A 57,671-nucleotide genomic window follows, 5' to 3' on the forward strand; every position below is an offset into this window, starting at 1 on the left:
TTGGCCGACATGAGACCGGCTGGTGGCTTCGTTTCGGGAGGGGTCAAGAGTTTGGCGAACGGACGGATATCGACCGATTTATCGAGAAACGATCCACATATCACGAAGACGTATACGAAATCCGTGCAGGCGCAACGTTGCCGTCAGTCGAGTGATGGCAGGCGTCATCAAGACCTGCGACAGCCAAGTTACTCTTGGTCATATGTCGAATCGGCCGTGGAGCCGAGGGGCCGTGGGGTCTGAGTAGTAATGGAACTCCGCCCGCTGCACGGTCCGAACAGCCAAGGCGGAACGACCGACCCCTTAGCGGACGTTTTCGTTCCATTACTACTCAGACCCCAAGACTCTTAGCGTGTTATTGCGTTTCGTGAGGTGGCCCCTGGACGCCACCAGAGCTCGCTCAGATCGGACCCGGTCCGACGTTAGCGTGACTTTTCGTACCGATGTTCCTCGTGCCCCGTATCGGGCGTTGAGCGACTCGATCGCTTTGGTGGAGCAGATTACTTGGCGGATCTCGGGGTCGTAGGACCGGAATGGGGTGAACTCTTCCCATGCCGATTCCCGCAACCGGATGATCGCACCATATTTATGACTGGCTGGGTAGTACTAAAGCGCCTGAATGATACCCATCATGCCGGCGTCTTCATGATCAAGGATATGGCAGTGATATACGGTTTTTCCACTGAAATCATTGAACGCGATTCGAACTCGCACGGTGCTGCGCGCCGGTATGTTCACGACATCCTGCCAGATCACAGACTCCGCTGGTTGGCCGCCTAGCTCAACGACCTGCATCGGCCAAACATGCAGATGCAAGGGATGGTCAAGCATGCTGGTATTGGTCAGCATCCACTCTTCAACGCTGTCAAATTGCACCGTCGTATCAACTCGCGCAGCATCAAAGGTGAGGTTGTTTATCGTGGCTGACATCGTGCCGCCACCCATGCCGCCGCCCATGCCCATCGCGAATACCAGCTCACGTTGAGCGGTGACGGTCGCCGACCGCAGGTCACGGGGGAGGGGCTGCACAGGGACGTCGGGCAGGCCCTCGGTGCTAGCGCCTTCGACGACGAGGGTGGCGAGCGAGACATCGGCGGAAGTGGACGAGCCGCCGCCACCCATCATCCCGCCCGAGCTGCCCCGGTCAAAGCGCACAGCGCGCAGGATCGATGTGCCGCTTTGGGCCGTCACGAGAAGGTCGGCGCGATTGCCCGGTGCCAAAACGACCTCGCCTACGTCGCGCGCGGTTTCAAACCGTCCCGAGTCGATTCCGAGGAGGGTGAGTTGCTGTCCGTCAAGTTGCAGCCGAAGGTATCGAGACGTGCAGGCGTTAATGACGCGCCAGCGCTCCCGTTCGCCCGGGCGCGCGGTCAGTTCTGGGGTCAGCTGTCCATTCACGAGAACGAGCTCGCCCTCGCGGCCCGCCATTTTTTCCATCTGAGTAGCCGCAGGTACGGTGCCAGACGCCGTGATGGTGATGTCAGAGATCACGAGCACGCGCTCTCGAGTGGCGGCGATCTCCTCGGGATCCTCCACGATAATGGCGCCATAGAGGCCGCCGAAGACCTGGTCGGCGACGAGTTCATGGTGGTGCGGGTGATACCAGTACACGCCCGGTGGGTGGTCAGCTGGCAGCTCATAGCGGTACTCGAAGGTGTCACCAGCGTCGATCGTGACGAACATGTTGTCGCTATTATTTTGCGGCGAGACATGCAGACCGTGCACGTGCAGGTTGCTGGGGTCGGTCAGAGCATTGTGCAGGCTGACGTTAAGGATGTCGCCTGCTCGAACGCGCAGGGTGGGGCCCGGTAGGCCCCCGTTGTAGCTCAGCGCACGCACTTCCCGGCCAGCAACGGTTATTTTCTGCGCCGACGACTCTAGTGCGACCGTGAGAACGCCTTTGGTGCTGCGCAATTCAGGTGGCAGAGCGAGGGCATTTCCGGTCGTAAACCCTGATGAAGACGTCGAGCCGGTGCTTTGACTGACGATTAAACCCGTTGAGCCGATGGCTACGCCACCCACTCCAACAGCGCCAAGAATCAGAGCGTTCCGACGGCTGATGTCGACCATCATCTTTCGTCGCCGAGTACCCGTATTTGTTCGCGGTATTGCTCTGCTGTGATCTCGCCCCGCGCGAAACGCTCGTCGAGGATTTTGCGCGCAGCATCGGCTTCAGGCCTCACCCCCGACGGTAATGAGGATTCGCCGCCTCCATTTTTAGAAACTAGCCGAACGACAACATAGATGACAATGGCGACGCCGACCAAAGCCAGCAGTCCGAATCCCCACGACCACCCCATAGTTGAATTGCCCCACATCATCAGACGATTCCTTTCGTAGTTCGGTATGTATTCATGATACCGCTAGGGGTATATTTTTGGCTGGGATTTAGGTGCGCAGCGTATGCGCAGAGGATGCAAAACGGAGCATGTGGGTCGGCGCATTACCGCACGTAGGAAAACAGGCCCAGCATGCCTTGTTCGGCGTGGTACGCATTGTGGCAGTGGGCGATCCACTGTCCAGGGTTGTCGGCGTCGAATTGCATCGTGACGGTTTCTTTCGGACGCACGATAACGGTATCTTTGCGTGCTCCGTTGCCGTTCAGTTGAAAGCTGTGTCCGTGCAGGTGCATGGGGTGCCACATGGCGGTGTCATTGACCATCTTGATCTTCACGCGTTCACCGACCTTGATGTCAAAAGCACCTGCAAATGGTTTCTTCATGTCGAAGCGCCGCTCGTTAATGCTCCAGTTGTACTTTCCCATGCTTCCGGTCAAGCGCATGGTGTGGACCCGGTCGGGCGTCTTAGCGGTGAGCAGAACGGATTCGTCGGCTTTGAGACGGCCTCCGTCGCTGACGACGCCATCCAAAGATGTTGGGAGTGCGGCGGCAACGGGGGCGGTGCCACTACCGGTGCTGATGAGGCCGTAGGCACGACCAACCTTTCCTTCGGGAAGGGCAAGGAGCGGTGTGTAGCCATCCGGGACGGTGAGGATCGCATCAATGCGTTCGCCCATGCCGACAACCACTGCGTCGACGTCGATATGCTGCACCGGGAACCCGTCCGTGTGCGTCAGGGTGATCTTTTGTCCAGGTACTCCGACCCGGTAGGCGGTGTCGCCTGCGGCGTTAATGATCCGGAGGCGAATGCGGTTGCCCGCGCTGCTTTGCAGTACCTCGGCATCCTCAGCAGCTTTGCCGTTGAATAGGTGGGCGGGCATGCGTACATCTCCGGCATCGCCGCCGAGATAGGTGCTGCTAGCGCCCATCAGCATGTGTGTCATCGGCATATTCATTCCAGACATGTCCATGCCCATGGATAGTTCGTCGAGTGCCTCGTTGGGTGTGCCGGTGATTCCATCGAGCCAGTCGTCGAGCATGATGACCCATTCTTGGTCATAGAGCAGGGGCTCGCGTGGGTCTTCAATGATCAGAGCGCCGGAGAGGCCGCGTTCGCGCTGCATATCCACGTGTGAGTGATACCAGTAGGTGCCGGGTTGGTTGAGTCGGAACCGGTAGTCGAAATTATCACCAGCGGCGATCGCCGGCTGGGTAATATCAGGTACGCCGTCGGCATCATTGCGCAGAGCCAGACCGTGCCAGTGCACGCTTGTTGGTTCGGCGAGCAAATTGGTGACCGGAATATTTAGTGTATCTCCGGTCCGTGCGCGGATGACGGGGCCGTTGAGTGCTCCGTTATATCCCCACGTGCTGAGGGCGATGCCCGCGACCGCGGTGTCGAATACGCCGGCGGTCAACTGCTGCGTAACCGTGTTTCCGGTTGACGGGCGAGCGCTTTCGTATTGCGAGATCAGTCTGTCTGTGGGCAAGATGCGTTTGAGCGGTGATGTTGAGGGCGCCGTTGACGTGGAACAAGACGCCAGTGCTGCAGTCGCAGCGGTAGCGAAGGACGCGCCGAGGAAGGTGCGACGTGTGACAGATGAATTCATCGAAATTCCCTAGATATGTAGAGCAAAAGTCGGCCGAAAGGCCGGTGAGCGTGGTGGTGCATGGGCGGTTGGGGCTCTGCTCGGCCGGTCAATCGCTCAGAGAAACCAGCGCGGTCCACGTGGCGCCGTTGTCGTCGCTGGCAGTAATACCGGCGGCGTCTGCCACGAGGATCCACGGTGAGGCGCCGTCGACCACAATGAACGCTTCGGGCACGCGACCGGTCGTTCCGGTCTGTGTCCACTTTTCGGCGTCCTGCCGCCAGATCCCGCCAGCGGGATCGATTCCCATCACGTTTCCGTTTGCGGGCGCGCCGCGGACATCCACTAAGAGCAGTGCCGGAGCTCCCACGAGCGGCGCGAACGTTTGGCCGGCATCGTTACTGAGCATGAGACCCGAGGCCGTTGTCGCATAGAGGCGGTCAGCGTTCGAGGGGTCCGCGCTCAGATCGCGAAGCGCGATGACCGCACCTGACGACCAGGTGATGCCGGAGTCATCGCTCACGGAGATGGAGCTGTCTGCCGCGTCGTACCCATAAACCCGCAGGGTGCCGTCGTTGAGGGGGACAGCATCCAAATCGTGAAAATCGGTTTTTCCCGCCAGGGACAGTACCGACCATGTCGACGCGCCGTCCGTGCTGGAAATCAGTCCCAGATTGGGTAGCGCCAGCTCGCTGGGTTCAGTCGGATCCGGGTGCCCTGACGCCAGCAACTGGCCCGGTGCGGCCACAGTGAAGCCCATCGTGTCCTGTGCCCGGCTGGCGATTTGCACGGGCTGGGTCGTGTCGGATCGTGGTGCCCCAGCGAGATAGCTATCTGGCAAAATGCCGGTCGGCAGGAGCCACACCCCCCGGTGAGTGGCGACATAGGTTTCACCAGTGAGGGGATCGGCACCGAGACCATGCACGTGCTGAAACGCGTTCGCCACCGGGGCGGCAGCGGATGACTCAGCGGCCGTGTCCGGGGCGGTGGCTGAGCAACCAGAAAGCGCCATAGCGCCAACGAGCGGAAGAGCCAACGCAAATATGCGGCGTCGCCGGAGGAATTTAGCCAAGAGTGACTCCTCGGTCGTTCATGAAGGGTTGCGGATTGACTGCAGCGGCAGTGGATGCGGCGGCAGCGGAAACGGCCTCATCAGCTTGGGCCTGAAGATTAGTCACCCGCAAGGTCGCACCGTCGAACGCGCTCTCGCAGTCGCAGTCGCAATGCGAGCTTTGCTACTGCTCCTAGTCAAGAGAGACCCCCCGCGCGCTCATGAATTGTTCCGCGTCGATGCGTTCACCGTCGACCCGCGTCTCATAGTGCACGTGGCAGCCGCTCGACGCACCCGTCGAACCCACCACGGCAATAATTTCACCGGCCACGACCAGCTGCCCGGCGTCGACCAGGAGCTCACTGTTGTGGGCGTATCCGGTCTCGACACCGTCTCCGTGGTCGATCAGCACCCAGTTGCCGTAGGAGCCCTGATATCCGGAGTCGACGACTTTTCCGTCGGTCGCGGCAAAGACTGGCCGGCCGCACGGAGCGGCTATGTCAGTGCCGCTGTGGAAGTCACCCACACCGTCGACGGGTTTGTTGGGTCGGGAGCCGAAAGGGCTCGATATTCGGCCGAGCACCGGGAGCGCCCAACCTTGATCGCTGAGCTGGCCCGCGCTCAAGCTGGCCCATTCCCCAGTGCTGGCAATGTCGGTGTACGAGGCAGGAGCCGGTGCGTCCGTTATCGCAAACCCGTCACGTTCGATAGGCAGGGTTGTTGTTCCGGCGGCACTGATGCTTTGGAGGTCGTTCTTTTTCGGGGCGCTCGTCGCCGAGGTTTCCGGCGTTTTTGAGTCGATGGCCAGTGCGGGTAAAGATGTGCTTATTGCAAAGAGAGCGACCAGCGCTATGCCACTGCCGCTCGCAGCTCGCTGCCGTAAAGACGCGGGTCGAGGATTTCTTCGCTTCGACGGTGCGGCAAATTTAGCCGAGCGTTCCTCCCGCAGTCTGGTCTCCAGCGCACGAATGTCCCGACGAGATAGTAGCGTCCGCTCACCGGGGTCGTGTGGTGCGGTGGCGACGTGACCGAGGCTATCCACAGAGCACGACACAAAGAATTGCTCGTGATTTGAGCATTGTTCATCCATTCATTGTTCAGTATTAGAAACCGAGTAGCCGAGGGCGCGGCAAAATTCCGAGGCCACGTACTGGCCACGGAACCGCATCGAGGTCTAAATGCGACTAATGGAGAGAACGGTGAGGCTGGGACGGTGAATTGGGAATGCGCTGGCGCGCACTTTGCCCAGGATGATGCCACCAGCGTCGAGCAACCGCTGATACACAGCGGGCAAGCGTGTCAAAAAAACCATGACCACCAGAGTGAGCAAGAGAACGCAGGTCAAAGCGAGCAGAGCACAGTCGAGCAGCATGCCGCTCATGGTTCCGGAGGAGGTGACCGCGACGACGGGGGCTGTCACCATTGCGGTCGTAACCACGACGGGATCCTGTGCGCCCGCCACCGTCAACGATGAGTGAACGGGGTCATGCATGGCATGTCCGGTGGCTTCTGAATGAATGGCGAAAACTGCAAAAAGTAGTGCGACAAGAGCCAACAGGGAAATCAAAGGGGACACAGAAACGGATGCCGCAGCCCGTCGTGGCTTACGAACCAGTCTCATGTCACCTCCCTCTGCTTCAGCCCAAGAATGGGCCACTAACCGTAGGGTATCGCACGTCCAGCGGACAATTCTGAATGTCTCTTTAGTACTTGGCAGAACTACCGTCCCTCCCGAAATTTTTTCGGGTCGGTTCGGATTGAGTGAAATTCAGAGGAACCTCGACGGCCGACGATGACGGGGGACGGAAAGATTGTCAATCTGGCAGGGAGCGGGCGGCCCGAACGCACATGCGCCGCGGACGAACGCTGATGGAACTACGAGCGAGCGTTCTGGCGTCGAACGATGGTGGACGTTGTCGGTGCACGAGCATCACGACGGTAGCGCCGCGCGTTGATATCAAAACGACCAACAGAAACCGAAACGATCCTTTAGAACGTCGCGTAATCAGCACCATCTGGTCGCAGTCCTGTGCTCATCTCCCCAGCATGTCCCCTCATATCTCAGGGCAATCTAAGAAATCGAGTTGACACGGGGGCGGCGTGACCCCAGGCAGGACTCAGCCTTCTCCTAGGTAACCGCGATTACGTCACACGACGATCCCGAATACGTTCAAGAGTCCATCCAGATTAGAAGGAGAGAACATGCCCATCATCACCGTTTCGAACCAGAATAATCCGAGCGTTGAATTGCACTACGACGACGTCGGAGCCGGTAAGCCCGTCGTGTTGATTCATGGCTGGCCCCTCAGCGGCCGGTCGTGGGAGGGGCAGGTCCCGGCGCTGGTTGACGCTGGCTGCCGGGTGATCACCTATGACCGTCGCGGGTTCGGCCATTCGTCACAGCCCTGGAACGGGTACGACTATGACACGTTCGCCGCCGATCTGAATACCGTACTCGACACCCTCGACCTGAGAGAGGTCACCCTGATCGGATTCTCGATGGGCGGCGGCGAGCTCGCCCGATACGTCGGCACCTACGGCACCGACCGCGTGGCGAAGCTCGTGTTCGCCAGCGCAGTGACGCCGTACCTCTGGAAGTCGGATGACAATCCCGGCGGCGGTGTCGACGAGGGACTGGCCCACTGGTTCCAGGACGGATTGACCGGCGACCGGCCGGCATTCCTGCACGAATTTCTCCAAATGTTCTTCACCGCCGGTCAGCCGTCGCTGATCAACAAGCCCAAGGTCAGCGACGAACAGATTGCCTACAACCTCGATATCGCTCTGCGGGCGTCACCGAAAGGCACGATCGACTGCACGACCGCATTCGCGACGACGGACTTTCGCGACGACCTGACGAAAATTACGGTGCCGACCCTGGTGATTCACGGCGATTCCGACACGATCGTACCGTTTGAGGTCAGCGGCAAGCGCACTCATGAGGCCATCACCGGCAGCGAACTCGTGTTGATTGAGGATGCCCCGCACGGTCTCATCGTTTCGCACAGGGAGGAATGGAACCGGCACGTGCTCGCGTTCCTAGCGAAGTAGGCGGCGCGAAGCGGGCCCGTCACTGGTCGGTGACGGGCCCTCGCCTGCGGGGCGGAACGGGAGCGGCGAGCAGGTTTAGGCCCCTTATCATCGTCATCGAGAATAGGGTCAGTATTACCCTTAAGTCCTGCCGTGGCGCTCAAATTGGTGATCCCCACCTTCACTAATCTTGGGCGCTATCGAGCCCGATATTGACGATGACCCGCACCAGTGAGTGAGAGGGAGAGAGTATGAGTACCACTTTCAGCAAAGAAGAAAAGGCCGCAATGCGGGCCGCAGTGGCCGAAGCCAAAGCCGCACAGCAAGGCGCCGATCTGGAGGCCGCCTGCCTCGCAGCAATATCATCGATGGGCGGCACTGACAAGGAATTGGCCGAGACCCTGCACGACCTGGTGAAGAGCCACACTGATCTCAGTGCGAAGACCTGGTACGGCATGCCGGCTTACGCAAACAGCGACGGCAAAGTCGTGGTGTTTTTTCAGAGCGCAGCCAAATTCAAGGTGAGGTATGCCACCATCGGCTTTCAACCCGATGCGAAGCTCGACGAGGGCAATTTCTGGCCCAGCTCCTTCGCCGTCACCAAACTCACCGCCGCCGACCAGACACATCTGGTGACCCTGCTGAAAAAGGCCGTCGGCGACGTGTAATTTCGCGCAGCGTGGTCAATTTTTACCGTAAAGCCTGATTCTCGGGGTCGTCTTTCACTTCCGCTATGGGTATGTAGCGACGTTCTACGTTGCCACCGGAGAAGTGACCTCTCGCCATTGGCGGAAAATACCTAGACAACTCTCAGCTTCGGGGATAATGTGCCCTCGTCGGCGTCTGTGTGCGCCGACTCCTTCGGGACAGCACGATTTACGTCGCACTGGTGCGCCGCACACATTCAAAATTGGCTGACGCATCTTTTAGCACCACAGATCTGCCCGCGACCCGTCGTGCTTCTTGGAAACCCCCGCTGAAAGCCACATCGAGTCAAGGAGCACGTTGTGAAAAAGTTGGTCTTTACCGCCGTCGCCTGCGTCACCGCCGTTGCTTCGGCGATGGTCGCAGCCCCGGCATCCGCTGTGGAGATTCCCAATCTCGGGGGTCCCACGGTCTTAGCGAGCGGCCTTTTTCTGCCGCTCAGTCTGGGGGTCGGTGCGGGCGGCACAACCTACGTCTCGCAGAACGCACTGGGAGTGTTGACGAAGGTCAGCCCCGGCGGAACGAGCAAGGTTATGGCGAGCGCCAACCCCGGCGATGAACTGGGCGCCGTATCGGTGCGCAGCGGCACGGTCTACTACTCCACCAATACCCAGGATCACACGGCATCGGCGCTGTACGCGATGCCGGTCGGTGGTGTGTCTGCGCCACTCGCTGACCTCTACGCCTACGAGAGCACCGCCAACCCCGATCAGGTGAACACGTACGGATTCGTCGACCTGCCGCAGGCCTGCCTCGACCAGTTCGATCCGGCGGCGCCGACGGGACCCGCCTCCTACGCCGGAATCGTCGATACCCACCCGTATGCCAGCCTCCCATTGGAAGACGCGGTGTACGTGGCGGATGCCGGTGCGAACGCCATCCTGAGAGTCGGCTACGACGGAACGGTCAGCACGGCCGCCGTGCTTCCGGCCGGTGACCCGATCATGGTCACTCCTGAGATCGCCGCCGGTGTCGGGTTCCCGGCCTGCACGGCCGGATTCGGTTATCGGTTCGAACCGGTGCCGACCGACGTGGAACAGGGTGGGGACGGCTGGCTCTATGTGACGAGCCTGCCCGGCGGCCCCGAAGACGCGAGCCTCGGCGCCCGCGGCGCAGTCTACCGGTTCAATCCGGCCGACGGTGAAGTGCAGTTCGTGATGGGCGGGTTCGTTGGCGCGACTGACCTGGCAGTGTCACAACGCACCGGACTGATCGCCGTGACCGAACTGTTCGGTGGCCCCAATGGCACCGGAGCGGTCTCCGTGTTCCACCCGACGCTTACCGAGCGGGTGCTGCAGATCCCTGTCAGCTCACCGTCCGCGATCGAACTGGCCGGCAATAGCGTCTACGTCACGACGAACTCCTTCGTGGCCGACGCAACCGGGGCACCGCAACCGATAGGCAAGGTCGTGAAGATCTCGGTGAGCCTCGGCGGCGACTAGGCCGCGAATCCACCGCCCAGCCGGAGCTAGGGTGACTCGCCAGCCCCGCGCCGGCGAGTCACCCGATCCACTCCTCGCTCACGATGCCGGTTCGGGATCGAATCGGTACCCCATGCCTGCCTCGGTCAAAAGGTAACGCGGAGACGCTGGAACAGCCTCCAGTTTCTTGCGCAGCTGGGCGATGTAGAGCCGCAGATAGCCCGAATCGTTGGCGTGATGTGGTCCCCAGACCTCATTCAGGAGCAGCTCGCGAGTGACGAGCTTGCCCGGGTTTCGCAGCAACACTTCCAGAATGCGCCATTCCGTCGGGGTGAGCCGAACGGTTTCGGGCTGCGCTGCGCTGCGCCGGGTCACACGCTTGGCCGCGAGATCGACGGTAACGGCGCCCAGCTGAACCACCGGTACGTCATCGACAGATGGCACCCTCCGGGTTAGGGCACGGATTCGGGCCAGCAACTCGTCGATCGAGAACGGTTTGGTGACGTAGTCGTCGGCGCCGAGGTCAAGGGCGTCGACCTTGTCGGAGGCACCCGTGCGCCCGGAGACCACGAGAATTGGCACCTGGCTCCACCCCCGCACGGCAGCGATGACGGCCATACCGTCGAGCCGAGGCATGCCTAGATCGAGCATGAGAAGGTCGGGGTGCTGCTCGATCACCGCATTGAGTGCGTCGGCACCGTCGCCAGCGGTAATGATGTCGTAGCCGCGCGCGCCGAGGGTAATGCGGAGTGCCCGCAGAATCTGTGGATCGTCATCGGCGATCAGAATTCTCATTCGGGCTTCTCCTCGGCGGGACCGCCGAACATGGTCGGCAGTGAGATGACCATAGTGACTCCGCCGCCGGGCGTATCATCCGCGTCGAGCGTTCCGCCCATGCCTTCGACGAAACCCTTGGCGATGGCCAAGCCAAGGCCGAGGCCGGTGAGGTTGTCGGTGTCGCCGAGCCTTTGGAACGGCACGAAGACATCCGCTCGTCGGCCGGGCGGAATTCCCGGACCGTGATCGCTGACCCGAATTTCCACCCTTCCAGCAAACTCGCTGGCCGAAATGCGCACTCGCGATCCGGCGGGAGCAAAGCGGACGCCATTGGCCACGACGTTCACAATGGCCCGTTGCAACAGCCCCGCATCGGCCAGAACGATACTGAGATTCGGGCCCAGATCCAGATCGACCAGTTCGGGACCGAGGTCAAGCTCATCGAGGGCCGGCAGCACCACATCCGCCACGTCGACAGGGTCCAGCCGCACGCCGAGCGCGCCGGCCTGCAGCCGGCTCACGTCGAGCAGATTGGTAATGAGCGCCGACAGCGACTCGAGGCTTTCGTCGGCGGTGGCCAGCAGCTCGATACGATCGTTGTCGCTCAAATCCACGTCGGTAGCGCGAAGTCCGCTGACCGCCGCAGTGGCGGCAGCCAGCGGGCGACGCAGGTCATGTCCAACCGCTGCGAGAAGGGCGCTGCGCACCCGGTCCGCCTCGGCCAGAGGCGCGATTTCATTCGCGGTTTGGGCTAGATCCTTGTGCTCGAGAGCTGCATCCATCTGGGTGGCGATCACCTGCAGCAGGCGTCGCTCTGACGCCGCGAGGTCGGAGCCATGCAACTCGAGCACGGCCCGCTCGCCGACGGGCATCAGAGTGACCGCATCATCGCCTACCGGCTCGCCATCGGTATAGAGCACGGTATCCCCGGCCCGCAGACGCACTCCTACCAGTCCGAAGGCCTCCCGGGTGCGCGTCACGAGCGCTTGGAGCGCGTCCTGGCCGCGCAGCACTCCGCCAGCAACGGTGGCTAGGAGTTCGGACTCTGCACGGGCGCGCACGGCGGTACGGGTGCGCCGGGCGGCCTGATCGACCACATAACTCACCAGCACACCGTTCAGAACGTAGAGCACAAGGGCGAGCACGTGCAGCGGCTCCGCCACGGTCACGGTATACAATGGCGCGACGAAAAAGAAGTCCAGGGTCAGGCCAGACAACAGTGCGGCGAAAACCGCCGGCCAGATGCCGCCAACGAGAGCCACCAACACGACGAGCAGCTGATAGCTGAGCACGTCACTCGTGATCGACTCATCCGAGCGAAAAGTAACCAGCAACCACGAAACGAGCGGACCGCCGATCAGCGCTCCGACGAATCCGAGCACCCGGCGCCTGGTTGACAGCGCACCGCCGAGATGCGGCAGCGTCCATTTTTCCGCGGCGGCGGAGTGCGTGACGATATGCACGTCGATATCACCGGATTCACGAATGACCGTAGACCCAATTCCCGGTCCGGTCAGCGCTGCGGCGAATTTGCCACGCCGACTCACACCGATGACGAGTTGTGTGGCGTTGGCGGCCCGCGCGAATTCCACCAGGGCTCGCGGAATGTCGTCGCCGACGACCTGATGAAAGCTGCCGCCAAGCTTGTCTACAAGTGCCCGTTGGGCGACGAGCGCGCCCGGATGCGGGGTTCGCAGACCGTCCTGGCTGGTCACGTGCACGGCCACCAGCTCACCGCCGGCTGACCGTGCCGCGATTCGGGCTCCGCGACGCAAAAGCGTCTCACCCTCCGGTCCGCCGGTCAGCGCCACGACAACGCGTTCCCGCGCCTCCCACTTGTGGCTGATTCCGTGCTCTGCCCGATATTTCTGCAGGGCAGAATCGACCTCGTCGGCTAGCCAGAGCAGCGTCAGCTCGCGCAACGCCGTTAGGTTGCCGAGACGAAAATAGTTGGAGAGGGCTGCATCGATGCGAGAAGACGGATAGACCAGCCCCTCAGCCAGACGGATACGCAGCGACTGGGGTGCGAGGTCAACCACCTCGATCTGGTCGGCGGCCCGGAGCACAGCGTCGGGCACCGTCTCACGTTGGGCCACTCCGGTGATCTGCTCGACCACGTCGCCGAGGGACTCGAGATGCTGAATATTGACCGTTGTAATTACGTCCAGTCCCGCTTCGAGAAGTACCTCAACGTCCTGCCACCGTTTCTGGCGTGCCGAGCCCGGCGCGTTGGTGTGGGCCATCTCATCGACCAGCACGATTTCCGGTGCCAGGGCAAGCACAGCGTCGACATCCATTTCGGTGAGCAGTATGTCCCGGTGGGCCACCTCCATGCGGTCGATCACCTTAAGGCCGGCAAGCATTCGAGCAGTCGCCTCGCGTCCGTGGGTCTCGACGACCGCCACGACAACGGAGTGGCCCGCATCGTGCAGGCGTCGCCCCTCTTCAAGCATCGTGTACGTCTTTCCCACGCCGGGAGCCGCACCGAGCAGAACCCGCAATCGGCCACGCTTCATGCTATCCACCCCGTTTCAGGTCAGCCACCCAAGTGTGTAAGGGCGAGATTGAGTTGTAGAACATTCACCGTCGGTTCCCCAAGGTACCCGAGGTCTCGTGCCGCAAGCTTAGACTCGACCAGCGCGTGCACCTGGCTCTCGGAGAGACCGCGTGCCGCGGCGACCCGCGGTACCTGCAGTCGTGCGTAGGCGGGAGAGATCTGCGGGTCGAGTCCCGAAGCAGATGCCGTCAGCGCGTCCGCGGGAATCGATTCGGCACTCGCCCCCTCGAATGCAGCGATGGAGCTTCGGCGTTCACTGATGGCGCTAATCAGGTCGTGATTTTCCGGCCCCCAGTTGCTGCCACTCGAGGCTGCCGCGTCATAACCGGCACCCGCCGCCGATGGCCGGGATTGAAACCATTCGGGCAGCGGAGCGCCGTCGGAATCGGTAAAAGACTGTCCGATCAACGCGGAACCGATCACGGTGCCGTTCTCGGACACCAGCGAACCGTTCGCCTGTGCCGAAAATCCGACCTGGCCCACAATCGTGATCGCGAACGGATACACGATGCCGAGCACCGCGGTGAGCAGGAGTATGGCGCGCACGGCCACCCAGCAGTGGCGTGCGTTCGATCGGGCACTGGTCATGAGAGCGCTTCTTTCTGGTTGGCAGACACGTTCTAGAAACCGGGAATCAGGGTGATGAGCAGGTCGATGAGCTTGATACCGATGAACGGAACAAGTACTCCTCCGAGCCCATAGATCAGCAGGTTACGGCTCAGGATGCTGGCGGCAGCGGCAGGCCGATACCTCACCCCCCGCAGGGCCAGCGGAATCAAAGCCACGATGATGAGCGCATTGAAAATGATGGCCGAGAGAATGGCGGAGGCCGGCGAGTGCAGTTGCATCACGTTCAACAGGGCGAGCCCCGGAAAAGCCCCGGCGAACATGGCCGGGATGATGGCGAAATACTTTGCGACATCATTTGCAATCGAGAAGGTGGTCAGCGCGCCACGGGTAATGAGCAGTTGTTTTCCGATACGCACTATGTCGATGAGCTTGGTCGGGTCGGAGTCGAGGTCGACCATGTTGCCGGCCTCTTTCGCCGCGCTGGTTCCGGTATTCATCGCCACGCCGACATCCGCCTGGGCCAGGGCCGGGGCGTCGTTGGTGCCATCACCGGTCATGGCCACGAGGTTGCCACCGGCCTGTTCGCGTCGGATGAGGGCAAGCTTCTCTTCGGGAGTGGCCTCGGCCAGAAAGTCGTCAACGCCGGCTTCGGCGGCGATGGTCTTGGCCGTCAGCGGGTTGTCACCGGTGATCATGATGGTGCGGATGCCCATTGCACGGAGTTCTGCGAAGCGTTCAGCGATACCCTCTTTGACTACATCCTTGAGATAAATCACGCCGACTATTTTTCGGACGCCGGTTGCCGAGCCGACGGCGACCACGAGCGGGGTCCCGCCCGCCTGCGAGATGCGATCGACGTGCCCGGCCAGGTCGGCCAGCACGGAGGACTCAGCCGGCGTTGTTTCCGCCGTCCAGGCGATCACTGCCGAACCGGCACCCTTGCGAATCTGCGCACCGTCTTGCAGGTCGATCCCGCTCATGCGGGTTTGCGCGGTGAAGGGCACGACGAGGCCGTTCTGGGCATCGGGCCGGTTTACTCCCCGAAGCACCGCCAGGTCGACGATGGATTTGCCTTCCGGGGTCGGGTCGCTCAGTGATGACAGGGCTGCCGATCGCACAAGATCGACGGGCTCGATGTGGCTCAACGGCACGAATTCGGTCGCCCGCCGGTTGCCGTAGGTGATGGTACCGGTCTTATCGAGTAGCAGGGTCGTGACGTCGCCCGCGGCTTCGACGGCGCGGCCCGACATCGCCAGCACATTGCGCTGTACCAGCCTGTCCATCCCCGCAATGCCGATGGCAGAGAGTAACGCGCCGATCGTCGTGGGAATGAGGCAGACGAGCAGAGCGACGAGCACCGGCAGGCTCACCGCCGCGGACGAATACCCGGCAATGGGGTTGAGAGTGAGCGTCACCACGACAAATACAATCGACAGGGCCGAGAGAAGAATGTTCAAGGCCATTTCGTTGGGCGTTTTCTGCCGCTTGGCACCCTCGACCAACCCGATCATGCGATCGACGAAGGTTTCCCCTGGCTTGCTCGTTATCAAGACAACAATGCGGTCGCTGAGCACCCGGGTACCTCCGGTGACAGCGCTGCGGTCGCCGCCGGATTCGCGCACGACCGGCGCTGACTCACCGGTGATGGCGGATTCGTCAACCGAGGCGATACCCCAAATAATGTCCCCATCGCCGGGAATGAGATCTCCGGCCACCACTACAACGACGTCGCCAAGTTTCAGCTCGGCCGATGACACCTGTTCGCTTGGGGTGTGCCAAGCGGCGGCATCCGTTTCGCTGTTGTAGCCGACCAACCGACTGGTGCGGGTACTGGTACGGGTTTTGCGCAGGCTGTTCGCTTGAGCTTTGCCGCGCCCCTCTGCCACAGACTCAGCGAGGTTGGCGAACACGACGGTAAGCCACAGCCAGAAGGCGATCGCAGCGGTAAAGCTCGGCGGCACCGTGTCGCCACCCGAGGTGGCAGGACCGCCAAGAAACGGTTCGGCGATCGCGAGTGCGGTGGTGAGCAGCGCGCCAACCTCGACGATGAACATGACGGGGTTTCGCCACATCTGCCGTGGGTCAAGTTTGCGAAACGCTCCGGGCAGAGCTGCAAGCAGCTGGGCGACGCTGATCGCTCCCGTGGCGGCTGGCGGTCGGTGGTGACGGGGCTCGGTAATGACGGGAGTGTCATCTGAAAAGTCGGTGAGAGTGGTCATGGCGGTTACTGCAGCCCTTCAGCGAGAGGTCCGAGCGCGAGAACGGGAAAGTAGGTCAAGCCCACGATGATGATCGTCACGCCCACGAGCAGACCGACGAATTGAGGCCGATTGGTTGGCAGGGTGCCCGCCGTCGCTGGCACCCTGTCTTGGGCGGCGAGGGTTCCGGCGAGCGCGAGTACCAGCACGATAGGAATGAACCGGCCGAGCAGCATCGCGGAACCGAGCGCGGCGTTGAACCACGGCGTGTTCGCCGTCAGTCCGGCGAAAGCACTGCCATTGTTGTTGGACGCCGAGGTGAATGCGTAGAGAACTTCTGACAGGCCGTGCAGGCCCGGATTCCAAATAGACGTGCCCTCGACGTCTGCTCGCACGGCCGGAATCGCGAAGGACAACGCCGTACCGGCCAGCACGAGGGTCGGTGTCACGAGAATGTAGAGGCTAGCAAGTTTGATTTCACGCGGGCCAAGCTTCTTGCCGAGGTATTCCGGCGTGCGACCTACGAGCAGTCCCGCGACGAAAACAGCGATGATGGCCAGGATGAGCATTCCGTAGATCCCCGAGCCCACACCGCCCGGAGCCACCTCCCCGAGCATCATGTTGAACATCGGCATCAGGCCGCCCAGGGCGGTGAACGAGTCGTGCATCGAATTGACGGCACCGGTGCTCGTGAGGGTTGTGGATGTGGCGTAAAGGGTCGATGCCCCGATTCCAAAGCGAGTTTCCTTGCCTTCCATCGCCGCACCGGCTAGCTGGGGCGCTGTTCCGGTACCAAGCGTCTCAAAAAGGGTCAGCGCGGTCAGCGAGATGACGAAGATGCTCGCCATCGTGCCCACGATGGCGTAGCCCTGCTTGCGGTCGCCGACCAGAGTTCCAAAGGTGCGCGCCAGACTGAAAGGAATGGCGAGCATCAGCACAACCTGAAGCAGGCTCGTGAAAGCTGTGGGATTTTCAAACGGATGCGCCGAGTTCGCGTTGAAGAAGCCGCCGCCGTTAGTACCGAGAATTTTGATCGCCTCCTGTGACGCGACCGGCCCGCCCGGCAGCGACTGGGACGCTCCGGTGAGGGTCGTGATGGTCGTGAAGCCGGTCAGGTTCTGGATCACGCCCGACGCGATCAAGACAACGGCGGCCAGAACGGACAGAGGCAACAGCAGACGCAGTATGCCGCGGGTCAGGTCCACCCAAAAATTGCCGATCGTGCCGGACCGCACGGCCGCGAAAGCTCGCATCAGTGCGATAGCCACGCACAGCCCGACCGCCGCCGAGACGAAATTCTGCACAACCAGGCCGACCAGTTGCACCGAGTAGCCCATAGTCACGTCGGGAGAGTAGGACTGCCAGTTGGTATTGGTCACAAAAGAAATGGCGGTATTGAAGGAGACCCCCTGCGGAATCGCCGGAAGGCCGAGAGCGTAGGGCAACACGGTTTGCAGCCGCTGCAGGGAGTAGAGCAATACAACACCGACAAGGGAGATCGCGAGCACACTGCGCAGGTAGGACTGCCAGGTTTGCGCCGAGCGGGCATCGACACCGATCAGGCGGTAGAAGCCGCGCTCGATGCGCAGATCGCGCGTGCCGGTGTAAATGAGCGCCATGTAGTCACCGAGCGGTCGGTAAATGAGAGCGAGCACGAGAGCGACGGTCGCCGCCTGCAGGGCCACCAACCACGCGTCCACTAGAACGACTCCGGTTTGAGAAGGGCGACGACGAGGTACACGATGGCGGCCACCGCCAGGCCCACCGTGATGAGCGAGAAAATAGTCACAGTTTTTCGACCCCCCACGCGACGAAGGCAACGAGGGCGAACAGGGCGCCAACGCCCAGGAGATAGATCAGGTCGAGCATAGGAGCTCCTTCTGCAGCGGGTGGCGGAATATGGGCGGGATGGGCATCCGGCCCCACTGCACTGCAGTCGGGCAGACCAAAGTAGACACCCACCCGAAACTGTTCCGGCCGATCCTCACGACTTCCCTACGCCCTGGACGAAGAAGCTAACGACATTGCCGCGCGCCGCGTTCACCTGGCCACCAATTGCTCACGCGCTGAACTTTTATCGGCCGCACCTCGTGGTAGCTCCAAGGCCCCCTACGCCTGCACGCCCGAACAGCGCACCGTGTCAACGACAGCCGCAGTCAGCGACAGCAGCAGTCAGCGACAGCCGCAGTCAACGACAAGCACCACTTCATCACGCACCATTCAGACCAGTGCATCGAGAGAAGGAAGCAATCATGAACAGCAGAATTTGGCTCAAGGTCGGACCGGTCGTCGGGGCGGTTGCCCTCAGCGTTCTTGCGCTGAGCGGATGCTCCCAGGGGACGACGGCGCCCGCGGCGGATACGTCGAGTTCGTCAAGCGAGGCGGCCGAACCGGCAGCCAAGGCCACACTCGCTACGGCCGACAGTTCGCTCGGCACGATCGTCGTCGATTCAGCGGGAATGACCCTATATGTTTTCGACAAGGATGTCGCAGACTCGGGCAAGAGTACATGTGAGGGCGAGTGCCTAGTCAAATGGCCCGCGGTCGTTGCCGAGTCCGACACTCCTGTCGTTGACGGTGTGACTGGGACGGTCGGTGTCATAACCCGCACGGATGGCAGCAAGCAGGTCACGCTCAACGGCCTGCCCCTGTATTACTGGGCTGGCGACGCGGCCGCCGGTGACACCACCGGCCAGGCTGTCGGCGACGTCTGGTGGGTGGTCGCGCCCAACGGCGACAAGATCGCCGGCTAACACGATCTGGGGGCGTCCACTCGCAGATCACCGCTCCCATCGACTCCGAGAAGCCGATGGGAGCGGTGATGCGACCAGTAGCGGTGCTGTCGATGGGCGCGGTTGCGCGGTTCCGTGCGACATCCGAGAAGCCGATGGGCGCGGTGTTACGCCCGGCAGCAACGGGGCAGAATGGTGAGGTGTATGTCCTGGTGCAGCAAGCGAGCGACGATGAATTCCTCGTCGACATGTTGGACGACGCCGGCACTGCGCTCGAGGCGGCACGCCGGCTCACTCCGGCCGCATTTTCATCGTTGGTCTCGTCGGTCGAACCGGGTACCACCGCGCTGCGCTGGGTTTGGGAGGACACGTCCCACATCTATCCGGCCCTGCTGGCCGAAGGAATCCGGGTGCAGCGCTGCTACGATCTTCGCTTGTGTCACGTGATCCTGAAGAACTCGGCTCTGACATCGACGAGTGACGTCGCCCTGGCCGCTCCGGGTCGGTGGGACCTCGCGAGTTCAACAGCCTGTGACCAGGCCGAACCGCGGGCGACACTCTTTGATTTTGACGTCACCTCAGTCGATGACAGTGCCGGTAATTCCGCACTTCGGGAGTTTCGCCGGCAACTCGATGCCGTGGCATCCGCTGCCGAACCGGGGCGGCTGCGCCTGCTGCTCGCCGCCGAGTCCGCCGGGGCGCTCACTGCAGCGGAGATGCGCTACGCCGGGCTGCCTTGGCGCACCGACGTGCATGATCGACTACTCACCCGGGAACTAGGTTCACGGGTTGCACCCGGCACTCGCCCCGCCCGACTGGAGGGGCTGGCGCAGCGCATCCGCTCAGAACTGGATGATGCCGCGCTCAACCCGGACTCACCCCAGGAACTATTCAGGGCGCTGCAACGGGCGGGCCTCGCGGTGACGTCGACTCGCGGGTGGGAGTTGAAGAAGCTGCAGCATCCGGTCATCGAACCGCTGTTGCAGTACAAAAAGCTGTCGCGGTTGCTGAGCGCAAATGGCTGGACATGGATGGAATCCTGGGTCGTCGATGGCCGATTCCACCCCGACTATGTGCCGGGCGGAGTCGTGACCGGCCGCTGGGCGACCCGCGGCGGGGGAGCGCTGCAGCTGCCCAAGCAGATTCGCGGTGCCGTCGTCGCCGACGACGGTTGGAAGCTCGTCGTCGCCGACGCGGCCCAGCTCGAACCCCGCGTTCTCGCCGCGCTCGCGCAGGATACGAGCATGGCACGGGCCGGCCGAGGTACCGACCTGTACGCCGGAATCGTGTCGAGCGGGGTCGTCGCAACACGCGACCACGCCAAGGTCGCCATGCTCGGCGCAATGTACGGAGCCACGTCGGGGGAGAGCGGGCGACTGATGCCGCGATTGGCCCGTGCCTACCCCCTGGCCATCGCGCTCACCGAGTCGGCGGCCCGCGCCGGAGAACGCGGCGAGGTTGTGACGACCCGACTCGGGCGCTCATCACCGACACCCCCACCGGGCTGGCATGAGTCCCAGGCGCAGGCGTATGACCCGGCGGCCACGGCGACCGACGAACGGCGTGCTCGTAGCCAGGCGCGCGATTGGGGACGCTTTACCCGCAATTTCATCGTGCAGGGCAGCGCCGCCGAGTGGGCTCTGTGCTGGATGGCGGAGATCCGACGCGAGCTCACCGCCCTCAGCAGAGCGGATGCTCCACCCGCGAAAGCAGGTGAATCCGGTTCGAGCGCCGCAGAATTCGGTCCTCCGGGTACCCGGGCGCCCTTCGACAGTGCGCCGCACCTGGTGTTCTTTTTGCACGACGAGGTGATCGTGCACACCCCCGCTGTGCACGCCGCCGACGTGGCGCGGATCATCACGACGGCCGCCGAGACTGCTGGGCGCCTTTTGTTCGGTGACTTTCCGGTGGATTTTATGCTCACCGTGGCCACGGTCGACAACTATGCCCAGGCCAAATAGTCTGAGGTCGCCATAGCCGAACATGAGACGTCTATGGTCGGTTCCTCCCAGGTTCGGGTAACGCGCAAAAGGCGAGCCCCGCGTGCGGTGTGCACGCGGGGTCCGCCTGGTTCCTGCCAGGAAATTGCAGGAGGGGCTAACCCTTCTTGACGACGACCGCGGTGTTGTCGGGGGCGTAGTAGTTGTGGGCGAAGGCAATCTTCGTGGTGGTCTTGGCGATGACGGCGCAGTTGGAGACCTTGGTGTTTCGGCCGAACGTGTTGTCTTTGATGATGGTGCCTTTGAGGGGGCCGTAGGCCTTTTCGGCGATGTTGACGGTGCAGGCGCCGTTGTTGGCGTAGTTGTTGGTGAAGACGAAGTTGGAAACCACTCCGCGGTCCTGGGTGATCTGCACGGCGGCGCTGTGGGAGTCGGTCAGGCGGTTGGCGATGACCTTGACGTTGTTGCCGCTTTGCACCTGGATGGAGTCGTCGTGGCTGGGCGATCCGCCCTGGTTCGGGTCCTTGAGGTAGTGCATGTGGTCGTGGATCCAGCTGTTCTGGATGAGCACGTTGCTGCCGGTGACGTGGATGCCGTCGATCACATTATTGATGTCCAGGCGGGTGGCGGTGAAGTTGTACCCGTAGATGCCGTTGGCGTGGGGCGAGGCAACCGTCGGGGACAGCTCGGTGTCGGTCACGACGAGGTTGCTGAAGCCGCCGAGGTTGTTGATGAGGGCGCCGGGACCGTTCATGGTGCGGCCACGAATGATCGAGTTCTTGATGGTGACGTTGGCGGCACTGATCTTCACCAGCCCACGAATGTCCAGCCCGCTCAGCACGGTACCCGGCTTCGTAACGTTGATGTCGCCGTTGTGCACCTTCAGGGTAATACCGGAGGGCACCCCGGTCGTGCTGGCACTCGGCAGAACCGTGGTGGCATGCGCCGGCGCGACAGCAAGACCGGTGAAGGCAACGATCAAGGCGGCGCCGGCAGCCAGAAGGGCGAGCCGGCGCGGCGGACGGGCAGCGTCCGCACCCGTCAGTTCAGCGGATGCCCTGGTGCGGGCAGCGAAAGCGGGAGCGATGGAACGAGCGTTCTTCGAGGACATGGTTCACATTTCGTGTCGTGCACTGGTTCGGCTGGTGCGGATGATCGGCAGTTGGGGGCCGGGTTTGATAAAATGAGCATTGCCCACTATGGGCAATGCCACAAGCAAACTCGGGTTTTTCTCAGGTTCAAGCGAGTCCGCCAGGAGTGCTGGCCGGCCGAAGTGCGGTGCGCCAGACTCGACGCAGACAAACCGTCCTTGTAAATGCGCAGGTGGCTGGGGCATAATGGCGCTAACGGATCGCTGGGTTCCAGCGGCCGAACAATTTCATATTCGCCATCGTGCCCACAGCTATGAGTTGAAAGCGCGGTCGTTCCGAGGTCGTTGGGGAAGACGCACCTACTAGGAACGGAGAAACACGATGGATTCAACACTCAACCGTCGGGCGCCGATTGCGCGGGGGGTGCTTTTTATGCACTCTTCTCCGCGAGCCGTCTGCCCGCATGTCGAGTGGTCGGCTGGCCGTGCGCTCGGTGAGGCGGTAAATTTCGACTGGTCGGAACAGCCAGCCCTTCCCGGCTCCTTCCGGGCCGAGTACTTCTGGGAGGGATCCCCCGGAACCGGTGCCGCGCTAGCATCCGCTTTGCGCGGGTGGGATCAGTTGCGCTTTGAAGTCACCGAAGACGCCGGGCCCGATTCTGATGGTGGCCGGTGGCTGCACACGCCCGAACTCGGAATCTTCTATGCGCAGACCGACACCGTGGGCAACGTCGTGGTTCCGGAAGACCGCATCCGATCAGCCATGGACAGCGCCGGGGCGAACGCCATCGAACTGCACCGCCAGTTGCGTCTGGCTCTCGGACAGTCCTGGGACGACGAACTGGAACCGTTCCGTCAGGCCAGTGACCTGAACGCGGTGGTCTGGCTGCATCAGGTCGGCTGATCCGTGGGCACCCCAAGCGTGCGGTTCGCCCGTGGCGGCGTGGCATGTCGACCGGTGACATTCCCGGCGGCAATCCCACGAAGTCACAGCCTGTGCCCCCAATAGGGCCAGGCACGGTGAATCGCCTTACAGAAATGACCCCGTCCAAACATGGACGGGGTCATTCTCTTAGGGGTCAGCTCACGAAACGGAATAAATACCACGCTAAGAGTTTCCGGGCCTGTGCAGGGGGCGGAGTTTTCCGGCTTTGGGTTGGCGGGGGTTGTTCCAGGTGTAGTCGCCGGTGAGGTTGATGTGTTCCCAGCCGAGTGGTGAGAGGTGATCGAGCAGCGGGTCGTCAGTGGGGTGGCCTGTTGTGGTGATGGCGTGGTCGAGGTAGACGGTGTTCCAGAGGGTGATCGCGGCGGTGAGCAGGTTCAGCCCCGATGCGCGGTGGCGTTGGTTGTCGTAGGAACGGTCGCGGAGCTCGCCGAGCCGGTTGAAGAACACCGCGCGGGCGAGCGCATTTCGTGCTTCCCCTTTATTTAGGCCGGTTTGCACGCGTCGGCGGAGCTCGGGGTTTTGCATCCAGTCGAGAGTAAAGAGGGTGCGTTCGAGTCGTCCGAGCTCCCGCAGGGCTGTAGCCAGACCGTTCTGCCGTGGGTAGCTGCCCAGCTTCCGGAGCATCAGCGACGCGGTGACGGTGCCGGTCTTGATCGAGGTGGTGAGGCGCAAAATATCGTCCCAGTGGGCGTGGATGATTTTGGTATTGATGTTGCCGCCGATCAGCGGCTTCAGGGTCGGATAGCTGTCGGAGTGTCCGGGAATGTAGAGACGTTTATCGGCCAGGCCGCGGATGCGCGGGGCGAATCGGTAGCCGAGGAGGTGAGTCAGGGCGAAGACGTGGTCGGTGAAACCGGCGGTGTCGGTGTAGTGCTCCTCAATCCGTAGGTCGGACTCGTGGTAGAGCAGACCATCGAGGACGTGGGTGGAGTCGCGGACGGTGGCAGAGATCACTGTGCTGTGAAACGGCGCGTACTGGTCGGAGATGTGGGTATAGAACTGAACGCCCGGTTCCTGGCCGTATTTGAGGTTGACATGCCCGGCGAACAGGCCGCGGCCGCCGGCCTTGAAATTCTGCCCATCAGAGGATGAGGTGGTGCCCTGGCCCCATCGGGCGGCAAAGGGTTGCTGGCTTTGCGCGTTGATGATCTCGGCGAGGGCTGCGGCGTAGGTTTCGTCGCGGACGTGCCAGGCCTGGAGCCAACCCAGTTTCGTGACGGTAGCCCCGGGCGATGCTTCAGCCATTTTTCGAAGCCCCAGATTGATCGCGTCGGAGAGAACGGCAGTGAGTAGCAGGGTGGTGTCTTGGGGTGGTTGACCGGATTTGAGGTGCGTGAAGTGCCTGGAGAATCCGGTCCACCGATCAACTTCGAGGAGAAGCTCGGTGATCTTCACGTGCGGCAAAAGACCGTAGCTCGCTCGGATGAGAGCGTCAGCCTCATCCGGAACCATATTCGTCAGCGGGCTGATCCGCAGATGCCCGGTCGCGGTCATTGCGGCATCGGGCAGCTCACCGACCGCCGCGAGCTTTTCGACGACGGCGAGTTGCTGCTCCAACCGTGTGGTGCGTTCGGTGAGGAACTGTTCCACGTCGGCGATGATCGGAAGACCGAGCGTGTCGTCGGCACGGCGCTGCACGAAGACGGCGGCAGGCACGAGATACTCGTCGAAGTCCTTGTGCTGCCGAGAACCGGCAACCCAAATATCCCCTGACCGGAGCGAATTGCGAAGCTCGCTCATCACACACAGCTCGTAGAAGCGCCGGTCCAACCCGTCGGGTGTGCGGACGAGGTCGACCCACCGTTTTCGAACGAAGGAGGTCGGTGCGGTTTCAGGAATTTTCCGTGCTTGCCGCGCATACACGTCACGCAGCACCACGATTGCGGCGAGCACGTCACGCGCGGCCGGTGCGGCCTGGAAATCGAGGGACTCCAAAAGCGCCGGCGTATATCGCCGAAGCTGACTGTACCCATCAGCTGCGAAGGCGAGGTGATCGAAATTCGCGGGACCGGCCAGCTGCTCCGCCTCCGTGACGCTTTCCTCCAGCGCCGCCCACGAGATCACTTTTTCCACCGCAGCGAAGGGTTCGACACCGGATTTTTTCGCGGCCAGAATAGCCCGGCCGAGCTGTGAATACAGCCGCACCTTGTCGCTGATCGCTTTGCCCGAGTTCTGAAATTGTTCCGCGTGGGTGCGTTTAGCCCTGCTGAATACCCCGCCCAGGCACCGGTCGTGAAGATCGATGATCTCATCGATCAACGTTGCCTGCGTGTCGAGGACCACCGCGACCAGTGTCGCGTGTCGACGGTTCGGTTCGAGGTCCCGCAGATGCTGGGATGTCATCTGAGCACCCTCCCGAGCCAACTTCGCCAGACGCCCACTGTGCAGGACGTTCCCTGTTCCGACCGGAATTCCGATCGCACGAACCGCTTTCAACCTGTCCAGATGCGCGAGAATATGCCGGGCACGCGGCGTCCCTGGCGGCTGCCGCAGCCAACTGAGACCGCTGAACTGGCTTCCCTCGGCCAACACGAGAAGGTCATCAAGCGCAGCACGGGACTCGGCAGGAACGGGTTCGACCAACTGCGCATGCATCCGCCGGGTGCCGTGCGTCAACGCTTCACCGCAAATCCGCTCAATGACGTCGACCGACGGAACAATGACGCTCTCGCCTCGGAGACCTTCGACGAGGGCTTCGGCGAGGGCGCCGCCGCGATCAGTGCGCTGAGCGAGGAGCGCCAATGTGGCCGCCCAGCGACGAAAGTCAGACAGACTGAATGTCCGAAGTCCCAGCCACGTCTGAAGTTCCGCGAAATGCTCGCTGCGCGTTTGTGCCCGTTTCGCGTATTCTTCCCAACGGTCAACCGGTACGCCCAACTGACGTGAGAGCATTTCGAGCAGGGCCGGCTCGGGACTCTCATCCACCCCGAGAGCCCGGCCGGGGAATCGGAGATAACAAAGCTGGGCGGCGAAACCCAACCGGTTCCCCTCACCTCGCCGCTGGCGAATGATCGCGAGATCGGAATCGGTCAACGTGAAGTGCTGCACACGCTGCACGGCGTCCGTAGGCAGAGCAAGTAATTCCTGACGCTCGATGACAGTCAGAACAGGACGGCGAGGCATACACGTGTGGACTTCGGCGCTCTTTGGCGGCGTTCTGTGATCGCTCTGTGTCGTTAATTCCCGATGACGAGGATGCTGGCGGCGGCTTCGATGACGTCGTCGGTGATGATCTCAAGTTGGTTGATTTTGAGTACTCGGTTGACTTGGGGGAAGAGGCGTTCGAGGAGGCGGAAGTTGCCGCGCGTGATGCGTTCGATCGCGGCGATGGCTTGCGCGTCGGTGAAGTCGTCGGGGTCCAGGGTGCGGCCGAGGCGTTTCCAGTGGCGGTCGAGCACGAAGAGGAGTTCGTCGCGGCCGAGGGCACGGTAGTGGTGGGAGAAGCCGAGGCGGCTGTATAGCTGGGGGTAGTGGCGGAAGCGCTGGTCGATTCCGGGCATGCCGATGAGGATCATCGCGAGGTGGGTTCGGTCGTGGCGGTCGCGGAGGAGTTCAAGCGCGACAGGGGTGAGTCGTTCGGCTTCGTCAATGATGAGCAGTTCCACCAGGTGTGCAGCTCTGCCCGGTTTGAGTGGCTCGGGGTCGAGCGTGCGGAGGTGTTCGTCGGCGCAAATACCGACCCTGGCCTGCCAATGGTCAACCTCGTCCATAAGCGTCTTGGGCCTACAGAGAACCTCCGGTGTGTAGAAGACTGTGCGGGATCGGTTGGCGAGAGCGTAGTGCTTCGCGTCGTGGTCGCCGCGTGGTCCCCATTCGTTGATGTAGGGCTCGAGGGTGTCCCAGTTGGCGTATCGGCGGGCGGAATTGGTTTTGCCAACGCCGGCGTCACCGTGGCAGATCCCGATGGTCTTCTCTTTCCGGACGGCGTTGGCGAACTCGGTGAAACGGCGGTGCTCCTTGGTGACGATGAAGTCCTGATTCATTGCTAGTCCTCTTCATACGTGCGCAGCCGTCGCCGGTGCGGTGCAGGATCTACGGCCTGGGTTTCCACGCGAGCGGCGACCGACGGGATGCGGTCGTTGATGCTGTGGCGAAGCTCGCGGCGGCGCGCTCGGCGGGCTGTTTCGATGTCGCGCAGGCTGAGCCGGAGATTGGGGTGGGCTTCATCGACGGCGACGCAGACAAAAGTGTCGTGGTCGTAGACCCGGATCTCGGAAACATCGCGCGGGTCGTAGCGGATGGTGATGGTGTGTCCCACGAAGGGGGCAAGCGTCGGGGCGAGGTAGCGCTGGCCTTGAAAGTGAATGCCATCCCGCTGCACTGTTCGGCTTTTGGGTACGGTCAGCAGAAGTCCGTCGAGTTCCTCGAGACTGTCAGGCATCCGAGGCAGCCACCCTTCAGCAACCCAGGCGTCATGTGGAGAGGTGCCGAGTTCGCTGTGAATTCGGGCGTTGTAGGTAGCGATGAACTCTCCGATCGCTCGATCGAGATCGGGGAGGTTCAGTGCGGGTTCCGGCTTTCGGCTCCCGGGACCGAGGTGTCCGGGGAGGGCGGCGAGCAGCTCGGTGTTGATGGTGCCGAAGAACCGCTCGATCTTGCCCCGTCCCTGGGGCCGGCCGACGATGGAGTGGATGAGGCGGATGTGCAGTTCGATGGCGGTGCGTTCGAGGTGGTGGCTAGTGAAGTCGGATCCGTGGTCGACGTGCAGGATGTCGGGGATGCCGCACATCGCCCACGTCGGATCGGTTTTACGCCAGATCGCTTGCCGCAGCGCGAGCGCGGTGTTGAGTGCGGAGGGTGCGCCGGTGAAGACGGTGTACCCACATATCGCGCGGGAATGATCGTCCTCCACCGTGGTCAGCCACGGGCGGTCGGGCTTCCCGTTGGCGCCGACGATGAGAATGTCCAGTTCCGTGTGATCGGCCTGCCAGGTCTGGTTGGGGCGATCAGCGCGGCGCCGAAATACGAGCTCGTAACGATCCCGATACGACGTCGGCCCCTCCAACGCGAGAGTGACGAGGGCCGGATCCAATGCCAGGACGATCTCCCGCACCGTCGAATAGCTCGGTCCGAGTGCGCCCTGGCGTTGCGCTTCGACCACAGCGAGGCGGTGCAGCGTCGCCAGGCTCGGGCGTGGCTTCGTCAGTGCGAGCCGTTCGATGAACGCCACAGTTGTGGCTGCGGTGCGTGGCATTCCCGTGTCGGCGCGCGGGTGCGGGTCAAGCGCTACGATTCCGCCACGCCGGTAGAGGTGGTGCCAGCGTTGCAACGTCCGCGCGCTGATCCCAGCGTCCCGGGCGAGAGCCGCAAGGGGCACCTGGTCTTCGACGTGAAGTCGAAGAACCCGCCACCGCTCGTCGCCGTCCACGACTGGTTACATCATTGGTCCTCGCGGGCGGCGAGGGCGTGTTGGTGGCGGTAGAGGGTTGCTCGGCTCCAGCCGACGAGGTGGGCGGCATCGGCGGCGGTACGTCCACGCTTCCGGGCGGCGTTGACGATCCCGAGCTTGTCGGCGATCACTGTCGGGTTCACGGCTGGCCGGCCGAAGCGGGTGCCGGCGGTGCGTGCGGCGGCGATGCCGGCATTGACGCGTTCGACGATGAGTTCGCGTTCATACTCCGCCAGTGTGGCGAGCATGTTCAGCATCAGCCGACCGTTCGTCGTGGCGGGGTCGATCCCATCCGAGATCGAGCGGACGAGCACACCCCGTTCCCGGAGCAGGTTCACCGTGTTGAGGACATCGATGAGGGACCGGCCGAGCCGGTCCACCCGCCACACGACAATAGTGTCGTCGGGTTCGGCGTAATCGAGAAGCTTCTTCATCCCTGGGCGCTCAATGGCCGTCTTGCTCCCCGAGGTGATATCCGCAAACACGTCGCGCTTCTGCACCCCGGCGGCAACCAGAGCATCGAGCTGTAACTGCGCATCCTGACTTGCCGTACTCACCCGCGTGTAACCCAGCATCCTCATAAACTCATTCTGCCTCACAAAGTCCCTTCGAAGATAGTGAGACAGCATGAATGGCGAGACGACTTTCCGAGACAAAATAGGAGCACGAGATTCCGCGTTTTCCTGCAGTTCGCCCATGACTCGATTTCGGCGGGTCGAGTGTCTCGTAAATCTATAGTTTTCTAGGACAGTAATCCTGAGCACCTGAGCACCTGAGCACCTGAGCACCTGAGCACCTGAGCACCTGAGCACCTGAGCACCTGAGCACCTGAGCACCTGAGCACCTGACGCTGCATCGTGCTCGTTCGAGGTCGGACTATACCGACAATCCAAGACCCCGCGCTCAACGGCGCCTTGCACCTGCACAGGGGTATCCGTTGGCCATCCCCCGTTGCGGCCGGTTGTGTGTTCCTGAGCGGTCGTGCCCAATGCCTGAGACCTCCGGCGCCGGACAGTCCTAACGCTTGGCGTCGAACTTAAACGTTAACCGTGGCAAGGGGCCTGAACTCTTCGAGGACCTCCTACGTGGCCCCGACAAGTATGCTCTTCGGAACGGCTCCTCCGGATTGCCTGGTTCTTGTCGTATGGGGGGAGGCACGTACTCACTGATGGCTATAGGGGAAGGTCAACACTTAATGCAAGATTTTCGTAGATTCGTTTCATTTGGAGCAGTCGTTCTTGTAAGTAGCGCACTAGCGCTGGGATCAGTTGTCCCGGCGAATGCTGAGGCAGAAAGACCATCGATTCTCTCTACGCTTGAGAGCGCCAATACTCAAACCGTTCAAAACATAGCCCCTATCGAAGCTGCAGATCGCGGGGGCGCGGCATTTGCTGCGCAACTTGCGGGCGTTGATGTCCTCGTTCCAAGCGACGCAGAGGCAGCCTTGAGTATCGGAGAACCTGGTTCAGAGGTCTTGATCAGCCTGCCATTCGCCGACACCGCCAGCGCGGCCGAAGTGCTAGCGCCAGGGGTGATGGCATATGAGAATGCCAACGATTCGACCACGGTTCCGGTGGTGAAGAATGACGGATCGGTTCAGATTAACACCGTAATTGACTCTGTTGACGCACCGACTCGGTACGACTATGAAATCGGGATCAGCGACGGCTCTAGCTTCGTATCTGAATCCGACGGCAGTATCACCGTTCTCGACGCTGCACTCGAGGTAACAGCTGTTGTTGCTCCCCCGTGGGCCACGGACGCAAACGGGCAAGCAGTCGCAACGCATTACGAAGTGATTGGCAACACGATCACTCAGATTGTCCAGCACAACGTAGCCGGCGTCGCATATCCAGTCGTCGCAGATCCTTGGTGGATTCCTGCGTTGCGTCTGGTTGGCTCTTGGACAAACCATGCACTGCAGAAGATTGCTCAGCAGAACATTGCCCAGAATTTGGTAAAGATCGCTGTCCAGGAAGGGAAGAAGACTGCTGGCAACACTCCTGGCACGTCGGTCTTCACAGCCAACAGCATCCGCGTCGTCGTGAATAACAAGACCGGTGCAATCATCACGGTCTACCGCGCGGGCGGCGGAGGCGGAGGAGGCGGAGTATGAAACTCAAATTCGATGAGGAGGCAAACGCCGCGTCGCTTTTTCCGGGACGGCCCGCCGGTCAAGGGGAGATAGCGACGACGGTAAGCGGCATCCAAGATCCCCTCAAAAAGGGAGAATTGCTTCTCCATTTTGATGCGAACGGGCGCCTGATTGAGATCGAGATCCTTAACGCTCGTGATCTCCTTCGGGCATCCGATCTCGATTCTGCCGATCGAGATCTTCCTTTGGCCGGAAACCAGCTATTGCCTAGTGATTCGCCCGACTAACAACAGACCTGCCCTGGTACCTGACCGCTTTTCCATCACGATTGACTACATGACGTGAAGCAATCCAAAAGGGGCCGCCTGTCCAAGCGGCCTTTTTTGGAGTTCGATGTGCCGAATAGCGATCATAGAACGCCGCCAAAGAGCGCAAAGATTCACAGCATACACGCTCCTTCTCGAAAACGGAAGAAAACAAGAACCGAAACGTGAGTGCAGTCGCCTGGCGACCAAGACAACGAACGACGCGCCAATTCAAGACCACCCGATTCTCGTAAATGGTTCTCGGAATAGTGTTCTCATATCATCCCATAACCACGGCTTTCAAGAAACTACGAGGCCCTCATGCTCATCGGCTACGCCCGCGTCTCCACCCACGATCAAAACCTCACCCTCCAACACCAGGCCCTCACCGCCGCCGGCTGTCAGAAAACCTTCGACGACACCATCAGCGGCACCCGCACCGATCGCCCCGGACTGACCAAAGCACTCGAGCAACTCCGACCCGGTGACACCTTCGTCGTGTGGAAGCTCGACCGTCTCGGCCGAACCGTGAAGAACCTCATCACATTCACCGAACAACTTCACCACGATGGTGTCGGATTCCGATCCCTGACCGACCAGATCGACACCACGACCCCAGCTGGCCGATTCTTCTTCCACGTCATGGCCTCCCTCGCTCTAATGGAACGCGAACTCACCATCGAACGCACCCAAGCCGGACTGGCAGCAGCCCGCCAGGCCGGACGTCTCCCTGGACGCAAACGCATCATGACCGACAGTAAAATCGCCTCCGCAAAACAGCTCCTCGCCACCGGCACCCCACCAGCCACCGTTGCCCACAACCTCGGCGTATCCATCCCCACCCTCTACCGCTGGCTACCCGCCAGCGACCGGTAGCGTGCGATTTATTCCGTTTTCTGAGGCGACCCCGTACAGGGGTGGCTTGGAAAACGAAAGGTCGTTCAAGGTGTCCCCTGATGTGGGGGTCACCTTCATCTAGACCTGAGGTAGGCGGTCCCTCTACTGTGAGGCAACAGAATACGACGATGGGGGACGCGATGAAGACTCGATCTAAACTGGCAGTTTTGGGAACAGGTGCACTGGTTCTCCTGTCGACGGTAGTTGTCAGCTCTCCAGCGAATGCGGCTATCAGCGACTGCAACGTCACAAACCGGGCGTGCGCTTGGATCGCTTCCAATTCCTCGGGTCTCCCCGGCATGTGGAGCTCGAGTGCGTCGACGCTTCCTGGTTGGGATAATCAGATTTCATCAATTCGCAACCGGAAAGCCACGAACATTGGTTGGTTCTCGGGCACGGGATACTCCGGGAACGTGTTTGTCCATGCGCCAGGTGATGCAGGTTTCTTCAGCTGGCCAGACACTCGCAATGATTCATTCAGCTCGCTCTTCGTATATTGACGATGCCTTGGCATCCACCAAGGATTTATGCGGCCTGTCTCATCATGGTGACGTTGGGTCTGGTGGGCTGTAGCAGCACTCCGGAGCGGGACTACAGCACGGTCCGGGCGCAGCTCAATCCGCAAACTAGCGATGTTCGACTCCCTCTTGAGGCGTATGCCATGAGCTGGTCGGAGATGCAGGACGTCTCGCACGCGAATGCGCTCCTCGTCTCCGATTGTTTGGCCGTCGGGGGCCGCCAGTTTGCGCGAGCAACCCAGGACTGGGACTCCATACCCGCGATTCCTGATCGTCGGTATGGGGCCTGGTCTCAGACCGACGCCGAGAAAAACGGATACGAGCTACCCCAATCGCCTCAATCGGCCGCTTTGACGACGTTAGAGGATGGGCTCGGCGATGACTGGTGGGAAGCATTCGAATCCTGCCAATCCAAAGTTGAACTCTTCCCCATCATGGGTTTCAACACTGCGCCGGACACATCTCCCGTCGACGTCGGGATGAACGAGTCTTTCACAGCGCTTCTAGCAAGTAGTGCATTTGATTCCGTGCGCGCGGACTGGACGAGCTGCATAGTCGCTCAGGGCGTAGTCCCTGACAGTGAATCGGGCGTGTTGGTCCCGGAGATTCCGGCCGCTGGTGAGGAACAACTACGAGTCGCAGCGATCGATGTCGCATGCAAGGAATCATTGAACAGCGTCCAGAAACTCGCCGACGTCGAAGCGCAAGGGCAGATGGCCTATATCGACGAGCATGAGAGCGAATTGAAGGCGTACCGCGACAAGGTAGACGACGTCCTTTTCGCAGTGAGAAAGGTGCTGGCGACCTTTGGCGGATGAACACACTCCTCACACGCAAGCGAAGCTTCGGTATCTGGCGCACCCGCGACGAACTTGGGTATTCATCGGCTTAGCGGTCGCGGTCGCGGTCATTGCCTTCGGGCTGGGGACTTTGGTGCGCTCACCGGATTCATTAATTCTTGACGCGCGAGACCAGACCATTCCTGTATTCGCCACTGTCGAGTCGCGCGCTGTGACGGCTGATGTTCGGATTCAGGGCGATGTCGTGGGAAGCACCGCTCATCCCATATATGCGGCTGCCCCCGACGGTGCCTCTGTCGCCGTGGTCACGAAGGCCGGTGTTGCGTCCGGTGCGACGCTGACGAACGGCGCGCTCGTAGGTACTGTGTCAGATCGCCCCGTTTTCGTCTTCTCCCTGAAAATACCCCTGTTCCGTGATATTCACCGGTCCGACAAGGGAACCGACGTTTCTAGTCTTCAGGATGCCCTCGGCGTCCCCGCGACTGCGGTTATGGATACTTCCACGCTTAACGCCGTTCGCCACCTGTATAACGGAGCCGAGCTTGTTCCCCCGGGCGGAGCAGGAAACGGGACCTATGTCAGACTCAGCGAGTTCGTGTCACTGCCCTCGTCGGACGAACCGCCACTAGTCCGCACCATCGCCGGGGTCGGTACTCTGCTGGATTCAAACACCCCTCTTGCAACCCTGAGTATCGGCCGCGGCTTTGTGAGCGTGCGGGCTAGTGTCAGTGAGGCCGATCACATCGTGCAAGGGAGCGAGGCATCGGTGCAGGGTGCCGACGGTGCCACCACAAAAGGAACGGTTACGTCGATCGGAGATTTCCAAGCGTCCGGAACCGTCGCGGGTCGTCCCCCTGGCCGGGACATTCGTATCGACTTGCCAGAAGACGACCCGCTGGCGTCGGGAGCATCGGTAGCCGTGCTCTTCGGCGTGGCAGGCGAGCTGGTGACGGCGGTGCCAACGTTGGCGATCCGCTCAGACTCTGGCGGCGATTATGTTCTCCGCCGAGCTGACAACAGCACGGCGGAACGAGTTACCGTCACGATTCTGCGAAATGCAAACGGGTGGAGCGCCGTTGATTCCGCCCTGCTAGCAGTAGGTGACGACGTGACGGTTTCCCCGTGAAAACAACGCACCCTCTCATCTCCTTGAAACAGGTGAGCCGACGATATGGAGATCAACAACAGTGGTTCGCGCTACAAAACGCGACCCTAGAAATCGGGCACGGCGAGTTCGTAGCGATCATCGGCCCGTCCGGGTCAGGAAAGTCGACGCTCCTGAATACGATGGGGCTTCTCGATGAGACCTGGAATGGCACCTTCGAGATCGACGGCCGCGACGTCAGGGAGCTCAACCGGGCCGAGCGTGACAAGCTCCGCGCGAGCATGTTCGGATTCGTTTTCCAATCTTCATATGCGAATCCCTATGAATCCACCGCGCGAAACGCTGCCCTCGGACTGGCCATTCAGGGTCTGAGCCTGACAGAACAAAGCGCCCGGGTCACTCGAGCCCTCGCCGTGGTGGGTCTTCTTGACAAAGCCGACAGTATGTCTCGGACCCTGTCGGGTGGCGAACGACAGCGCCTCGCGATCGCGCGCGCAATCGCGACACAACCGCGCCTGATTCTCGCAGATGAGCCAACGGGGAATCTTGATAGTGCCTCCGCAACACGGATGATGGAGCTTTTTCGCGAGCTGAACGAGCTGGGAACCTCCATAGTTGTCGTCACGCACGATCGCAAAGTGGCTGATTTCGCGCACCGCATCGTCGAAGTCCGAGACGGCATCCTCACCGAAGTCGGAGCACCCATACCGAAGACCAAGCCAGAACACACTCCCGCGGCTGACGACCTCACACCAGCAGTATCGCCTTGGCTGAGGCGGCCGCGTGTCGTCGGCGCGACGATGCGACGGTGGCCGGAGCATGCCATCCGCGCCATGAACAATGTCACATCGCGTCCGATGCGATCCGCCGCTCTCGTGGCGGCGTTCACCCTAGCGATCGCCGGCATGGTGGCAGCGGCTGGCATCGGCGCCAGTGCATCACAACAGATAGCGGATCGCCTCACATCCGCAGCCTTGGACGAGGTGCGCGTCAGCGTCACAGCCGGAACAAGTCCGGACGAGCGTCACAACCAAGTACAAGCAATCGGCGAGCTTCTACACGTCCTTGGAGTGGGGGAACTGGCCGCGCTGGATGCCGCAACCGCTAGGACGTCGCGTTTTGCCCTGTCTCCGAGTGTGGATGGGCAATCGTTCTCGGGAAGCACGCTGGGAGTCAACGAATCGTTGCTGACCCTGTCCGAGGTAGTGACGGTCCCCGTCAACGCGTCTCAATTCTTTGGGTCAGTTTCGTCTGGCCGGGTTGCACTAGTCGGCGAAGAAGTGGCGGAAAGACTCGGTATACGACCTGGCGGGTTCGGAAGCGAGGTTTGGGTCTCCGGACGGCCCTACTCCGTCGTCGGCACGATCACGGACTCGCCCAGGGCCCCAAATCTGGTCACCAGTGTAGTTATCCCGCTAGAGGAGCTTCCCAGCCCCGCTTCGGAAATCGTCGTCCGGACGGAACCGGGCTTTTCCGCGAGCGTCGCTGAGGCCATCCCCCTCGCCCTGTCGCCGTCGGCTCCAGCTGACGTCGCCGTGTCAACAACTGGCGATCTGCGCAACCTGCGAGTCGGTGTGTCCGCCGACCTCGATGGCTTACTCAACTCCATATCTGTCGCACTCTTGGCTCTGGCTGTTCTCAGCGCTTCATCGGCGATGTTTCTTTCCGTTCACTCTCGCACCCAGGAGCTCGCTCTCAGCCGCGCACTTGGCCTCAGCCAGACCGGTGTCGCCACCATCTTCATTTGGGAGGGAATCATCGTCGGCTTCGCCGGTTCCTTGGCGGGCGTGTCCCTCGGACTAACGGTTGCCGTCGGAGTGGCTGCTGCCCGAGACTGGACCGCAGCTGTTCCTTGGTCCGCTCTCGCGCTGGCACCTCTGGTAGGGATCATCGGCGGAGCGGTCTCAGCTTTCCTGCCAGCATTGCGGGCAGCCCGTATCGATCCCGCGGATGCCATTCGCTGAACATAACAGCGCCTATCACGCAGCGTCGCGGAAAAATAGATCATGCACGCATCTATGAATTGCTTCCTCGCGGGGTGTTCTGAACGGCCCCATGCCAGACAGCGTTGCAGCACACCTACGAATCTCACAGCCTCCCGCCCGCCAGTGCGGGTTCTTCCGTCCCCGCCCCCGGCACGGAGGCCGGAACGGGGTCTGACCAGTAGCGGGACGGTGAATGGCGGTAACGACTGGACCGGTCGGTCGGACTGCGGTGATACGAAGCGGCGAGCATGCGCGCGTTCAGAACTCGTCTCAAAACGTTGGCCAGCTCGCTAGGAATGTCAGCTGAATTGTGGACACGCCGTGTTCGGCGTGTCGTGCGTCGCAGAATTCAACGATTTTGGACACCGGACAGGCCGCCGTTGCGGGTGATCTGGGGTTTAGCGCCAATGGCCGTTCCGCTACTAGTCAGACCCATGACTGACCATAAAATCACCGCAGCGAGGCAGCTCCTCGCCCAGGGCACCTCCTCCGCCGACGTCGCCCACAACGTCGGGGTCTTGATCCCGACCCTCTACCGGTGGATCCCTGCCACTGACCGTTAAACCGAAAACGGAGCCCCAACCACGTCACCAGGCCCAAAAAATCGGCTTAGCGTGTTACTTATTCCGTTTCGTGAGCTGACCCCATGAAGATGAGGCCAGCGGCGAGCAGAACGACCAGCCCAAATATGAGTGGACCGCTCCCACTGGATGGAGTTCTGATTTTCGCCGTCACCTGATAGCCCTCCTAGGAAACTTGGCTCGGACTTCCTTACAAATCATTGCACTCAACGGCAAGGTCAGTGATCTCGACCTGGAGATCCTAGGGACCGTGCGGCTATTTTCTTCGCGAGCGCGCGATTTCAACGATGATCAAACTTAGGAGACCAAAGCTTGCGCTTGCTAAGAGGAGCACCCTTGCAATGCCTTCCACCCAGATGAATGCAGCCACAATAACGAATGCAAATACGAGCATGAGCAGGATGCTCGCAAGAGGCGTTCTTTTCCGAAACTGCATGCTTACGCTCCTGCTATGCATTGACCAAGCATGCCTGCACCAGCAACCAACGAGGCTATGCCGAGATTAATACTCACCGCACCAAAGAACCCACCCGCAGCCGTGGTTACAGGAGTTGTCGCGAAAGACACGATTCCAGCGACAGTGGATACACCACCGAGTACGAGTACCGCTCCAGCGGCAACGCAACTCTCAGTGCCCGATGGGTCACTGGCGTTTATAGGATTGCAGCCCGCATATGCGTAAGGATTCGTTTCCTGCCCGGTCGGATCGAATTGGGTGAATCGTCCGGTGCTGGGGTCGTAGTAACGGGCTCCGAGTTTGTATTGGCCGCTGGTAGCGCGGTCGGCGTAGCTGGCGATGTACCGCAGGCTGTTGCTGTCCATTGCTGAACCAGCAGTGACGGTGTTGCGTTGTTCGCCATAGGGGCTGTAGGAGTAGCCACCAGCGAAGGCACCGGTCTTGTCGAACAGGCCGATCACCGAGCCGAGGGAGTCGAGGATGTAGTAGTACTTGGAGCCACTGCCGAAGCGGGTGCTCACCACGCTGCCGTCGCCAGTGCGGGTGTAGTTGCGCTGCGCGCCGCCGGTGAGGATTTCGCGGGCGAGCCCGAGAGCCGAGGAAGTGTAGGTGGTGGTGGAGCTGCTGCGGGTGAGCTGCTCGGTGTTGCCTTGGCCGAATCCGGTATAGGTCGTCGCCCCTATTGCGGTCACCGCGCCGCGGCTGTTGTATGTCGCGGTTTGACCGGTGATCCCGTTCCTGGTCTGGTTGCCAGCCGCGTCGTATGTCCAGTTGGTGGTGTCTGCTGTGGTCGATGCGAGTCGGTTGGCCGCGTTGTAGGTGTATCCGATCGTGCCTGCGGCTGCTCCGGTGTTGCCGGTGCGGATTTGTTGGGTGCGGTTTCCGGCGTTGTCGTACGTATACGCCCAGGACGCGTTGGTCACCGTCCCGGCTTTCTCGGTGGCCGTTTTCACTCGGTTCAGGCTGTCATAGGCATAGCTGGTTATGGCGCCTGCTGGAATGGCGACCTCGGTGAAGCTGGTGCGGGATTGGATTGTGCTGCGGTCGTTGGCCGTGCCGGCCTGTCCGCCGGCCGCGTAGGAGTAGCCGACGTCAGCTTTGACATATCCGCCCGCATCGGTTGCGGTGATTCTGGTGGCGCGTCCGGAGGCGTCACGGGTCGTAGCGACGATGGCATTGCCAGGGAAAGTGCGTTTGGTTTCCGTGGCGTTGGCGTCGTACTCGTACTTCACGCACCCCGAATCGGCGGCGGACCCCGCGGCGCTTTGACAGCTGCCGCCCGGTTCGATGCTCTGCGTAAGCTGGTTGGCGGCGTCATAGACGTACTTGATCAGGCCGGCACCGTCGGTATATTTGGTGAGGTTCCCGGCGGGGTCGTAGCTGTAACTTTCGGCCGCTGTGCTCGGCCCCGCCTCGGCGGTGAGGTGACCGAGAACATCGTATGTTTTCGTTTTGATGCCCGCGACGCTGTCAGTTTGCTTCTGCTCCAGAGCGTTCGGGTAGTAGCCGACCACGACAGTGGCGCCGCCGTCGAAGGTGGTCTTCACGATCTGATCGCGGATGTTGTAGACGTACGCCGTAACGTCGCCGTTCCCGTCTGTGACGGACGTCACCCTGCCGAGCGTGTCCACGCCGTACGTGGTGGTGCCCTGCGGAGTGGGCGGCGTCACGGTGACTAAGTTTCCGTCGCCGTCGTATGCGTAGGTAGTGGTCTTGCCGTTCCCATCGGTCGAGGAACACACTTGACCGGTGAACCCGTTACAGGCGGCCCCGCTGGTCCCTTGGTAGGTGTGCCGTTGGGTGACTGCGCCCGTGCCGCTCGTGGTGGTATCGGTACTGGCGAGGATGTTTCCGGCCGTGTCGTAGTCGTACTTCTTTGTCGCTCCTGATGCGTCCGTCGTGCACTTGGGTTGGAAGGCGGTTCCGCCCGTTCCGGTGCAGTTCACCCCCGTCGCGTAGACCGCGCTGGCGGCCGCTCCGGTCGGGAGTGTGGTGGTCGTGACGTTGTTTAATGCGTCATACGCAAGGGTCGTGATGTTACCCGGGGTGCCTCCGGCGGCCAGAGCGTCTGTTGTCGTCGCCACGTCATTGTTTGCTGTCCACGATTGTGACCGTGATCGGTTTAACGCGTCTTTCGTGGCTGTCACCCGCCCTGCCGTGTCGATCGTGAATACCGACGCGCTCCCGTTCGGGTTGGTGACCGTGGTCTGGCCTGATGCATATGTGTAGGTGGTCGTGGCGAGAAATGTACTCGATGCCACCGTTCCTCGCTTGACGGCTGTCACGCGGTGTGACGAGTCGTAGGTGAATACGACCCGTTGCGTCGTGGCGGTATCGCCGGTTCCGCCGGTGCCGATGAATCGGGCTTCGGAGAGTCGGCCCGTCGAGTCGTACAGGAATGTTTCGCGGACGGAGTCGACGCTTTTCAGTTGGCCGGTGGAATTGCGGGCGTAGGAGACGCTGCGACCTGCCGAGTCGCTGATGATGTCGACCTTGCCTGCGGTGTCGTAGCTGATATCGATGTGTCGACCGGAACTTTGAAATGCGGACACCATCTGGCTGCCGCTATAGGTGTAGGTGACGCCCTGGCCGTTGCGGTCGAAGTCCGTGAGCAGGAATCCTGACAGGGAGAACTTCAGCTGTTCGCCCGTGCGGTTATAAGTCAGGGTGAATCCGTTTGCATCCTTGATCAGGGTTGCGTTGAAGCCGAACGGTGCAACATATGCGCTGCCGCTTTTCGTGAACGTCGCCAGGAATCCCGAGGGACCCGCGAACGTGGCCGTGGCGCCGCTGTCGAGGAGGCCGATGTCATCGGCCAGCAGAGATGACAACCAGCCGCCGCCGAAGGAACCATCTCGAGTCGACAGTCCGTTGTAGAACCGGTCATTTCGAAGTGATAATCCCGGGCCGTTGAGTACGCCCTCGCTGGAGGTGATCAGAAGGTTACCGTTTCCCAGGTTCACACGAGCGACGGTATCGACCGAGAGTTCAATCGTGTCGAAAGAGAAATACGGCAGCGCGCCCAGCCCTGGCGCCCCGACGGTTGTCCCGGCCGGCGCCCGTGACGTTCCGCCCGACGATGGTTGCAGCCGCGTCTCCGGCTGAGGCTGCCAGGCCGCCTCCGGAGCGTTTGATGCCGGAACCGGATCAGTGGCGGTATCAGAGGGAGGGACAAATACCGCCGAGCTTTCAGCGGGGACAGTCGGAAACAGCGTTGCTGCCTGTGCCCCAGTCGACCCCGCCAAAACCACCGCAACCGAAACCGCGACCGCCACACCACTGAACCACTGACCACTACGCACCATTGCGTCCCTCAAAATTAGGTAAGCACTCATCATCAACCTGGGGTGATCTTGGCAGAACACAGAGCAAATACACAAGGGATACTCAGGAAATTTTGTGGCTCCTTCAGGCCGGGCTCCAGGTCGGGAAGGCCAGATCCATCGATGATGCCGTCAACATGGAACGTGCGTGCGTTGGAGGAGTGATTCCGGCATCGTGATCCGAACGGGTTGCGAGGAAACCCCCCACAACTTTCGGGTCGAAGTCCAGGCACATCAGATGATCGCGCTCACACCAGGACTCGAAACCAACATGACGGTTCGTGGTGGCGCACCACCAGAGGCCGGTGAAATTTCGTTGACCTTTGAACGCAGCGGGAGCGCGTACCGGACGTGCATCCTCGAATGGAAGCATCCAGCATTCGTCCAAGCGGCCGCTCGTGGGGGCAGCAGAGAACTGCTCCCTGAAGCTCACAAGGAGCCAGCTAAATCCCGGCGCCGGGGTCGAACGTCCAGCGCCGCCATAGCGCGTCCCAGGCGCCCACTATAAAATCCCTGAGGTGCCAAGTGCCTTAACTGTCAGGCGACACGCCGAGACAAAACCCCTGATGCCTCAGCTAGATGGGACAGGACAGGAGCGAGCCGTGCAGGCGAGTATGAACATTTGTGCAGACGACTTCGTGAGAATGCTCATCTCAATGTCAGTAAATTGCTCATTTGACTGTCAGTGACCTCGTAGGCGCTTGCGACCAGGATGGGAGCTGCTACGGGAGCGGTCTAATGATCTTCATGTCTCACGAGCGTCCGTTCGGGGACGTTTTGGGCTGGGCGATCGGTGAGCCTCAGGGCATATAAGACATCGGGGTGGGGTGCCAGGGCGGTGAGGTTCCCGTCTGGGTCGCGGGGATAGCAGGCGAGCTGGCGGCGGATGAGTAGCCAGCTGCGCCCCGTGGGGCTTTTATGTCGATCGCAGGGCGGGATGGCGCTCAGGTGGTCGTGGAGCAGGTGGAGGACGCTAGCGGCGGTGTCCTCGGTCAGTGGGCGTCGCCCGTGCCAATGGTCGTTTGCCGCTGGCTTGGCGTGGTCGCGGCGGGTCGATGCTGGCCGGCTGGGTTGGCCGAGGACCCGTGATGTTGGTGGTTGTCCTGCTGGCAGCGAAGCAGCGGTATGAACGGGTGGGGCGTCGATCTGGGTGCAGGTGATTCTGATTTGCCAGGTGGCCTCGAGCGTGGGTGGTTGAGTAGGCAGCGCGATCTGACAGTGGTCTGCCGCTGCTTGGATCCGCTTGTTTGTCGCCGCGGGCGGTTCGAATAGCCGTTGACGGGCGGTGGCGGGGTGCTGCTGCATGGCGAAGGCGGCGGCGGCACGGAGCAACGGGCGCGCCGCGACCGGCACGTGGAAGATAGCCCAGGTCGAAACGGTCGGCGCCGTCTGGGTGATCAGGTTTGGCGCCTTTTTGGTGATCTGGGGCCGCCATGCCAGCCGCAGAGCAGCGAGGTCTGGGCGCTGGTGGGCCAGTGTTGCGTAGCTCATCACCTGCGGCGATATGCCGGTGAATAGTGAGGTGGCCATGCCTGCGGCGACCATGGGGTGGGCCACGCCCGTACGGATCCGTTGCAGGATGTCTTGGCTGAACGGCACAGTATTCAGTCCCGGCCCGCTCAGGACGTCCATGAGGTCGCGAGCTGGGGGAATGCCCAGCAGTAGCCCGTGTTCCCAGAACCCGGCCTGGGCACCGCGTAGCCGGGCCAGGGTGTGAGCACGGGTAGGGCTGTCATTCACCAGCCCGGTGAGGAACAGCTGCACGTGCTCCGTGCCAGTCCAGGTCTCCGCGGGTGCGGGGCGGCTTAACCAGTCGCAGGCTGTCTGGTGCCCGTGCTGGTAGGCGGCATCGACCCGTGCGAAGTCCGCAGCGTCGAGCTGCCGGTAGGCCTCGGCACGGAAGTGCGCAACGCCGGCCGCGGGTAGGTCCGGCAGGTGGTCGGTGTCTGGGCGGTCAGACTGCGGTTCCGAGCTGATCAGGGGTGGGTGGGCTGGCTCGTGCGGGGCGAGGGCCTGTGCCAAGTCTGTGAGTACGTGGTGCTCAATTCCGGTCAGGACGGCGCCTAGGGATTCCGGGACCTGCCGGGTGTGGCAGACCAACATCAGGCGGGTGCCGGTGTGTTGGCACAGCCCGACCAGGTGATTCCAGGTGCCGTCCGAGAGTCGATCGGCGCGAAGCACGATCAGGTCGGTGACCTGATCGGTGACCATCCATGCGGCCACGGCTTGCCAGGGGCGTACTTCCCCGGTCAGATGTTCAGCCTGAAGCCGGGTCACCGGCCGGGCCAGGGCGACCAGCACGTCGTAAACGAACGCCGTGGGGCTCGAGGTTGCGGGCGTGGGATGCACCACGATCCGTCCGCGGGCCGGGTCGTGGTGCTCCAGTAGGCTCACCGTCACGCGGACGTCGTCCGTGGGGTCCATCAGGACCCGAACCGGCGCCGGTGTATCCGGGCGGGTGGCATGCTCACCCACCGCTGCCGCCCAGTCGGCTGAAGACCCATTGCAGGACCTCCCGGTCGGGACGCTCACGTTCGAGGCGGTCCAGCGCGGTCACCAGGTGGGCGGTGATCTTCGACCAGGCCCGGAAGTTGCCGTGTCCGGCGTGGACGTCGGTGTAGACGATGTCCTCCGGGTCGGCGTCGGCCCAGACCCGGTGGTAGGCCGGGATCACGGCCACGACCTGCTCGCGGGTCAGGCGCCGAAACTCCTGCCAGACGTAGACGCGGCTGGAGAGCATCGGTTCTCGGCGCAACACCTGGTAGCAGTCGCCGCCACCGACAAAGACGATCGCGATGTCGGTGCGCCGGTCGTCCCACAGGTGCCGCCACAGCTCAAAGCACTCCCGTGAGAGCCACTGAGCTTCATCGCACACCAACACGCGGAACCGTTCAGACAAGACGTCTTTGAGGAGGGCATCGAACTCGATCGGGCGTGATGGTGGGGTTCCGCTGACCCCGAGGGCCTCGAACAGGACGTGGCGGATGTCGCGTGGGGTGGGCCGAGCCCGGAACTGCACCCGGCACACGTCGGCTGGCGCCAGTGCCCGCAGTGACGTGTTGACCGACAGCGTCTTCCCCAACCCGGCGTCACCGTGCACACACATCATCGCTTTGGCTGCCATGACGTCGACCAGGTTGTCCTGCAGCATCAGCAGGGCCTCGGTCGCCACCACATTCGCCCCTGCCAAGCCGAGATAGTGATCGTCTCGCTCGTCGATGTCCGCCGACGCAATCACCGGCCTTGGCCCCCGCCGATGTCTTCACCCAAGGCACGGGTGGTCTTCTCGCGCGGGGAACGGGGCAAGACCCAGCCCGGCGCTGGCGGACGTAACGGCACCAACAGGGGCCGGGCTGCAGCCTGCAGCTGCTGATCATCGGCGTCGGACAGCTCGGCCGTCGCCTGCGCGACGGTGACTGCGCTGATCGGTTGCGGGGGCGCCGCGGTGGTCGCCGCGGCATACCGGATCCGGCGGGCTTTCTCCGCCGCGCGCAGGTCTGCCTGCAATTGCCGGCGGCGAGCCTCGCGGGAGCGGCGCAGCTCACCAATCTGCTCACTGCTGGCCATATCAGCGAGCGTCGCGGCACCCAGGTGCTCCCCGGTGCTGGCGTCGAACACCTCGACCTCGTGCTCGTGCTCGTGGTGGGGCATATGTCGCAGCCGCACCTGGCGGCTGACCTGCCCGGTCATCCACGCGGCGACGTACTGGCGCGCCCGCCACGAGACACCCTTCGTGGTGATCTTTCGGGTGCGCCCATCGTCCTCCAGGGTGAGCAGCCGCAGGTCGCCGGCCGGCACCGTGTTCAGCGGAGTTGGGTCATCCAGCCACGCCTGCAGCGGTGTCATGCCTTCCAGAACAGGCATCTGGTGCTCGGTGTTCCACCACCGCACCCAGCCCAGCAACTCGGCGACGAACGCCTCGAATGTCAACGCCGGCGCATCCGGATCGATCGATCTGCCATTGGCTAACTTCTGTGCGCCGGTATAGCGGGGCAGGCCCGCGAAAAACATCTGCACGGACGCCCCATTCACCGTCTCCACCGTGCCTTTCAAGTGCGGTGTATACGCAGGCAGAGGCACGACCCTCACGGCGAAACCTGCCAGGACGCTGCGCACAGTGTCGGAGAGGAAATCCTTCCCCCGGTCTATCCGCACTCTTTCGGGTAGCCCACCTGGCGGCCCGTACGGCACCTCGAGGGTGATCGCTGCGCGCAACGCCGCCAAGATACTCTCCCTGGACGGCGCCCCCGGTGTGATGGCCGTGCCGCACACCGCGTTCGTGCCAACGTCGACGAACCATGTCACCCATGGTTTGACCAGCCGGCCCTCGACGTCGACCTCAACGGGAGCCTCAACGTGATCGGACTCCCACGTCTCATTGCGGTGCATTCGCGGACGTTGCAGGAATACGTCATGCGCACGCCGGGCACGTTCACCGTGGCGCAAGCCCGCCCTATCTCCCCGCAGGATGTCCCGTTCCACGGCCCGCTGCAGGGTCTGCCGGCTCACCGCCGCAGTCCCCGCGCTCGTGGCCGCCTCAACGAGCTCGCGGTGCACAGCGCAGATGTTGCCACGCCAGAACGCGAGCCGTTCACGCAGCAGATCCGTGACCATGAAATGGTCGCGTGTTGCCTGGTTGAGGTCATCGCTGCTTCGGGCCCGCTCGATCCACCGCCACACGGTCCGCTGCGACACGGCCAGCCCCTCCGCCGCCAGCAGCACGTCCTCCGTCGTCAGCCGGCCTTCACCATCCAAGGCCATCAGCCGCCGCACCGCCGCCTCACGCGGAAACCGATCCCGCGCCCCCGAGTCCTGTCCGCCCATCATCGACTCCTTCTGCCGACCACCAGATCACCACGGTGATCAACGATCACTACTGGGACGAGCGCGCAGCCTACTGACATCGAGATGAGCAGATTAGTGACATCAGGATGAGCAGATTCCGCCGATTACTGACATCGAGATGGGCATTCTCACCGGAAAACTCCGCCCCCTGCACAGGCCCGGAAACTCTTAGCGTGGTATTTATTCCGTTTCGTGAGCTGACCCCTCTTAGAGCGGGGATCAGACTGAGCGGAATGCCACGACGGCGTTGTGGCCGCCGAACCCGAAAGAGTTGCTGAGGGCAAGCAGGTCGCCGGCCGGAAGCGCACGGGGCGTGGTGACCACGTCGAGCGGGATTTCCGGATCCTGCGAGGTGAGGTTGATCGTCGGCGGCGCGGTGCGCTCAGCGAGAGCTTTCACCGTGAAGAACGCTTCGAGGGCGCCGGCGCCACCGAGCAAGTGGCCGGTCGACGCTTTCGTCGCCGACACCGGAATACCGTCGAGCAGGTCTCCGAAGACGCGCTTGAGGGCGTTGTATTCGGCGATGTCGCCGACCGGGGTGCTCGTGGCGTGCACGTTGATGTGGGACACATCCTTAAGGGTTCCGCCGGCGTTCTCAACGGTCGAGACCATCGCGCGGGCGGCGGCAGATCCTTCAGGGTCCGGCGCGGTCACGTGGTAGGCATCGCTGTTGACGACGCCGCCGAGCAGCTCAGCGTAGATGTGGGCCCCACGAGCCTTGGCGTGCTCTTCCGTTTCAATGACGAGGGCGGCGGCGCCCTCACCAAGAACAAAACCGTCCCGGGTCACGTCGTACGGTCGGCTCGCGGTGGCCGGGTCGTCGTTGCGCGTCGACAGTGCGTGCATCGCCGCGAAGGAAGCGATCGGCAGCGGATGAATCGCGGCCTCTGACCCGCCGGCGATGACGACGTCGGCCAGTCCGGCCTGCAGGCGGTTGTAAGCATTGATGAGTGCTTCGGTGCTCGACGCGCACGCGGAGACCACGGTGGTGATGCCTGCACGCGCGTGCAGGTCCATTCCGATGGCCGCTCCCGGGCCGTTCGGCATGAGCATCGGCACGGTCATCGGCAGCACGCGGCGCGGGCCGCGTTCGCGCAGGGTGTCCCACGCGTCCAGCAGGGTCCACACTCCGCCGATTCCGGTCGCCCAGTCAACGGCGAGGCGCTCTGGCTCGACCGCGGGTGAGCCGGCATCGGCCCAGGCTTCACGCCCGGCGATCAGGGCGAACTGGCTGGACGGGTCGAGTCGCTTGACCTCAAATCGTTGCAACACATCAACGGTTTTGACGCGGGCCTGTGCGGCGAAAGTTACGGGGATCGCCGTTTCAGCGACCCAGGCTTGCTCGAGGGTCGTGGCGCCCGATTCGCCGGCCAGGAGGGCCGTCCAGGTGTCGACCGCCGTACCACCCAGTGGCGTAGTGGCACCGATACCGGTGATAACGATTTTCTTGGTCATAAGTCAACTCTCCATGGGACGACAAACGTGTGGGCCGGTGCGTTCGGCACCAGCCCAATGAACAGGTCGGCCGATTTCCGGCCGACCTGGTTCAGGCCTGGGCCTAGTCCTGTGCCTTCACGATGAACTCGACGGCATCGCCGACGGTCTTGAGGTTCTTGACCTCTTCGTCGGGGATCTTCACGTCGAACTTCTCTTCTGCGTTGACGACAATCGTCATCATCGAGATGGAGTCGATGTCCAAGTCGTCGGTGAACGACTTGCCCAGCTCAACCGTGTCGGTTGCGATTCCGGTCTCGTCGTTGATGAGCTCGGCCAGGCCGGTCAGAACTTCTTCGGTGGACAATGCCATGTTATTTCTCCTTGAGGGTGTCTCGGTTGACCGAGACCTAGTTTAGGGGGTGGGTAGGTTAGGGCAGCACAACGACCTGCGCGCCGAACACGAGTCCGGCGCCAAAGCCGATCTGCAGGGCGAGTCCGCCGCTGAGCTCGGGGTGTTCCGCGAGCAGGCGGTGGGTGGCAAGCGGAATAGAGGCCGACGAGGTGTTGCCGGTGGTGGCAACGTCGCGGGCGATGACAACGGATTCGGGCAGCTTGAGCTGTTTGGCGAACTCATCGATGATGCGCATGTTGGCCTGGTGCGGAATGAACGCGGCGAGGTCGGAGCTTTCGATGCCCGCGACTTCGAGGGCTTTCTTGGCCACCTTGGCCATGTCCCAGACAGCCCAGCGGAAGACGGCGGGACCTTCCTGGCGGAGGGTAGGCCAGGCGGTCTCTCCACGACGATATTCCTGCAGCGTGTGGTCCATCTGGATCGTTTCGGCTTTGGACCCGTCGGAGCCCCAGACCGTGGTGGAGATGCCGGGGTAGTCGCTCGGGCCGATGACGACGGCGCCGGCACCGTCGCCGAGCAGAAACGAGATGCTGCGGTCGGCGGGGTCGACGAGTTCGGAGAGCTTCTCGGCGCCGATCACGAGCGCATAATGCGCGGCACCGGTGCGAATCAGGGCATCCGCCTGGGCGATGGCGTAGGCGTATCCGGCGCAGGCCGCGTTGATGTCGTAGGCAGCGGCCGGGTTGGTGCCGACGCGGTCGGCCACAACGGCAGCGATGGACGGGGTTTGACGGCCATTGCTGATGGTGGCGACGATCACGGCGTCGATCAGGGCGGGTTCGATGCCGCTCTTGTCGATGGCTTCGCGTGCGGCATCCGTTGCGAGGTCGACGGCGCCGACGTCCTGGCCGGAGCGGGCACGCGTGATGATTCCGGTGCGTTGCTGAATCCACTCGTCCGACGAATCGATCGCCTCGATGAGGTCAGCGTTGGGGACGAGGTTTTCACCGCGGGCAGCACCCACGGACAGGATGCGGGTGTACTGCGGTCCGTGGGACTGCTGAAGTGTGGGCTTTGGCATTGTCTCTCTCATCGAATTCAGGACTGCTGGTCGATCATGGCCCAGGCGGCGGGCAGGTCGTCCGGGGTCTTGATGGCGACGCTGGGGACGCCTTTGAGGCCTCGTTTCGCGAGGCCGACGAGGGCGCCAGCGGGCGCGACCTCGATGATTCCAGTGACTCCCGCCGTGGCGAAAGCCTCCATGCACCTGTCCCACCGTACCGGCGACGACACCTGACCGACGAGCAGGTCCACAAAACGGATGCCGTCGCTCACCTGGCTGCCGTCGCGGTTAGTCCAGATGGGAAGGGTCGGATCGGTGGGGCGCAGCGAGCCGGCGACCACGGTCATCCGTTCGACGGCCGGCTGCATGTACCGGGTGTGGAAGGCACCGGCGACTTGCAACGGAATCACCCGGGCCCGGGGCGGGGGAGTCGCGGCCAGTACGGAGAGGGCGTCGAGGGCTCCGGCGACAACGATTTGACCACTGCCGTTAAAATTGGCCGGTTCCAGTGCGAGCTCGTCAATTCGGGCCAGGAGCTCGGTCTCGTCGGCGCCGATCACGGCGCTCATTCCGGTGGGCACGAGGGCGGCGGCAGCCTGCATGGCAAGACCGCGCTCGCGCACGAATCGCACCGCGTCGGCGGTGTTCAATATGCCAGCCCCGGCAGCGGCGGTCAACTCACCCACCGAATGCCCGGCGATCCCGGCGATGCGGTCACGGCGTTCCGGCGTGAGCAGCGCTTCGAGGGTGAGGATGCCGGCCGCCACGATGAGGGGCTGGGCGATCGCCGTGTCGCGAATGGTATCGGCGTCACTGATCGTGCCGTGGGTGACCAGGTCCAGGTCGAGGTCGGTGGAGATCTGCCGCAGGCCGGCGCTGAAGGCGGGCAGGGCCAGCCAGGGTTCGAGGAATCCGGGAGTTTGGGAGCCCTGGCCAGGGCAGACGACAACGATCACTTAGTTAGTCTTCCAATCTGATGGCGCGAATGAATGTGCAGATCGCACTAAGTATCCAAGAAAGCTTTGTCGGTAGTCGCACATCGACGGCGTTTCGCGAGCCAAATCAGCGACGGCGAGATGAACCGTCGTGATCGCTGATCGAGCCGATGATCAACGCGGACTGCAGGATGAGTGCCTCGCGCGCTCCGGTGGCATCATAGCCGATGACCTCAGAGACGCGTTTGAGGCGATAGCGCACGGTGTTGGGATGGACGAACAGTTCGCGCGCGGTCGCCTCGAGCGAGCGGCCGTTGTCGAGGTAGCACCACAGCGTGGTGAGCAGCTCGGTGGAGTGCGCCTGCAGCGGCCGATAAATACGATGGATGAGCGTGGCCCGGGCGAGCGGATCACCGGCCAGGGCCCGTTCAGGGAGCAGGTCGTCGGCCTGAACCGGCCGGGGCGCATTCCGCCACGACCGGGCAACGGCGAAACCTGCCAGCGCGGCCTTGGCACTCTTCGACGCGTCTACGAGGTTGGGCACTTCATGACCGAGAACCAGATGCCCTGGGCCGAAGATCGGCTCAAGCTGCATGGCAATCTCCATGAAGGTCAACGCCGCAGCCGTGCCCACATCTTCGCTGTCTTCCGGCGCCGGGCGGGCTCGACCGATCACGAGTACAAGGCGGTTACCCTGCACGCCGATGAGTACGTCGGCGGCCATGTGGCGGGCGGCACGGCGCAACTGGTCGACGTCGAGCATCTGCGGCGTTGTGCCGACCAGCACGCAGACTTCACCGTGCCCGTGCCAACCGAGGGCGGCGATCCGACTGGGCAACTCGTCGTCATATTCCCCACTGAGAATGGAGTCGACGACGAGAGCTTCCAACCGCGCGTCCCAGAGACCGCGCGCCTCGGCGGCGCGAGCGTAGACATCCGCTGCACCGAAGGCGATCTCACGCGAGTAGAGCAGAATCGCTTCACGCAGGGCTTCACCGCCGTCTTTGACGCGCTCCTCGACGACCTCAACGGTCACACGAATAAGCTGCAGCGTCTGCTGCAGGCTCACTGAGCGCAGCAGCTCGCGCGGGGCGGCGCCGAAGACGTCCGCGGCGATCCACGGGGTTGACCGCGGATCGTCGAACCACGAGATGAAGCTCGTGATTCCGGCCTGTGCCACCAGGCCCACGGCGGACCGCCGTCCTGGTGGCATATCGCCATACCAGGACAGCGTGTCTTCGAGTCGTTTGAGCGTCTGGGTCGACAACTCACCGGAGATGGTGCGCAGCCAGTTGAGAGTCTGCTCTTTAGTCTTGGGCGCCGGTGCCACGGTTTCTTAGCTCTCGCCCCCGGCAGAGCCGGTGGTGCCCGCGCTCACGTCGTGCAGGCGATATTTGGCGATCGCCTGCCCTGCCAGGCTGCGGTCCACCTCGCCGCGGCGGGCGAGCAGCTCGAGGGTGCGCACGACCATGGACGGACCATCGATCTTGAAGAACCGACGCGCGGCCGGACGGGTGTCCGAGAAGCCGAAGCTGTCGGCGCCGAGCGTTGCGAACTCGCTCGGAACGAACTGCCGAATCTGGTCGGGCACGGCGTGCATAAAGTCTGATACGGCCACGAACGGGCCGGCGGCTCCTTCGAGCTTCGCAGTGACGTATGGGATGCGCGGCTCGTCGTCGGGGTTGAGGAAGTTGTGTTCCTCAGCGGCCAGGCCGTCGCGGCGCAGTTCGGTCCATGAGGTGACCGACCAGACGTCCGCCGCGACGCCCCAGTCATCGGCGAGCAACTGCTGGGCCTCCAGTGCCCACGGCACCGCAACCCCGGAGGCGAGCAACTGCGCCTTCGGACCGCTCACTGTGGACGCACTTATCCGGTGAATACCGCGCAGGATGCCGTCCACGTCAACTTCGGCGGGCTCAACCGGCTGCACGGCCGGCTCGTTGTATACCGTGATGTAGTACATGACGTTCGGGTCGGTGTGGGCGCCGCCATACATGCGCTCGAGGCCGGCGCGCACGATGTGGCCGATCTCGTAGCCGTAGGCGGGGTCGTAGGAGACCACGGCCGGGTTGGTCGACGCCAGCAACGGCGAGTGCCCGTCGGCGTGCTGCAGACCTTCTCCGGTCAACGTCGTGCGACCGGCCGTGGCGCCAATGATGAACCCGCGGGCCATCATGTCGCCGGCTGCCCAGAGGGCGTCGCCCGTGCGCTGGAATCCGAACATGGAGTAGAAGACGTACACCGGAATGAGCGGTTCACCCTGGGTGGCATACGAGGTGCCGACGTTGGTGAATGCTGCGGCAGCGCCGGCCTCATTGATGCCAACGTGCAGGATCTGACCCTGAGGGCTCTCCTTGTATGAGAGCAGCTGGGCGTGGTCAACGGACGTGTAGTGCTGGCCGTTGGGGTTGTAAATCTTGGCGGTGGGGAAGAACGCGTCGATACCGAAGGTTCGTGCCTCGTCGGGGATGATCGGAACTATGCGGTTTCCAAAGTCTTTGGCCCGCACGAGCTCCTTGAGGAGCCGCACGAAAGACATCGTTGTAGCGATTTCCTGCGTTCCGGATCCCTTCCTGGCCACCTTGTACGTCTCGTCGCCTGGCAGGTTGAGCTTGGCGTGTGTGGTGCGACGCTCGGGCAGGTAGCCGCCGAGCGCACGGCGGCGCTCGTGCATGTACTCAATGGCTTCGTCTTTGTCGCCGGGGGTGTAGTACGGCGGCAGATACGGGTTTTCCTCGAGCTGGGCATCCGTGATCGGAACGTGCATGCTGTCTCGGAAGGACTTGAGGTTGTCGAGAGTCATCTTTTTCATCTGGTGGGTCGCGTTGCGGCCCTCGAAGCTCGGACCGAGGCCGTACCCCTTGATCGTCTTCGCCAGAATGACGGTGGGCTGCCCCTGGTGCTCGGACGCGGCCTTGAAGGCCGCGTATACCTTGCGGTAGTCGTGGCCGCCGCGCTTGAGGTTCCAGACCTCATCGTCGCTGAGGTGTTCGACGAGCTTGAGCGCCCGAGGGTCGCGACCGAAGAAGTTTTCGCGCACGTAGGCGCCGCTCTCGGCTTTATAGGTCTGATAGTCGCCGTCGGGAGTGACATTCATCAGGTTGATCAGGGCGCCGTCGACGTCGTTCTTGAGCAGGTTGTCCCACTCGCGGCCCCAGACCACCTTGATGACGTTCCAGCCGGCACCGCGGAAGAAGCTTTCCAGCTCCTGGATGATCTTGCCGTTACCGCGCACCGGGCCGTCGAGGCGCTGCAGGTTGCAGTTGATCACGAAGTTGAGGTTGTCGAGGCCCTCGTTGGCGGCCACCTGCAACTGGCCGCGGCTTTCCACCTCGTCCATCTCGCCGTCGCCGAGGAACGCCCACACCTGCTGGTCGCTGGCATCCTTGATGCCCCGGTTGGTCAGATAGCGGTTCAGCTGCGCTTGGTAGATGGCGTTGATCGGGCCGAGTCCCATGGAGACCGTGGGGAACTGCCAAAACTCCGGCATCAACCGCGGGTGCGGGTACGACGAGATGCCGTCGGGGGCGTGCGACTTCTCCTGGCGGAATCCGTCGAGCTGATTCTCGGTCAACCGGCCCTCAAGGAAGGCACGCGCGTAGGTGCCGGGGGAGGCGTGGCCCTGGATGAAGATCTGGTCTCCGCCGCCTGGGTGGTCCTGGCCGCGGAAGAAGTGGTTGAAACCGACCTCGTATAGGGCAGCGGATGATGCATAGGTCGCGATGTGCCCGCCGACGGCGATCCCGGGTCGCTGGGCACGGTGCACCAGAACGGCAGCGTTCCAGCGGATCCAGGCGCGGTAACGACGCTCGATATCTTCGTCGCCCGGAAAATCAGGTTCGTTCTCCGTGGCAATGGTGTTGATGTAATCCGTCGTGGGAACCATGGGAACGCCCAGATGCAGCTCTTTCGAACGCTTCAACAGGCTGAGCATGATCTCGCGTCCGCGTTCGTGGCCGTGTTCGGCGACGAGCGAATCGAGGGATTGCGACCACTCCGCCGTTTCCTCCGGATCGGAGTCGGCGTTGTTCGTCGAGTACGGGTCCTGGTCGTTGACCGTCACAGTCGACCTCTCCTTGGGGTTTGTGCAGCGATGATGCTCCGTGGTGACAGTTGCGACGCCACGGGGGCACGTGCCATAAAAGAGCAGGTTGGATTGCAACCAGCGGCACCACGTAAGCCTACAGATTTCGCCCGTTGTCCGCGCACGGGGGTGCCGACGACCCGAAATACCGACCAGTACTGTGACTGCGCGCACATTGCCGGGCTAGAGTGTGTCACCGGCCAATCCGTGCGCTGACGGCGCACCAGGAAAGGAGCATTCATGGCTCTCGAAAACGACACCCAGGCACCCGATTTCAAACTCATCAACCAATTCGGCCAAAGCGTTCAGCTCAGCCAGTACCGGGGCACGAAGTCGGTGGCGCTCGTCTTCTTTCCCCTGGCATTCTCGGGGATCTGCAGCGGCGAGCTGTGTGAGTTGCGCGACAACCTCGCACTGTTCGAGGACGGCGGCGTGGAGCTGATTGGCATTTCGGTCGATTCCCGACATGCCCTGCGTGCCTTCGGCGAGCAGGAAAAATACACCTTCGACCTGGTCGCTGATTTTTGGCCCCACGGAGCCGTCGCAAAGGAATATGGCGTCTTCCTCGAAGAAAAGGGATTCGCGAATCGGGCGACCTTCCTCATCGACCGAAGCGGCATCATCCGTGCCAGTTTCATCACCGCTCCCGGCGAAGCTCGCTCGATTGACTCCTACCGCGCGGCACTCGGGCAGCTCGCACCGGTTCTCTGATCGAGGTGGGTCGTCAATCGCGCGTCGACTCTGACCTATACTAAACAGACCCGCGACTGCTGTCGTCGTCGGGGCCTTTAGCTCAGTTGGTAGAGCGCCACGTTTACACCGTGGATGTCATCGGTTCGAGCCCGGTAGGGCCCACAAACATCATTCGTGACTACCTTCGGGCAGGCAACGAGTTTTCTGGTGTGCGGGCAGGGTGAAACGATCGGCGTTTCTCTCCCCGTGACGTGATCGTGAGGTCGTATGACGGAACGATGCGGTCATCAGCACCGGCACGAACACGGTCGATTCGTCTTGGTCGGCGATGACTGATCGCCGTGGGTTCGGCGCCGCCGTCGACGACCTGACCGCGTCCTGCGAACGCCGCACGAGCATGTGCGAGCCGTTCGTTCGCGTGCTGCCAATCGACGCCGCCAGTGTCTGCACACTGGGCGCCCCGTTCGGATCAGAGACCATTTGCGCCAGCACGTCCCTGGCCGCCACCTTTGATGAGCTTCAGTTCGACCTCGGTGAAGGGCCATGCTGGGACGCCATGACGACCCGGCGTCCCGTACTGATCGATGATCTCCGTTCGGTGCGGCATGCACCCTGGCCAGCGCTTCAGAAAGCAGCACGGCACATCGACGTGCGGGCCGTCTACGCGTTCCCACTGACCATGGGGTCACTCGACATCGGTGCGATAGCGCTCTTCTCCCAAAGCTCGCAAACACTGACTACCGGCCAAATCGTCGACGCCGAAACGCTCGCCCAGATCGCCGCAGGACAGGTTTTGCGCCGATCGCTCGCGTCTCGAACATTGAAGACGAATCTGGAAGATAATGAAGGATATTCAAGACGCATCGTGCACCAGGCGACCGGAATGGTTCTGGCCCAGCTAAATCTTTCCGCGGCCGATGCGCTCCTGATTATTCACGGCCACGCGTTTTCTCACGGACGAACGGTTCGGGAAGTCGCCGCGGATGTAGTGACACGACGACTGGATTTTTCGTCGATGCTTGAGTCTTAGGATGGAATTATGGTGACAAAAACCCGGGAAGGTCAACTCGTCGAGACCTTCGTTACCCTGGCCGATACTCTCGTCGCCGACTACGATGTCGTCGATCTGCTGCACACTCTGGTGGAGAAATGTGCCGCCCTGCTGGAGGCTTCGGCGGCGGGCATTATCCTGTCGGCGGGCGACGGGGAATTAGAAGTTGTGGCTTCGACCAATGAACGCAGCCGCCTCGTCGAGATCCTTCAGCTTCGCGCTGGAAGCGGCCCCTGCGTGGAGAGTTTTACAACGGGCCTGGCGGTGGCCATTCCCGACATTGAAGTTACCGGTGACAAATGGCCGAAGTTTCGGGCTGGTGCTCTCGCCCAGGGCTTCGCGTCCATGCATGCAGTCCCGCTGAGACTGCGCGCCACGACGATCGGCTCCCTCAATCTGTTCTGGGATCGCACCGGCGGCCTGAGCACGGGGGACACCAACACGGTGCAGGCCTTGGCCGACGTCGCGACCATCGGAATCCTGCAGGAACGCGCCATCCGCGAGAGTGACATTGTTCGCCAGCAGCTCCAGCACGCGCTCAGCAGCCGGGTACTGATCGAGCAGGCCAAGGGCGTGGTTGCCTATACCCACGGCGTGCACATGGGCGATGCCTTCGACAAAATTCGTGAATATGCCAGAAACAATGGACTTCCGCTGGCCGAAGTCGCCGAACGCATCGTGAATCGCGCGCTCACCCTCTAACACGTCGTGTTCAGCCCGCTCGTAGACCGGGAGGATCACATGCGAGATAGCCGAGATTCCATCGTCTTAGGGTGGACCGGGCCTATACTGACTATTGCAACCCCGGACCCTGGTAGCACGTGAATATTCCGAGCTATCGAGGGGCGATCATGAAACGCATATTTCACCCGGGCGGTTCAGTAATAACCGGCAGCGACCTCGCTGATGCGGTGTTGCTCTATGCCGAGGCACTTAGCAACCGACGCCAAGTGGACGTCGTGGACATTCCGGTGATGGGCGACGATGGGCATCTGCTACGCGCCCAGTTTTTGATCGGATCAGCGAGCCAGCTGGTCAGCGTGACGAGCGAGAGTTTGACAGCGGAACTGGTCGAACCGGAGACGACAGATTTTTTGCACCGCAAGGCCCAGACGGGGGCGATGATTCCCGCCGCGTGGACTCGTGAGGAGTCGGCTGCCGCGCAGTTCGACGATTTCGACTACTGACCCAATTTTCGGCGGGCACGGCGCATCGGGTTGCGTCGTGTCCGGCGAAGCTCCACCCTCGGTCTCCCGGTAAGCTGAACGAGTGTCATTCTCGGTCGCCGACGTTACCCGCATCGCCCACACCCTGTGGCCCCTCGACGGAGCGCAGGACTGGGATGCCCCTGGCCTGGTCAGCGGTGATCCGTCACGACCCGTGCGCAGCATCCACTTGGCTGTCGATGCCGTCGCCGCCACCGTCGATGAGGCTATCGCCACCAAATCCGACCTTCTCCTGACACATCATCCGCTCTTGCTTCGCGGTGTCACGAGTATCGCCGAAGACCGCTACAAGGGTGCACTGCTCAGTCGGCTGATCCGCGCCGACTGTGCTTTGCTGTCAGCCCACACGAATGCTGACGTCGTCGCCGACGGAGTTTCCGATGTCATCGCCACCCGGCTCGGGCTGGTCGATACGACCCCCATTTCGGACAACGCGCTGCACGGCACGGGTATCGGCCGGGTCGGTCGACTCCCGCGCCCGACGACCCTCGGACACCTGTCGCACGTTCTGCTGGCACTGCTGCCGGCCACGGCCTCGGGGGTTCGGGTCGCTGGTGAATATTCCACCCCGATCACCACCGTCGCGCTCTGTGGCGGCGCTGGGGATTCGCTGTTACGACAGCCCAAGGTTCTGGCAGCGGATGTCTACATCACCTCCGACCTGCGCCACCACCCGGCCTCTGAGGCCCGCGAGCAGGCGCTCTGTGCCGGTGGCCCCGCTCTCATGGACGTATCGCACTGGGCGAGTGAATGGCTCTGGCTGGAACCGGCGGCCGCGCAACTGCGTAAAGCCCTGCCGGGCATGCTCGTCACGGTCAGTGAGCTGAACTCCGATCCGTGGTCTTTCGCCGTTGTGCACTAATCTCCGAGTCACCCCATTTTTCCGCACCACATCTCATCTTTAGCGTTAGGTCAGGACATCGTGAAGGCATCACCACTCGAGCAGAAGGAACTTCTGCGGCTTCAGGCCCTGGACATCAAGGTTCTTCAGCTCAGCCACCAGTCAAAGTCACTTGTGCAACACAGCGAGCTCGCAGCGCTCAATCATGAGGCTGAAGCCAGCCGCATGAAACTGCTCGGTCGATCGGGCGAACTCGACGACGTGCGCACCGAACTAGGACGCATTGAGAGCGACGTTGAGGTCGTGGAGAAGCGCATCGCACGCGACACCGACCGCCTGCAGCACACCTCATCAATCAAGGACATCCAGGCCCTGGACTCAGAAATCGCCTCGCTCAAGAAGCGTCTCTTCGACCTGGAAGAGATCGAAATCGCCGTCCTGGAGCGTCAGGAAGAGCACGAGGCCGCCGTTGCCGTGGTGCAGCAGGAACGCGACGCCATCGCGGAGCGCGTGAGCGCTACCGAGTCAGCGCGCGATGAGGTGCTCGTTGACCTCACCCGCCAACTCGGTGAACTGACCAGGGACCGTGCCACGGTGGCCGCCATCATCCCCGATGACCTCGCGGCACTGTACGAGCGCCTCCGGATCACCGGTCACGGCAACGCGGCGGCGCTGCTTCGGGCCCGAACCTGCAGCGGATGCACGATGACACTGACTGGAAGCGACCTCGCCGATGCCCGCCAG

At 62.3% G+C, this 57,671-nt stretch carries 48 protein-coding genes, 1 tRNA gene and 1 pseudogene (2 of these 50 only partly in view); 22 read left to right on the forward strand and 28 right to left on the reverse strand.

Annotation, left to right across the window (positions count from 1 at the left end; all coding sequences use genetic code 11):
• Nucleotides 1–155, forward strand: the 3' end of a protein-coding gene (locus QMK31_RS00595; RefSeq protein ID WP_283499029.1) for a hypothetical protein. It extends 283 nt beyond the left edge of the window; 155 of the gene's 438 nt are visible here — the last part of the coding sequence; its start codon lies beyond the left edge, outside the window; its stop codon occupies nt 153–155.
• A gap of 172 nt (nt 156–327) precedes the next feature.
• Here the strand turns inward: QMK31_RS00595 and QMK31_RS00600 are convergent.
• The 7 genes and pseudogenes from QMK31_RS00600 to QMK31_RS00630 all read right to left on the reverse strand — a co-directional run.
• A pseudogene (locus tag QMK31_RS00600) lies at nt 328–588 on the reverse strand (transposase); the annotation flags it as partial.
• An 18-nt stretch (nt 589–606) separates the two neighbouring features.
• Complete coding sequence (locus QMK31_RS00605) at nt 607–2,073, reverse strand: multicopper oxidase family protein (RefSeq protein WP_349361535.1); 1,467 nt, start codon at nt 2,071–2,073, stop codon at nt 607–609.
• Complete coding sequence (locus QMK31_RS00610; protein WP_283499030.1) at nt 2,070–2,321, reverse strand: SHOCT domain-containing protein; 252 nt, start codon at nt 2,319–2,321, stop codon at nt 2,070–2,072. Before QMK31_RS00610 ends, QMK31_RS00605 begins: the two co-directional genes overlap by 4 nt.
• A 122-nt stretch (nt 2,322–2,443) precedes the next feature.
• Nucleotides 2,444–3,949, reverse strand: a complete 1,506-nt coding sequence (locus QMK31_RS00615; protein WP_283499031.1) for a multicopper oxidase family protein — start codon at nt 3,947–3,949, stop codon at nt 2,444–2,446.
• A gap of 88 nt (nt 3,950–4,037) precedes the next feature.
• Complete coding sequence (locus tag QMK31_RS00620; protein WP_283499032.1) at nt 4,038–5,000, reverse strand: F510_1955 family glycosylhydrolase; 963 nt, start codon at nt 4,998–5,000, stop codon at nt 4,038–4,040.
• A 172-nt stretch (nt 5,001–5,172) separates the two neighbouring features.
• The gene (locus tag QMK31_RS00625; RefSeq protein ID WP_283499033.1) at nt 5,173–5,604 is read right to left on the reverse strand and encodes a M23 family metallopeptidase; all 432 of its coding nucleotides are present in this window, start codon (nt 5,602–5,604) and stop codon (nt 5,173–5,175) included.
• Nucleotides 5,605–6,153: 549 nt separating this feature from the next.
• Nucleotides 6,154–6,417: a hypothetical protein gene (locus QMK31_RS00630; RefSeq protein WP_283499034.1), complete on the reverse strand. Its 264-nt coding sequence runs from the start codon at nt 6,415–6,417 to the stop codon at nt 6,154–6,156.
• Between the two features lie 764 nt (nt 6,418–7,181).
• On the opposite strand from QMK31_RS00630, the gene QMK31_RS00635 reads away from it, so the two are divergent.
• The 3 genes from QMK31_RS00635 to QMK31_RS00645 all read left to right on the forward strand — a co-directional run bounded on the left by QMK31_RS00635 (nt 7,182) and on the right by QMK31_RS00645 (nt 10,156).
• Nucleotides 7,182–8,030, forward strand: a complete 849-nt coding sequence (locus QMK31_RS00635) for an alpha/beta fold hydrolase (protein WP_283499035.1) — start codon at nt 7,182–7,184, stop codon at nt 8,028–8,030.
• A gap of 230 nt (nt 8,031–8,260) precedes the next feature.
• Entirely contained in the window at nt 8,261–8,677 is a 417-nt protein-coding gene (locus tag QMK31_RS00640; protein ID WP_283499036.1) for a CbbQ/NirQ/NorQ domain-containing protein, read from the forward strand.
• A gap of 339 nt (nt 8,678–9,016) precedes the next feature.
• Nucleotides 9,017–10,156: a ScyD/ScyE family protein gene (locus tag QMK31_RS00645; protein WP_283499037.1), complete on the forward strand. Its 1,140-nt coding sequence runs from the start codon at nt 9,017–9,019 to the stop codon at nt 10,154–10,156.
• 78 nt (nt 10,157–10,234) lie between these two features.
• On the opposite strand, the gene QMK31_RS00650 is transcribed toward QMK31_RS00645, so the two are convergent.
• From QMK31_RS00650 to QMK31_RS00675, 6 genes are read right to left on the reverse strand one after another with little or no spacing between them, the layout of a single operon-like run.
• Nucleotides 10,235–10,930: a response regulator gene (locus tag QMK31_RS00650; protein ID WP_283499038.1), complete on the reverse strand. Its 696-nt coding sequence runs from the start codon at nt 10,928–10,930 to the stop codon at nt 10,235–10,237.
• A complete protein-coding gene (locus QMK31_RS00655; RefSeq protein WP_283499039.1) occupies nt 10,927–13,428 on the reverse strand; it encodes an ATP-binding protein in 2,502 nt (833 codons plus the stop codon). Before QMK31_RS00655 ends, QMK31_RS00650 begins: the two co-directional genes overlap by 4 nt.
• Nucleotides 13,429–13,448: 20 nt before the next feature.
• Nucleotides 13,449–14,057 (reverse strand): potassium-transporting ATPase subunit KdpC, encoded by a 609-nt coding sequence (kdpC, locus tag QMK31_RS00660; RefSeq protein WP_283499040.1) that lies wholly within the window; start codon nt 14,055–14,057, stop codon nt 13,449–13,451.
• A gap of 32 nt (nt 14,058–14,089) precedes the next feature.
• Nucleotides 14,090–16,258 (reverse strand): potassium-transporting ATPase subunit KdpB, encoded by a 2,169-nt coding sequence (kdpB, locus tag QMK31_RS00665; protein WP_283499041.1) that lies wholly within the window; start codon nt 16,256–16,258, stop codon nt 14,090–14,092.
• 5 nt (nt 16,259–16,263) lie between these two features.
• Nucleotides 16,264–17,937, reverse strand: a complete 1,674-nt coding sequence (gene kdpA, locus QMK31_RS00670) for a potassium-transporting ATPase subunit KdpA (protein ID WP_283499042.1) — start codon at nt 17,935–17,937, stop codon at nt 16,264–16,266.
• Complete coding sequence (locus tag QMK31_RS00675; RefSeq protein ID WP_283499043.1) at nt 17,937–18,026, reverse strand: potassium-transporting ATPase subunit F; 90 nt, start codon at nt 18,024–18,026, stop codon at nt 17,937–17,939. Before QMK31_RS00675 ends, kdpA begins: the two co-directional genes overlap by 1 nt.
• Before the next feature lie 463 nt (nt 18,027–18,489).
• On the opposite strand from QMK31_RS00675, the gene QMK31_RS00680 reads away from it, so the two are divergent.
• The gene (locus tag QMK31_RS00680) at nt 18,490–18,990 is read left to right on the forward strand and encodes a COG4315 family predicted lipoprotein (protein ID WP_283499044.1); all 501 of its coding nucleotides are present in this window, start codon (nt 18,490–18,492) and stop codon (nt 18,988–18,990) included.
• 134 nt (nt 18,991–19,124) lie between these two features.
• Nucleotides 19,125–20,930, forward strand: coding sequence for a bifunctional 3'-5' exonuclease/DNA polymerase (locus tag QMK31_RS00685; protein WP_502852450.1), 1,806 nt, complete (start codon nt 19,125–19,127; stop codon nt 20,928–20,930).
• 136 nt (nt 20,931–21,066) lie between these two features.
• On the opposite strand, the gene QMK31_RS00690 is transcribed toward QMK31_RS00685, so the two are convergent.
• Nucleotides 21,067–22,020 carry a right-handed parallel beta-helix repeat-containing protein gene (locus tag QMK31_RS00690; protein WP_283499046.1) on the reverse strand — a complete coding sequence of 318 codons (954 nt, stop codon included), beginning with the start codon at nt 22,018–22,020 and terminating at the stop codon, nt 21,067–21,069.
• A gap of 412 nt (nt 22,021–22,432) precedes the next feature.
• On the opposite strand from QMK31_RS00690, the gene QMK31_RS00695 reads away from it, so the two are divergent.
• A complete protein-coding gene (locus QMK31_RS00695) occupies nt 22,433–22,903 on the forward strand; it encodes a DUF3145 domain-containing protein (RefSeq protein WP_283499047.1) in 471 nt (156 codons plus the stop codon).
• Nucleotides 22,904–23,107: 204 nt separating this feature from the next.
• Here the strand turns inward: QMK31_RS00695 and QMK31_RS00700 are convergent, their stop codons facing one another.
• Genes QMK31_RS00700 through QMK31_RS00715 form a run of 4 tightly spaced genes read right to left on the reverse strand, consistent with a single transcriptional unit; the run spans nt 23,108 to nt 28,915 of the window.
• Nucleotides 23,108–26,068: a Tn3 family transposase gene (locus tag QMK31_RS00700; RefSeq protein WP_283499048.1), complete on the reverse strand. Its 2,961-nt coding sequence runs from the start codon at nt 26,066–26,068 to the stop codon at nt 23,108–23,110.
• Nucleotides 26,069–26,121: 53 nt separating this feature from the next.
• Entirely contained in the window at nt 26,122–26,928 is an 807-nt protein-coding gene (locus QMK31_RS00705) for an AAA family ATPase (RefSeq protein ID WP_283499049.1), read from the reverse strand.
• A gap of 2 nt (nt 26,929–26,930) precedes the next feature.
• Nucleotides 26,931–28,313 carry a TnsB C-terminal domain-containing protein gene (locus QMK31_RS00710; protein WP_283499050.1) on the reverse strand — a complete coding sequence of 461 codons (1,383 nt, stop codon included), beginning with the start codon at nt 28,311–28,313 and terminating at the stop codon, nt 26,931–26,933.
• A gap of 11 nt (nt 28,314–28,324) precedes the next feature.
• Nucleotides 28,325–28,915 carry a recombinase family protein gene (locus tag QMK31_RS00715; protein WP_283499051.1) on the reverse strand — a complete coding sequence of 197 codons (591 nt, stop codon included), beginning with the start codon at nt 28,913–28,915 and terminating at the stop codon, nt 28,325–28,327.
• 614 nt (nt 28,916–29,529) lie between these two features.
• Between QMK31_RS00715 and QMK31_RS00720 the strand changes: the two genes are divergently transcribed.
• The 8 genes from QMK31_RS00720 to QMK31_RS00750 all read left to right on the forward strand — a co-directional run bounded on the left by QMK31_RS00720 (nt 29,530) and on the right by QMK31_RS00750 (nt 36,602).
• Nucleotides 29,530–30,450, forward strand: a complete 921-nt coding sequence (locus QMK31_RS00720) for a DUF4258 domain-containing protein (RefSeq protein ID WP_283499052.1) — start codon at nt 29,530–29,532, stop codon at nt 30,448–30,450.
• Complete coding sequence (locus QMK31_RS00725; RefSeq protein WP_283499053.1) at nt 30,447–30,716, forward strand: DUF2283 domain-containing protein; 270 nt, start codon at nt 30,447–30,449, stop codon at nt 30,714–30,716. The genes QMK31_RS00720 and QMK31_RS00725 overlap by 4 nt, the downstream gene beginning before the upstream one ends.
• A 339-nt stretch (nt 30,717–31,055) precedes the next feature.
• Nucleotides 31,056–31,610, forward strand: coding sequence for a recombinase family protein (locus QMK31_RS00730; protein ID WP_283499054.1), 555 nt, complete (start codon nt 31,056–31,058; stop codon nt 31,608–31,610).
• Nucleotides 31,611–31,771: 161 nt separating this feature from the next.
• Nucleotides 31,772–32,131: a peptidase inhibitor family I36 protein gene (locus QMK31_RS17270; protein ID WP_502852452.1), complete on the forward strand. Its 360-nt coding sequence runs from the start codon at nt 31,772–31,774 to the stop codon at nt 32,129–32,131.
• A gap of 161 nt (nt 32,132–32,292) precedes the next feature.
• Nucleotides 32,293–32,967, forward strand: a complete 675-nt coding sequence (locus QMK31_RS00735; protein ID WP_283499055.1) for a hypothetical protein — start codon at nt 32,293–32,295, stop codon at nt 32,965–32,967.
• A 226-nt stretch (nt 32,968–33,193) separates the two neighbouring features.
• On the forward strand, nt 33,194–34,075 hold the full coding sequence (locus QMK31_RS00740; RefSeq protein WP_283499056.1) for an efflux RND transporter periplasmic adaptor subunit: 882 nt from the start codon (nt 33,194–33,196) through the stop codon (nt 34,073–34,075).
• The gene (locus tag QMK31_RS00745) at nt 34,072–36,018 is read left to right on the forward strand and encodes an ABC transporter ATP-binding protein/permease (RefSeq protein WP_283499057.1); all 1,947 of its coding nucleotides are present in this window, start codon (nt 34,072–34,074) and stop codon (nt 36,016–36,018) included. The genes QMK31_RS00740 and QMK31_RS00745 overlap by 4 nt, the downstream gene beginning before the upstream one ends.
• A 455-nt stretch (nt 36,019–36,473) precedes the next feature.
• Complete coding sequence (locus tag QMK31_RS00750; RefSeq protein WP_283499058.1) at nt 36,474–36,602, forward strand: helix-turn-helix domain-containing protein; 129 nt, start codon at nt 36,474–36,476, stop codon at nt 36,600–36,602.
• Between the two features lie 456 nt (nt 36,603–37,058).
• On the opposite strand, the gene QMK31_RS00755 is transcribed toward QMK31_RS00750, so the two are convergent.
• The 10 genes from QMK31_RS00755 to aceE all read right to left on the reverse strand — a co-directional run bounded on the left by QMK31_RS00755 (nt 37,059) and on the right by aceE (nt 53,095).
• Complete coding sequence (locus QMK31_RS00755) at nt 37,059–40,040, reverse strand: RHS repeat-associated core domain-containing protein (protein ID WP_283499059.1); 2,982 nt, start codon at nt 40,038–40,040, stop codon at nt 37,059–37,061.
• Between the two features lie 1,095 nt (nt 40,041–41,135).
• On the reverse strand, nt 41,136–42,800 hold the full coding sequence (locus QMK31_RS00760) for a hypothetical protein (RefSeq protein WP_283499060.1): 1,665 nt from the start codon (nt 42,798–42,800) through the stop codon (nt 41,136–41,138).
• Between the two features lie 67 nt (nt 42,801–42,867).
• Complete coding sequence (locus tag QMK31_RS00765) at nt 42,868–43,638, reverse strand: AAA family ATPase (RefSeq protein ID WP_283499061.1); 771 nt, start codon at nt 43,636–43,638, stop codon at nt 42,868–42,870.
• Nucleotides 43,635–45,173, reverse strand: a complete 1,539-nt coding sequence (locus tag QMK31_RS00770; protein ID WP_283499786.1) for an integrase catalytic domain-containing protein — start codon at nt 45,171–45,173, stop codon at nt 43,635–43,637. The genes QMK31_RS00765 and QMK31_RS00770 overlap by 4 nt, the downstream gene beginning before the upstream one ends.
• 291 nt (nt 45,174–45,464) lie before the next feature.
• Nucleotides 45,465–46,700 (reverse strand): beta-ketoacyl-[acyl-carrier-protein] synthase family protein, encoded by a 1,236-nt coding sequence (locus tag QMK31_RS00775; RefSeq protein ID WP_283499062.1) that lies wholly within the window; start codon nt 46,698–46,700, stop codon nt 45,465–45,467.
• Nucleotides 46,701–46,803: 103 nt separating this feature from the next.
• Complete coding sequence (locus QMK31_RS00780) at nt 46,804–47,052, reverse strand: acyl carrier protein (protein ID WP_092108059.1); 249 nt, start codon at nt 47,050–47,052, stop codon at nt 46,804–46,806.
• A 58-nt stretch (nt 47,053–47,110) separates the two neighbouring features.
• Complete coding sequence (locus tag QMK31_RS00785; protein WP_283499063.1) at nt 47,111–48,115, reverse strand: beta-ketoacyl-ACP synthase III; 1,005 nt, start codon at nt 48,113–48,115, stop codon at nt 47,111–47,113.
• Between the two features lie 17 nt (nt 48,116–48,132).
• Entirely contained in the window at nt 48,133–49,053 is a 921-nt protein-coding gene (locus tag QMK31_RS00790) for an ACP S-malonyltransferase (RefSeq protein ID WP_283499064.1), read from the reverse strand.
• 106 nt (nt 49,054–49,159) lie between these two features.
• Nucleotides 49,160–50,362: a PucR family transcriptional regulator gene (locus QMK31_RS00795; RefSeq protein ID WP_283499065.1), complete on the reverse strand. Its 1,203-nt coding sequence runs from the start codon at nt 50,360–50,362 to the stop codon at nt 49,160–49,162.
• Nucleotides 50,363–50,368: 6 nt separating this feature from the next.
• Nucleotides 50,369–53,095: a pyruvate dehydrogenase (acetyl-transferring), homodimeric type gene (gene aceE, locus QMK31_RS00800; protein WP_283499066.1), complete on the reverse strand. Its 2,727-nt coding sequence runs from the start codon at nt 53,093–53,095 to the stop codon at nt 50,369–50,371.
• 261 nt (nt 53,096–53,356) lie between these two features.
• Between aceE and QMK31_RS00805 the strand changes: the two genes are divergently transcribed.
• From QMK31_RS00805 to QMK31_RS00835, 7 genes are all read left to right on the forward strand, one after another.
• Nucleotides 53,357–53,827, forward strand: a complete 471-nt coding sequence (locus tag QMK31_RS00805; RefSeq protein ID WP_283499067.1) for a peroxiredoxin — start codon at nt 53,357–53,359, stop codon at nt 53,825–53,827.
• 71 nt (nt 53,828–53,898) lie between these two features.
• A tRNA-Val gene (locus QMK31_RS00810) sits at nt 53,899–53,971 on the forward strand.
• A 256-nt stretch (nt 53,972–54,227) separates the two neighbouring features.
• Entirely contained in the window at nt 54,228–54,839 is a 612-nt protein-coding gene (locus QMK31_RS00815) for a GAF and ANTAR domain-containing protein (RefSeq protein WP_283499068.1), read from the forward strand.
• A gap of 9 nt (nt 54,840–54,848) precedes the next feature.
• Nucleotides 54,849–55,562 (forward strand): GAF and ANTAR domain-containing protein, encoded by a 714-nt coding sequence (locus tag QMK31_RS00820; protein WP_283499069.1) that lies wholly within the window; start codon nt 54,849–54,851, stop codon nt 55,560–55,562.
• A gap of 149 nt (nt 55,563–55,711) precedes the next feature.
• Nucleotides 55,712–56,047, forward strand: coding sequence for a hypothetical protein (locus QMK31_RS00825; protein ID WP_283499070.1), 336 nt, complete (start codon nt 55,712–55,714; stop codon nt 56,045–56,047).
• 82 nt (nt 56,048–56,129) lie between these two features.
• On the forward strand, nt 56,130–56,948 hold the full coding sequence (locus QMK31_RS00830) for a Nif3-like dinuclear metal center hexameric protein (protein ID WP_283499071.1): 819 nt from the start codon (nt 56,130–56,132) through the stop codon (nt 56,946–56,948).
• A gap of 60 nt (nt 56,949–57,008) precedes the next feature.
• Nucleotides 57,009–57,671, forward strand: the 5' portion of a protein-coding gene (locus tag QMK31_RS00835) for a zinc ribbon domain-containing protein (protein WP_283499072.1). The gene runs 75 nt beyond the window's last position; the window shows 663 of its 738 coding nt (coding positions 1–663); the start codon lies at nt 57,009–57,011; its stop codon lies off the right edge, out of view.

The sequence above is a fragment of the Cryobacterium sp. PH31-O1 genome (assembly GCF_030063455.1).
Classification (GTDB): Bacteria; Actinomycetota; Actinomycetes; order Actinomycetales; family Microbacteriaceae; genus Cryobacterium.

Coding starts and splice junctions, on each gene's coding strand:
- QMK31_RS17270 (WP_502852452.1), top strand. CDS start 31,772: ATGAAGACTCGATCTAAACTGGCAGTTTTGGGAACAGGTGCACTGGTT.
- QMK31_RS00715 (WP_283499051.1), bottom strand. CDS start 28,915: ATGAGGATGCTGGGTTACACGCGGGTGAGTACGGCAAGTCAGGATGCG.
- QMK31_RS00805 (WP_283499067.1), top strand. CDS start 53,357: ATGGCTCTCGAAAACGACACCCAGGCACCCGATTTCAAACTCATCAAC.
- QMK31_RS00650 (WP_283499038.1), bottom strand. CDS start 10,930: ATGAGAATTCTGATCGCCGATGACGATCCACAGATTCTGCGGGCACTC.
- QMK31_RS00750 (WP_283499058.1), top strand. CDS start 36,474: ATGACTGACCATAAAATCACCGCAGCGAGGCAGCTCCTCGCCCAGGGC.
- QMK31_RS00775 (WP_283499062.1), bottom strand. CDS start 46,700: ATGACCAAGAAAATCGTTATCACCGGTATCGGTGCCACTACGCCACTG.
- QMK31_RS00610 (WP_283499030.1), bottom strand. CDS start 2,321: ATGATGTGGGGCAATTCAACTATGGGGTGGTCGTGGGGATTCGGACTG.
- QMK31_RS00690 (WP_283499046.1), bottom strand. CDS start 22,020: ATGTCCTCGAAGAACGCTCGTTCCATCGCTCCCGCTTTCGCTGCCCGC.
- QMK31_RS00640 (WP_283499036.1), top strand. CDS start 8,261: ATGAGTACCACTTTCAGCAAAGAAGAAAAGGCCGCAATGCGGGCCGCA.
- QMK31_RS00680 (WP_283499044.1), top strand. CDS start 18,490: ATGAACAGCAGAATTTGGCTCAAGGTCGGACCGGTCGTCGGGGCGGTT.
- kdpC (WP_283499040.1), bottom strand. CDS start 14,057: ATGACCAGTGCCCGATCGAACGCACGCCACTGCTGGGTGGCCGTGCGC.
- QMK31_RS00825 (WP_283499070.1), top strand. CDS start 55,712: ATGAAACGCATATTTCACCCGGGCGGTTCAGTAATAACCGGCAGCGAC.
- QMK31_RS00705 (WP_283499049.1), bottom strand. CDS start 26,928: ATGAATCAGGACTTCATCGTCACCAAGGAGCACCGCCGTTTCACCGAG.
- QMK31_RS00785 (WP_283499063.1), bottom strand. CDS start 48,115: ATGCCAAAGCCCACACTTCAGCAGTCCCACGGACCGCAGTACACCCGC.
- QMK31_RS00685 (WP_502852450.1), top strand. CDS start 19,125: ATGGGCGCGGTGTTACGCCCGGCAGCAACGGGGCAGAATGGTGAGGTG.
- QMK31_RS00700 (WP_283499048.1), bottom strand. CDS start 26,068: ATGCCTCGCCGTCCTGTTCTGACTGTCATCGAGCGTCAGGAATTACTT.
- QMK31_RS00780 (WP_092108059.1), bottom strand. CDS start 47,052: ATGGCATTGTCCACCGAAGAAGTTCTGACCGGCCTGGCCGAGCTCATC.
- QMK31_RS00735 (WP_283499055.1), top strand. CDS start 32,293: ATGAGCTGGTCGGAGATGCAGGACGTCTCGCACGCGAATGCGCTCCTC.
- QMK31_RS00655 (WP_283499039.1), bottom strand. CDS start 13,428: ATGAAGCGTGGCCGATTGCGGGTTCTGCTCGGTGCGGCTCCCGGCGTG.
- QMK31_RS00720 (WP_283499052.1), top strand. CDS start 29,530: ATGCAAGATTTTCGTAGATTCGTTTCATTTGGAGCAGTCGTTCTTGTA.
- QMK31_RS00635 (WP_283499035.1), top strand. CDS start 7,182: ATGCCCATCATCACCGTTTCGAACCAGAATAATCCGAGCGTTGAATTG.
- QMK31_RS00615 (WP_283499031.1), bottom strand. CDS start 3,949: ATGAATTCATCTGTCACACGTCGCACCTTCCTCGGCGCGTCCTTCGCT.
- QMK31_RS00730 (WP_283499054.1), top strand. CDS start 31,056: ATGCTCATCGGCTACGCCCGCGTCTCCACCCACGATCAAAACCTCACC.
- QMK31_RS00605 (WP_349361535.1), bottom strand. CDS start 2,073: ATGATGGTCGACATCAGCCGTCGGAACGCTCTGATTCTTGGCGCTGTT.
- QMK31_RS00820 (WP_283499069.1), top strand. CDS start 54,849: ATGGTGACAAAAACCCGGGAAGGTCAACTCGTCGAGACCTTCGTTACC.
- QMK31_RS00695 (WP_283499047.1), top strand. CDS start 22,433: ATGCACTCTTCTCCGCGAGCCGTCTGCCCGCATGTCGAGTGGTCGGCT.
- kdpB (WP_283499041.1), bottom strand. CDS start 16,258: ATGACCACTCTCACCGACTTTTCAGATGACACTCCCGTCATTACCGAG.
- QMK31_RS00725 (WP_283499053.1), top strand. CDS start 30,447: ATGAAACTCAAATTCGATGAGGAGGCAAACGCCGCGTCGCTTTTTCCG.